Source organism: Enterobacter sp. WCHEn045836, from assembly GCF_003965585.1.
GTDB lineage: Bacteria > Pseudomonadota > Gammaproteobacteria > Enterobacterales > Enterobacteriaceae > Enterobacter > Enterobacter dissolvens.
Window position 1 is genome coordinate 1 of record NZ_RXPT01000014.1, and the last position, 56,377, is coordinate 56,377.

56 protein-coding genes and 1 pseudogene (1 of these 57 cut by a window edge) are annotated in these 56,377 nt (G+C 55.7%); 28 read left to right on the plus strand and 29 right to left on the minus strand.

All coding sequences use genetic code 11. The features are described from left to right. Positions 1 to 137 precede the first annotated feature (137 nt). The 4 genes from EKN38_RS18155 to EKN38_RS18170 form a co-directional block, all read right to left on the minus strand. A complete protein-coding gene (locus EKN38_RS18155; protein WP_014830117.1) occupies positions 138 to 1,136 on the minus strand; it encodes a class I SAM-dependent methyltransferase in 999 nt (332 codons plus the stop codon). A gap of 85 nt (positions 1,137 to 1,221) precedes the next feature. Continuing rightward, complete coding sequence (locus EKN38_RS18160; RefSeq protein ID WP_043951538.1) at positions 1,222 to 2,109, minus strand: GlxA family transcriptional regulator; 888 nt, start codon at positions 2,107 to 2,109, stop codon at positions 1,222 to 1,224. 236 nt (positions 2,110 to 2,345) lie between these two features. Next, complete coding sequence (locus EKN38_RS18165) at positions 2,346 to 2,828, minus strand: hypothetical protein (protein WP_014830115.1); 483 nt, start codon at positions 2,826 to 2,828, stop codon at positions 2,346 to 2,348. A 1-nt stretch (position 2,829) separates the two neighbouring features. Then, on the minus strand, positions 2,830 to 3,603 hold the full coding sequence (locus EKN38_RS18170; protein ID WP_014830114.1) for a transcriptional regulator: 774 nt from the start codon (positions 3,601 to 3,603) through the stop codon (positions 2,830 to 2,832). 711 nt (positions 3,604 to 4,314) lie between these two features. On the opposite strand from EKN38_RS18170, the gene EKN38_RS18175 reads away from it, so the two are divergent. Genes EKN38_RS18175 through EKN38_RS18200 form a run of 6 tightly spaced genes read left to right on the plus strand, consistent with a single transcriptional unit; the run spans position 4,315 to position 10,347 of the window. Further along, positions 4,315 to 4,917: a helix-turn-helix transcriptional regulator gene (locus EKN38_RS18175; RefSeq protein ID WP_014830113.1), complete on the plus strand. Its 603-nt coding sequence runs from the start codon at positions 4,315 to 4,317 to the stop codon at positions 4,915 to 4,917. Between the two features lie 52 nt (positions 4,918 to 4,969). After that, entirely contained in the window at positions 4,970 to 5,554 is a 585-nt protein-coding gene (locus EKN38_RS18180) for a fimbrial protein (protein ID WP_014830112.1), read from the plus strand. A 53-nt stretch (positions 5,555 to 5,607) separates the two neighbouring features. Then, positions 5,608 to 6,285 (plus strand): molecular chaperone, encoded by a 678-nt coding sequence (locus EKN38_RS18185; protein WP_126522504.1) that lies wholly within the window; start codon positions 5,608 to 5,610, stop codon positions 6,283 to 6,285. A 23-nt stretch (positions 6,286 to 6,308) separates the two neighbouring features. Continuing rightward, positions 6,309 to 8,831 carry a fimbria/pilus outer membrane usher protein gene (locus EKN38_RS18190; RefSeq protein WP_014830110.1) on the plus strand — a complete coding sequence of 841 codons (2,523 nt, stop codon included), beginning with the start codon at positions 6,309 to 6,311 and terminating at the stop codon, positions 8,829 to 8,831. After that, entirely contained in the window at positions 8,822 to 9,337 is a 516-nt protein-coding gene (locus EKN38_RS18195; RefSeq protein WP_014830109.1) for a fimbrial protein, read from the plus strand. The genes EKN38_RS18190 and EKN38_RS18195 overlap by 10 nt, the downstream gene beginning before the upstream one ends. Next, positions 9,337 to 10,347, plus strand: a complete 1,011-nt coding sequence (locus EKN38_RS18200; RefSeq protein WP_014830108.1) for a fimbrial protein — start codon at positions 9,337 to 9,339, stop codon at positions 10,345 to 10,347. The genes EKN38_RS18195 and EKN38_RS18200 overlap by 1 nt, the downstream gene beginning before the upstream one ends. Positions 10,348 to 10,350: 3 nt before the next feature. Here EKN38_RS18200 and EKN38_RS18205 read toward each other — a convergent pair whose 3' ends face one another. Continuing rightward, the gene (locus EKN38_RS18205; protein WP_014830107.1) at positions 10,351 to 10,875 is read right to left on the minus strand and encodes a lipocalin family protein; all 525 of its coding nucleotides are present in this window, start codon (positions 10,873 to 10,875) and stop codon (positions 10,351 to 10,353) included. Positions 10,876 to 10,992: 117 nt separating this feature from the next. On the opposite strand from EKN38_RS18205, the gene EKN38_RS18210 reads away from it, so the two are divergent. The 5 genes from EKN38_RS18210 (at position 10,993) to EKN38_RS18230 (ending at position 15,373) form a co-directional block, all read left to right on the plus strand. Continuing rightward, entirely contained in the window at positions 10,993 to 11,718 is a 726-nt protein-coding gene (locus tag EKN38_RS18210; RefSeq protein WP_014830106.1) for a MerR family transcriptional regulator, read from the plus strand. A 100-nt stretch (positions 11,719 to 11,818) separates the two neighbouring features. Continuing rightward, positions 11,819 to 12,229: a hydroxyisourate hydrolase gene (gene uraH, locus EKN38_RS18215; protein WP_014830105.1), complete on the plus strand. Its 411-nt coding sequence runs from the start codon at positions 11,819 to 11,821 to the stop codon at positions 12,227 to 12,229. 102 nt (positions 12,230 to 12,331) lie between these two features. Continuing rightward, positions 12,332 to 13,291: a YbgA family protein gene (locus EKN38_RS18220; protein ID WP_014830104.1), complete on the plus strand. Its 960-nt coding sequence runs from the start codon at positions 12,332 to 12,334 to the stop codon at positions 13,289 to 13,291. Between the two features lie 144 nt (positions 13,292 to 13,435). Next, positions 13,436 to 14,524, plus strand: coding sequence for an AAA family ATPase (locus EKN38_RS18225; RefSeq protein WP_014830103.1), 1,089 nt, complete (start codon positions 13,436 to 13,438; stop codon positions 14,522 to 14,524). Positions 14,525 to 14,641: 117 nt separating this feature from the next. After that, positions 14,642 to 15,373 carry a carbonic anhydrase gene (locus EKN38_RS18230; RefSeq protein ID WP_014830102.1) on the plus strand — a complete coding sequence of 244 codons (732 nt, stop codon included), beginning with the start codon at positions 14,642 to 14,644 and terminating at the stop codon, positions 15,371 to 15,373. A gap of 54 nt (positions 15,374 to 15,427) precedes the next feature. Here the strand turns inward: EKN38_RS18230 and EKN38_RS18235 are convergent, their stop codons facing one another. From EKN38_RS18235 to EKN38_RS18320, 18 genes and pseudogenes are all read right to left on the minus strand, one after another. Next, positions 15,428 to 15,850 carry a nuclear transport factor 2 family protein gene (locus EKN38_RS18235; protein WP_014830101.1) on the minus strand — a complete coding sequence of 141 codons (423 nt, stop codon included), beginning with the start codon at positions 15,848 to 15,850 and terminating at the stop codon, positions 15,428 to 15,430. 21 nt (positions 15,851 to 15,871) lie between these two features. Further along, on the minus strand, positions 15,872 to 16,885 hold the full coding sequence (locus EKN38_RS18240; protein WP_014830100.1) for a YncE family protein: 1,014 nt from the start codon (positions 16,883 to 16,885) through the stop codon (positions 15,872 to 15,874). Between the two features lie 116 nt (positions 16,886 to 17,001). Beyond that, positions 17,002 to 17,754, minus strand: a complete 753-nt coding sequence (locus EKN38_RS18245) for an anti-sigma factor family protein (RefSeq protein WP_014830099.1) — start codon at positions 17,752 to 17,754, stop codon at positions 17,002 to 17,004. Then, positions 17,751 to 18,269, minus strand: a complete 519-nt coding sequence (locus EKN38_RS18250) for a sigma-70 family RNA polymerase sigma factor (protein ID WP_014830098.1) — start codon at positions 18,267 to 18,269, stop codon at positions 17,751 to 17,753. The genes EKN38_RS18245 and EKN38_RS18250 overlap by 4 nt, the downstream gene beginning before the upstream one ends. Before the next feature lie 58 nt (positions 18,270 to 18,327). Beyond that, positions 18,328 to 19,314, minus strand: a pseudogene (locus EKN38_RS18255) (GlxA family transcriptional regulator). A 25-nt stretch (positions 19,315 to 19,339) separates the two neighbouring features. Then, positions 19,340 to 20,119, minus strand: a complete 780-nt coding sequence (locus tag EKN38_RS18260; RefSeq protein ID WP_014830096.1) for an MBL fold metallo-hydrolase — start codon at positions 20,117 to 20,119, stop codon at positions 19,340 to 19,342. A gap of 89 nt (positions 20,120 to 20,208) precedes the next feature. Then, complete coding sequence (locus EKN38_RS18265; RefSeq protein ID WP_014830095.1) at positions 20,209 to 21,459, minus strand: HlyD family secretion protein; 1,251 nt, start codon at positions 21,457 to 21,459, stop codon at positions 20,209 to 20,211. 6 nt (positions 21,460 to 21,465) lie between these two features. Further along, positions 21,466 to 22,215, minus strand: coding sequence for a hypothetical protein (locus tag EKN38_RS18270; RefSeq protein ID WP_014830094.1), 750 nt, complete (start codon positions 22,213 to 22,215; stop codon positions 21,466 to 21,468). Further along, a complete protein-coding gene (locus EKN38_RS18275) occupies positions 22,212 to 24,308 on the minus strand; it encodes a peptidase domain-containing ABC transporter (protein ID WP_014830093.1) in 2,097 nt (698 codons plus the stop codon). Before EKN38_RS18275 ends, EKN38_RS18270 begins: the two co-directional genes overlap by 4 nt. A 64-nt stretch (positions 24,309 to 24,372) precedes the next feature. Then, entirely contained in the window at positions 24,373 to 24,558 is a 186-nt protein-coding gene (locus EKN38_RS18280) for a hypothetical protein (protein ID WP_013094847.1), read from the minus strand. A gap of 23 nt (positions 24,559 to 24,581) precedes the next feature. Then, positions 24,582 to 24,776 carry a hypothetical protein gene (locus EKN38_RS18285; protein ID WP_013094846.1) on the minus strand — a complete coding sequence of 65 codons (195 nt, stop codon included), beginning with the start codon at positions 24,774 to 24,776 and terminating at the stop codon, positions 24,582 to 24,584. A gap of 72 nt (positions 24,777 to 24,848) precedes the next feature. Further along, positions 24,849 to 25,502: a hypothetical protein gene (locus tag EKN38_RS18290; protein WP_014830092.1), complete on the minus strand. Its 654-nt coding sequence runs from the start codon at positions 25,500 to 25,502 to the stop codon at positions 24,849 to 24,851. 6 nt (positions 25,503 to 25,508) lie between these two features. Further along, positions 25,509 to 27,107, minus strand: a complete 1,599-nt coding sequence (locus tag EKN38_RS18295; protein ID WP_014830091.1) for a hypothetical protein — start codon at positions 27,105 to 27,107, stop codon at positions 25,509 to 25,511. Then, positions 27,085 to 29,679 (minus strand): CS1-pili formation C-terminal domain-containing protein, encoded by a 2,595-nt coding sequence (locus EKN38_RS18300; RefSeq protein ID WP_014830090.1) that lies wholly within the window; start codon positions 29,677 to 29,679, stop codon positions 27,085 to 27,087. The genes EKN38_RS18295 and EKN38_RS18300 overlap by 23 nt, the downstream gene beginning before the upstream one ends. 6 nt (positions 29,680 to 29,685) lie before the next feature. Next, on the minus strand, positions 29,686 to 30,363 hold the full coding sequence (locus tag EKN38_RS18305) for a fimbria/pilus periplasmic chaperone (protein WP_014830089.1): 678 nt from the start codon (positions 30,361 to 30,363) through the stop codon (positions 29,686 to 29,688). Between the two features lie 45 nt (positions 30,364 to 30,408). After that, the gene (locus EKN38_RS18310) at positions 30,409 to 31,032 is read right to left on the minus strand and encodes a common pilus major fimbrillin subunit EcpA (RefSeq protein ID WP_014830088.1); all 624 of its coding nucleotides are present in this window, start codon (positions 31,030 to 31,032) and stop codon (positions 30,409 to 30,411) included. 229 nt (positions 31,033 to 31,261) lie between these two features. After that, positions 31,262 to 31,747, minus strand: a complete 486-nt coding sequence (locus EKN38_RS18315; RefSeq protein ID WP_014830087.1) for a hypothetical protein — start codon at positions 31,745 to 31,747, stop codon at positions 31,262 to 31,264. A 4-nt stretch (positions 31,748 to 31,751) separates the two neighbouring features. Then, complete coding sequence (locus EKN38_RS18320) at positions 31,752 to 32,552, minus strand: transcriptional regulator (protein WP_014830086.1); 801 nt, start codon at positions 32,550 to 32,552, stop codon at positions 31,752 to 31,754. 374 nt (positions 32,553 to 32,926) lie between these two features. Between EKN38_RS18320 and EKN38_RS18325 the strand changes: the two genes are divergently transcribed. From EKN38_RS18325 to EKN38_RS18340, 4 genes are read left to right on the plus strand one after another with little or no spacing between them, the layout of a single operon-like run. Continuing rightward, entirely contained in the window at positions 32,927 to 33,511 is a 585-nt protein-coding gene (locus EKN38_RS18325) for a fimbrial protein (RefSeq protein ID WP_043951726.1), read from the plus strand. A gap of 52 nt (positions 33,512 to 33,563) precedes the next feature. Further along, complete coding sequence (locus tag EKN38_RS18330) at positions 33,564 to 34,256, plus strand: molecular chaperone (RefSeq protein ID WP_014830084.1); 693 nt, start codon at positions 33,564 to 33,566, stop codon at positions 34,254 to 34,256. A gap of 15 nt (positions 34,257 to 34,271) precedes the next feature. Then, positions 34,272 to 36,767 carry a fimbria/pilus outer membrane usher protein gene (locus tag EKN38_RS18335; RefSeq protein WP_014830083.1) on the plus strand — a complete coding sequence of 832 codons (2,496 nt, stop codon included), beginning with the start codon at positions 34,272 to 34,274 and terminating at the stop codon, positions 36,765 to 36,767. Between the two features lie 12 nt (positions 36,768 to 36,779). Next, entirely contained in the window at positions 36,780 to 37,844 is a 1,065-nt protein-coding gene (locus EKN38_RS18340; protein ID WP_126522507.1) for a fimbrial protein, read from the plus strand. A gap of 41 nt (positions 37,845 to 37,885) precedes the next feature. Here the strand turns inward: EKN38_RS18340 and EKN38_RS18345 are convergent, their stop codons facing one another. After that, a complete protein-coding gene (locus tag EKN38_RS18345; protein ID WP_229692896.1) occupies positions 37,886 to 38,518 on the minus strand; it encodes a response regulator transcription factor in 633 nt (210 codons plus the stop codon). A gap of 470 nt (positions 38,519 to 38,988) precedes the next feature. On the opposite strand from EKN38_RS18345, the gene EKN38_RS18350 reads away from it, so the two are divergent. After that, positions 38,989 to 39,600, plus strand: a complete 612-nt coding sequence (locus EKN38_RS18350; protein ID WP_014830080.1) for a helix-turn-helix transcriptional regulator — start codon at positions 38,989 to 38,991, stop codon at positions 39,598 to 39,600. Between the two features lie 69 nt (positions 39,601 to 39,669). Continuing rightward, the gene (locus EKN38_RS18355; RefSeq protein WP_014830079.1) at positions 39,670 to 40,350 is read left to right on the plus strand and encodes an EAL domain-containing protein; all 681 of its coding nucleotides are present in this window, start codon (positions 39,670 to 39,672) and stop codon (positions 40,348 to 40,350) included. Between the two features lie 12 nt (positions 40,351 to 40,362). Here EKN38_RS18355 and nlpA read toward each other — a convergent pair whose 3' ends face one another. After that, positions 40,363 to 41,163, minus strand: a complete 801-nt coding sequence (nlpA, locus tag EKN38_RS18360; protein WP_014830078.1) for a lipoprotein NlpA — start codon at positions 41,161 to 41,163, stop codon at positions 40,363 to 40,365. 206 nt (positions 41,164 to 41,369) lie between these two features. After that, entirely contained in the window at positions 41,370 to 41,789 is a 420-nt protein-coding gene (locus EKN38_RS18365; protein ID WP_014830077.1) for a GNAT family N-acetyltransferase, read from the minus strand. Between the two features lie 186 nt (positions 41,790 to 41,975). Between EKN38_RS18365 and EKN38_RS18370 the strand changes: the two genes are divergently transcribed. The 5 genes from EKN38_RS18370 (at position 41,976) to EKN38_RS18390 (ending at position 48,705) form a co-directional block, all read left to right on the plus strand. Further along, positions 41,976 to 42,545, plus strand: a complete 570-nt coding sequence (locus EKN38_RS18370) for a TetR/AcrR family transcriptional regulator (RefSeq protein ID WP_014830076.1) — start codon at positions 41,976 to 41,978, stop codon at positions 42,543 to 42,545. Between the two features lie 148 nt (positions 42,546 to 42,693). After that, positions 42,694 to 43,815 carry an efflux RND transporter periplasmic adaptor subunit gene (locus EKN38_RS18375; RefSeq protein ID WP_043951535.1) on the plus strand — a complete coding sequence of 374 codons (1,122 nt, stop codon included), beginning with the start codon at positions 42,694 to 42,696 and terminating at the stop codon, positions 43,813 to 43,815. Beyond that, positions 43,815 to 46,925, plus strand: coding sequence for an efflux RND transporter permease subunit (locus tag EKN38_RS18380; RefSeq protein ID WP_014830074.1), 3,111 nt, complete (start codon positions 43,815 to 43,817; stop codon positions 46,923 to 46,925). Before EKN38_RS18375 ends, EKN38_RS18380 begins: the two co-directional genes overlap by 1 nt. Further along, positions 46,925 to 48,289 carry an efflux transporter outer membrane subunit gene (locus EKN38_RS18385; RefSeq protein WP_014830073.1) on the plus strand — a complete coding sequence of 455 codons (1,365 nt, stop codon included), beginning with the start codon at positions 46,925 to 46,927 and terminating at the stop codon, positions 48,287 to 48,289. Before EKN38_RS18380 ends, EKN38_RS18385 begins: the two co-directional genes overlap by 1 nt. A 119-nt stretch (positions 48,290 to 48,408) precedes the next feature. Continuing rightward, positions 48,409 to 48,705 (plus strand): YicS family protein, encoded by a 297-nt coding sequence (locus tag EKN38_RS18390; RefSeq protein WP_013094824.1) that lies wholly within the window; start codon positions 48,409 to 48,411, stop codon positions 48,703 to 48,705. A gap of 61 nt (positions 48,706 to 48,766) precedes the next feature. Here the strand turns inward: EKN38_RS18390 and EKN38_RS18395 are convergent, their stop codons facing one another. Further along, positions 48,767 to 49,717 carry a LacI family DNA-binding transcriptional regulator gene (locus EKN38_RS18395; protein WP_013094823.1) on the minus strand — a complete coding sequence of 317 codons (951 nt, stop codon included), beginning with the start codon at positions 49,715 to 49,717 and terminating at the stop codon, positions 48,767 to 48,769. A 293-nt stretch (positions 49,718 to 50,010) separates the two neighbouring features. On the opposite strand from EKN38_RS18395, the gene EKN38_RS18400 reads away from it, so the two are divergent. The 6 genes from EKN38_RS18400 (at position 50,011) to EKN38_RS18425 (ending at position 55,931) form a co-directional block, all read left to right on the plus strand. Next, a complete protein-coding gene (locus tag EKN38_RS18400) occupies positions 50,011 to 50,325 on the plus strand; it encodes a PTS sugar transporter subunit IIB (protein ID WP_014830072.1) in 315 nt (104 codons plus the stop codon). An 11-nt stretch (positions 50,326 to 50,336) separates the two neighbouring features. Further along, entirely contained in the window at positions 50,337 to 51,662 is a 1,326-nt protein-coding gene (locus tag EKN38_RS18405; protein WP_014830071.1) for a PTS cellobiose transporter subunit IIC, read from the plus strand. 17 nt (positions 51,663 to 51,679) lie between these two features. Further along, the gene (locus EKN38_RS18410) at positions 51,680 to 53,053 is read left to right on the plus strand and encodes a glycoside hydrolase family 1 protein (protein WP_126522510.1); all 1,374 of its coding nucleotides are present in this window, start codon (positions 51,680 to 51,682) and stop codon (positions 53,051 to 53,053) included. An 11-nt stretch (positions 53,054 to 53,064) separates the two neighbouring features. Beyond that, positions 53,065 to 53,367, plus strand: coding sequence for a PTS lactose/cellobiose transporter subunit IIA (locus EKN38_RS18415; RefSeq protein WP_014830069.1), 303 nt, complete (start codon positions 53,065 to 53,067; stop codon positions 53,365 to 53,367). Between the two features lie 134 nt (positions 53,368 to 53,501). After that, positions 53,502 to 54,881: a carbohydrate porin gene (locus EKN38_RS18420; protein WP_014830068.1), complete on the plus strand. Its 1,380-nt coding sequence runs from the start codon at positions 53,502 to 53,504 to the stop codon at positions 54,879 to 54,881. 144 nt (positions 54,882 to 55,025) lie between these two features. Then, positions 55,026 to 55,931 (plus strand): EamA family transporter, encoded by a 906-nt coding sequence (locus EKN38_RS18425; protein ID WP_014830067.1) that lies wholly within the window; start codon positions 55,026 to 55,028, stop codon positions 55,929 to 55,931. Between the two features lies 1 nt (position 55,932). Here the strand turns inward: EKN38_RS18425 and EKN38_RS18430 are convergent, their stop codons facing one another. Together EKN38_RS18430 and EKN38_RS18435 are read right to left on the minus strand one after the other, a co-directional pair. Further along, positions 55,933 to 56,199 (minus strand): Txe/YoeB family addiction module toxin, encoded by a 267-nt coding sequence (locus tag EKN38_RS18430; protein ID WP_014830066.1) that lies wholly within the window; start codon positions 56,197 to 56,199, stop codon positions 55,933 to 55,935. Then, positions 56,174 to 56,377 carry the 3' portion of a type II toxin-antitoxin system Phd/YefM family antitoxin gene (locus EKN38_RS18435; protein WP_014830065.1) on the minus strand. The gene runs 69 nt beyond the window's last position, so only the last 204 of its 273 coding nucleotides appear in the window; its start codon lies off the right edge, out of view — the gene reads right to left on this strand; its stop codon occupies positions 56,174 to 56,176. The genes EKN38_RS18430 and EKN38_RS18435 overlap by 26 nt, the downstream gene beginning before the upstream one ends.

Here is a 56,377-nt window from a genome sequence, read left to right on the forward strand (position 1 = left end):
GCAGGAAACGCCTCAGCGATTTACAGCCGGACCAGGGCGTCGCTGTAAGTCATTAATTTTCCTGAAACAACTTTCGTCGCTTTCGGTAAAAAATTACTGGGGATCCCTCAACCCACAGGGAGAGGGAACCGTTCGCGCTAAACCCTCACCTCCATCACCGCATACACCCCATCCTTTGGCACCACCACGGTGACATTCTCCACCGGCACGCCCGCCGCGAGGTGGATATCCTGCAACTGCTGCAACGACCTGGGGTGGATGTCCTCCCAGCCGATACCACGCAGCACAAAGTCGATCTGCGGGCTGCTGGTCAGCATATTCGACACAATCACCGCCCCGCCGGGCTTCACCAGCCGCAGCGCGCGCTGCAGGAAAGTCACCGCATCGGTATCGCTGAAGTATTCGAATATGCCCAGCGCGTCGACCAGTTCGGCCTGATGCTCGCCCAGCTCCAGCAGTAAATCGTCGTTACGCACCAGCGTATGTAGCAGGTTGCGCCTGAGCAGGGTCAGCTGTTCGCCCACCACCAGCCCCTCCTGCGCGGCCATGGTCTCGGCCCAGCTCAGCGCGACGGGGTCTTTATCTACCAGCGTCAGGTACACCTGTTGGCCGTCGAGCTTTGCGTTACGCAGCGCCTCCAGCACGGGAATGGCCGCCCCGCTGGCCAGGCTCACCCAGTTGTTCTCACTCTCGTTGTGGATGTACTTCTCTACCAGCGCGGCCAGCACTTTTGCGCGGGAACGCACGCCAATGGCGTCGTTAGCGTGGATAAACCACTGGCGGCTGTCGCTGTCCATTTTCGTGCCTTCGGGGAGGCGGTCTTCCAGCGGGTTTTGCACCACAAACAACGCCAGTGCGGTGGGAACCAGCCGGGCGCGCCACGCGAGAAGCGCAGGCCGGTTGCGAAAAGCCTGTTCGGAGAAACGGTTCTGCGGGACAAGCACCGCCTGCCCCCCTTCTTCATATTCAATCAACGGGGGACGCAGCGCCGGGTCGGCTTTCAGGGCCCGGTCAAGCGCGTTGATCTCCCGGGCAGTGTCGTCTTTCATCGGCCACTGGTCGCTGACGTCAGGAAATGAGGCGCTGAAAATGGTCATATTTCCCGGTGCGCTGCCGTGAAAAGGCTGCCAGTTCATGTCATCGTCCCCCCGTTGGGCTTTTAACGGAAGTCTATCCAGGCATGCCAGTAATGCCCTACGAAGAAAGCACGAAATCGGGGCATTAGCTCTGCGACGCGCGCCATACCCCAGGCGTACAGCCGTACTCAAGCTGGAAATGACGAATAAAATGGGCACAGTCGCTAAAGCCCATCCGCCGGGCAATGTCCGTGACGCTTTGTTGCGAGTTCTTCAGCAGCCAGCAGGCATAGCGCAGTCTGGCGCTGCGGATAAATTCACGTGCCGTTTTCCCAAACTCGGCGTGAAACAGGCGATTAAGCTGACGCTCGCTCAGCTTGACGTCCTGAGCCAGCCCGGCGGCGCTGAGCGGGCGCGTCAGGTACTGTTCGATGATCATGACCGCCCTGCGCAACCGCGAGTCCGGAATAAGGGCGATATTGGCAGGCCGTGGCGTCGCGACAGCGTGCGGAGAGAGCGATAAACGGCGTGACGTGGTGGCAGCAATATCGTCGCCCGCATGGGCGCGGATCAGGGCCGTGGTCAACGTCAGCGTCGAGATCCCGCCCGGACAGGTCAGCACATCGCCTTCATCGATAAAATCCAGCCCCTGTTCGGCATAAACCTGCGGAAACCGTTGCGTGAAGACATCATGATGACAGGGATGGATCGAGGCGCGGCGTTCATTCAGCAATCCCTCTTCCGCAAGGATAAAGCTGCCGGTGCCTATCCCGATCAGCGGAATATTGTTGTGATGCGCCTCCGCAAGAAATAACCGGTCGCCAGAATGCCCCTTATCAAGATGCGCCAGGCTTCCGCCGATCACGGCAATATAGTCGAATTCACCCGGTGTAAGATGGGCGGCTTCAGGCTGCACGCTAATACCGGCGTTGCTGGTAATGGGCAACGCCGGGTTCGTGCTTATCAGACTGAGTTTAAACGCTATTTTTTGTCGGGATTGTTGAACACAGGACGCCGTACGTAGCGCCTCCATTAACCCCGATAACGCTAATAACGAAAAGTGAGGCCACAGGAGTAAACCTACGTGCAGGGGGTTATTTCGCGCAGACGCAAGCCTGCATGAGTCATCAATTAAAGTTTTCATTACCTTGCCAAAAATTATAATTACATTATCGCAACATTTTTGTCGCTATTATATTCCTTTAAGATATTTCTTAGCGGTTAAATGAAGTATAAATGATGACCACAAAACAGCAAAGCTTTTCCCCCTCACCCCTCCGTTTTTGAGGTATGGCACACATAGGTCGGTAACGTCCCCAGAATGAATAAATAATTATCATTCTGCTGTTTCTTAATTCGCATATAAATACTTTCGTTTGGGTAGATGAAAAATAACGGCTCGTATTTCTCCAGCCAGCTGTCGCTGACATCATCATCCGGGAACTTAATATTGCGGACAGACGTCAGGTAATAGACGTTATCTTTGCGCTCCACCTGAAAGAATATTTTACGATTAAAGATTTTCGCTGGATCGCTCTTCACCCGGCCGTTCATGCTGAGCGTACCGTTTTTACCGTCCACCGTATAATTCAGCCACAGGGTCAGCGTCTCATCAGGATGATGCTGAATAAAGTTCACCTGGCAGGAAAAAGGCGGGATGTAATAACGTTGCCACAGATAATAGCCAGCGATCAACGTCCCCACCAGCAGGCACAGACAGAGCGTTAACAGCGTTTGACGATAACGAGCCATATTAATGATCCTGAATAAAGTAATCTGACATACAACGGTTTGGTTCCGTCATTGCCCTGTCACAGCGGATCACTGAAGCGCGTGGCAACAGGGTATATCCACTGATATAGACCCAGGGGTAGCTGCTGCATTCATCCTTAAAGGGCGCGGCATAGGAGAGCGCTTTATCCCTGTCATGCGGCGTCTCGATATCGCGGGCAAAATAGAGCCGACACTCGCCCATCATCGTGGTGAAGCGATAACCGTCCACAAAATAGTTGTCATGCGCCCGGCTATGGCTGATGACCACCACGCTAATAAATAGCAGCAACCCCAGCAGCACGCCCGGCAGCCAGATGCGACGTTTAACAGCCGGGGCGACAGGTTGCGGCACGCTAACCTCTTCCTGCACGGTCTGAACCGGCGCGTCTGGCTCTGCTGAGGGCAACTGTGTCTCTTTAATCGTAATTTGCGTATCACTGGCCAGCGTCAGGCCAATACGCGGGATGGTGACGATCGGATCGGTTTCAAATCCCACTTTTTTCAGCCCTTTACGCAGAATAGAGATATTCTGGTAATAGGTATTCGGCGACACCATCATTCCCCGACGCTGCCAGACAATGTCCATACACTCCTGCTGGGTGACAATACTTCCGGCTCTTTCAATTAATAACAGCAAACAGCGTCCGGCAGGAGAGTTTAATACCACCACCTGCTCAGGATTATTGAGATCGCGTAATGTGCTGGCCGCAGGATGAAACTCCACGACGCCATTGATGATATAATACTTATGCATAAGACTCGCTTAATACCTCCTGATTACGCCGGTTTAAGGATTAATGTGACGGATAAACCCCCTTCTGTATATCCTGGCGCCTGGCGAAAAATCTTATTTTCATATTTTCTTAATCGCTTATCTGAAGTTCTCTTAACTTTCATTTCAGACTTAAGAAGCCCCGTAGATACGGTAAGAATGCCTCATAGCGCATGCTTCTCCTGAGACTTGACACTGACAAAACTCGACAAAAAGGTGAATTGAACGCTTTAGCCATCCATGTCTGAATTATTCAGAGTCATTAATTCACTTTTTCCGATGAAAGCAGAAAAGACGCGGCCTGAGAGCTAATCCCCCAATACTCACCCGGCCTGAATACGCTGGTAAAATTAACAGTTTCACTGTGAAATTGTTATCAGGCGTAAGTAACAAGGCCGTATTCCTGACACCATCAGACAATTTCCTTACAAAACATTTATTAAAGCCAACTTTTCATTAAAAAGTGTCGGTATGATTAATTACAGGCAAATAAGAAGCAGCCGGTACAGCAGGGAGAAAATGAAGACACTGGAATAGCTTAACTTAAAACAAATTAAGATTAATTCAGATTACCTGTTTCTTGCTATCCGTATAGTAAGCCCACACCGTGCAATGCTTAATTGCTTCGAAAAATACAGGCATCGTTCTGCCAGACGGACGAGTCTCATTACAATTATAAATCGAGGGAATAACATGGCGAATAAACACGACAACAAGCGTCATTTAACAATCGCACTGTTGGGCGGCGATCACTTTGCGCGTCAGGGGATCGCCGCAGTATTAAAAAACAGTGTTCCTGAAATGCAGATAACAGCGTCAAGCGACGATTATTCATTAATGGAAACGCTGTGTGCGACCACCACCGTCGATGTGATTTTTTTATCCGGCATGGAAAAGTATCACGCGGGATTTGATTGCCTGAAATATATAAAAAACATCAAATCCCGCCAGCCCGGAGTCCTTATTTGTATGTACTCCGCACCGGCAAATTCCTGGCTGTGGATACGCGGCGATATAGATGCCTATATCTCGCTGCAGGAGCCACTTTATCACTGGCGAGCCTGCTTATTAAAAATGGTCGATAGCCGATACCGGCCGAAAAAGAAACCCACGGCGTTATCGCTGACGCCGGGCGAATGGCGAGTATTGAAGGATCTGCGAAAAGGTCTGGATATGCGTTATATCGCCGAAACAGAGCAGCTTTCTTACCGCCGCGTCAGCGCGTTAAAAAGCTCAGCGATAAGAAAACTTGGGCTCAGAAATAAGACAGATTTGCTGGTCTTTTTAACCAGTTAGATCTGTCGACCAGGAGCACAACCCGACATAACGACAACATGGAATCAGGACAATGAAAGCTCAATTTAAAACGAAAACACTGCTTGCCGTCGCCGTTGCGGCAGTACTTCCAGCAGGCTCGGCGTTCGCTGCAACCACCAGCGGCGGTACGGTGAACTTCAGCGGCAAGGTGGTGACCTCGGCCTGCGCCATCAGTGCTGGCAGCGCCAACATTGATGTCGACATGGGCGAAGTGCGTACCGCGACGCTGGCAGCAGCAGGTAGTGAAGCCAGCACCGCGAAAGCGTTCTCTATCACCCTGGAAGACTGCGAAATCGCCGATACCTCGGCCTCAACAGAGGCAAACCCGATTGCCGCCACCACCGTGGCCGTGACCTTCACCGGTACGCCGGATGCGGCAGATGCTAACAGCCTGGCCGTTGGCGCAAACGGCGGCGCTAACTCGGCGCAGCACGTTGCGATTCGCCTGTACGACGAGCAGGGCAAGGTGGTGAAGCTGGGTGAACCTGCCGCCGCCATCCCTCTGCGTGCGGGGGCTAACACCCTCAACTTCAGCGCGAAATATTACTCACCGCAGGGCAATGCCACGGCGGGTGATGCCAGCGCGGTTGCGACCTACACCGTTACCTATTCGTAATTTTCAGGCCCGGTTCGCTGGCCGGGCCTGACTCAGCTTTAAGGAGACGCACCATGCGCGCAAAAGCAGGGATCTGTCTGGCTATTTCATTATGTTCCTCCGCCGCATATGCCGGCGGCGTAGGGCTGGGCGCCACGCGAATGGTCTACTCCAGCGCCACCACCCAGTCCATGCTGCAGGTCAGGAACACACATCCCGACGCCACGTTACTGATCCAGTCCTGGATGGAAAACGAGAAAGGGCAAAAAACCAATGACTTCGTCATTACGCCGCCGCTGTTCGTCATGAAACCGGCCAGCGAAAGCGCGGTGAAAATCATGTTTAACGGTAAAGCCCTGCCCGACGATCGTGAAACGCTCTACTGGATGACGGTCAAAGCCATTCCGCAGCAGACCAAAAGCGGTTCCGGCAATTCGCTGCAGTTTGCTTCGGCAAACCGCATCAAGGTGTTTTATCGCCCGGAGAGCCTTGGGCAAGGCGCAGGTGACGCCTGGAAAAGCCTGACCGGAGCGTATCGCGGCGGAAAGGTCACGCTCAGCAACCCAACGCCGTACTACCTCACCACCATCAACCTGAAAATCGATGGTATGCCGGTACAGCCGGTGATGGTGCCGCCGAAATCCAGCGTGACGCTGGGCGAAACCTTCAGCCACGCGAGCAGCGTGAGCTACCAGACCATTAACGATTACGGCGCATGGACGCCCGCGACCCGCGCGTCATTGTCCCAATAATCCCTACTGTGAGGCGTGACCACGTGAAAAGAAAAATCCTGTGTGCCACGGTGATCTCCCTGGTGATTCGGCAAGCCGTGGCGGCTGAAAGCGCGCTGCAATTTAACCCCGCGTTCCTTAACGGTGAGAGCGCCAACAGCGCCGATCTCGCCTGGGTCAACGCCGGGAGCGCGTTGCCGCCGGGCGATTACAACCTCAATGTGTATATCAATAACAACTATGCGTTCACCGGTAATGTCACGTTCCGCATCGCTGAAAATACAGGAGAAGCCCTGCCGTGTCTCACGCCTGAACAGATCGCGGCGCTGGGCATCGACAGCCAGCAGGCAAAAGGGGGCGCTCTGCCGCTCGCGCAGCGCTGCATCTTTCTGACGGAGGCGTTTGCCGATACACGGTTCGATTTTGACCAGCAGACGCTCTCCCTCAGCTTCACCGTACCGCAGAGCGCGATGCGCAATTTGCCGCGCGGGTATGTCAGCCCGGAAAGCTGGGAGACGGGGATTCCTGCCGCGTGGCTGAACTATGTGGTAAACGGCTCAAACAATGACTATCAGGGCGAGACGCGCACGCGGGATCGGCAGCTGTTTGCCAGCCTGAACAGCGGCGTCAATCTCGGCGCGTGGCGGCTGCGTGATTTCACCACGTGGACCAAAGACACTAACGAACTCACCCACGTGCAGACCTGGCTGCAGCGGGATATACCTGTTCTGAAAGCACAGGTTTACGCCGGTGAAACGTATACCTCCGCCCAGGTGTTCGACGCCGTGGGCCTGCGCGGCATTGCCCTGAAAACCGACGACAATATGCTGCCTGCCAGCCTGAGCGGCTATGCACCGGAAGTGCGCGGCATCGCCCGCAGCAACGCCACGGTGACGGTTCGCCAGAACGGCAACATCATCTATCAAACCTCGGTTCCGCCGGGGGCGTTTGTGCTGAAAGATCTCTACCCGACCTCTTCCGGGGGCGATCTCGCGGTCACAATCCAGGAGAGCGACGGCAGCCAGACGCAGTACACGCTTCCGTATGCCAGCGTGCCAAACCTGGTGCGTAACGGACAGCTGAAATATGCCCTGGGAGCAGGAAAATATCGGCCGATGGCCAATCAGGATACGCCCGCTTTCGCGCAGGGTGAGCTGTTCTATGGCTGGCGTTATGGCCTGACGTTTTACGGTGGGGCGCAGTTTGCCGATCGCTATAACGGTCTGGCCTTCGGTATCGGGCAGAACCTGGGGCGTTTTGGCGCGTACTCCATCGACCTGACCCACGCCCGCAGCCAGCTGGCGGACGACCGGCACTACACCGGCGATTCCGTGCGCCTGCGCTACAGCAAGCTGCTGAATGATATCGGCACGCGGGTTAATTTTTTCTCGCTGCGCTACTCAACGAAAGGGTTTTATACCCTGAGCGATACCACGTACAGGGGCATGGCAGGCGGATCCCCAAAGCAGGTTGTGGAAGACGATGGCACCGTCACCACCCACTACGACACGGTATATAACCTGCGCATGTCGCGTAAGGCCAAAAACCAGCTGCTGCTGTCACAGCCGATGGGGCAATACGGTTCGCTGTCGCTGTCGTGGGATCAACAAACCTACTGGAACACGTCGAAAACCACGCAAAGTTTGCAGTTCGCGTGGAACGCCACGTTTCGTAACGTGTCGCTTGGCGTCAGCGTTCAGCGCAGCGCCAGCCTGTATGACGACAAAAAAGATAACGTGCTGGCGATGTCACTTTCGGTGCCGCTGGGCAACCCGGCGCTGTCGACCCGCGCCCGCTTTACCACCACCCATGCGGATTCAACCGGCACTACGGCCAGTACCGGCGTGAGCGGTTATCTGCCGGGCCAGGAGAACCTGTTTTACAGCGTCAACCAGCGCTATAGCGCGCAGCAGCACTACGGCGGCGACGCCACGCTGCAATACGAAGGCGCAAAAGGAGACTACAACCTGGGCTACAGCTACACCCGCGATTCCCGCAACCTCAGCTACGGGATGAGCGGCGGTGCGGTGCTGCATGAAGATGGTCTGACGCTGAGCCAGCCGCTCGGCAATACCAACATTCTGGTGAAAGCCCCGGGCGCCAGCGACGTTGCCGTGCTTAACCACAAGGGTATCAAAACCGACAGCCGGGGCTACGCGGTGATCCCTTACGCCACGCCGTACCGCGTGAACCAGGTCGCGCTGGATGTCACAACCGCAGGTAATGACGTGGAGCTGGAGAATGCCATCGTCAACAAAACGCCGACCGACGGCGCGCTGGTTCGCGCCACCCTTGTCACGCGCCAGGGGAAAAAAGCGATGTTTGTCGTGCGCCGCGGCAACGACGTGCTGCCCTTCGGCACGCTGGTGTCACTGAACGATGACAAAACCAGCGGCATCGTCGGCGATGGCGGCAGCCTGTATCTGTCGGGGTTAACCGAACGGGGCGCATTGAGTGCCGTATGGGGGCGCAACAGCGACCAGCGCTGCACCATCAACTACGCGTTGAATAAGCAGAGCTATAACGCCCGCACCGGGCTCTATTCACAGGAGGTGGTATGTCAGTAACGCTTCGGACGTTCAGCATCGCTTTGCTGATCTTCACGTTCCCGGTTCGCGGCTATGACGTGCTGGTTTCCGTCACCGGGAATTTGATCGGCAACACCTGCGTTGTCGCGGCGGACTCTAAAGAGCAGGACGTTCCGCTGGGCACCATCGGGATTAAACAATTCCCCCGTGCAGGCGCGGTCAGCAATATCAAAACGCCCTTCACGATCAGGCTTGAAGCGTGCGGGCCAACCTTTGCCGGGGTCAAAATCCGCTTCAGCGGCACGCCAGATAACGACAACCCGCAGCTGGTGAAAATCGCCGACGGCGGCGCTACCGGCGTGGCGGTGCAGATCCTCGATAAAGACGGCGTGCTGATCCCCCTCGACACGCAAACCACCGCCCGGGGCACGCCGGGCGATGACAGCGTAGAGATGACCTTCTACGCTCGGCTGGCCGCCACGGGCGCGCCAGTGAATGCCGGAGACGTCTCCGCCTTTGCCACCTGGACCACGGAGTATCAATGATGCGTTTATTCTTGTTTATTAGCGGATTACTGCTCTGCGCCAGCGCACAGGCGATGGAATGGAAATCAGATATCACCCTCTCCCCGCAGCCGATGACCTACAGCGGCCCGGCAGATTCGGTGGCGCCGGGGAGTATTATCGGCTCCACCTGGAGCGCCACCGCCAGCGTGCAACAGGTGTTCTGGTGCGGTTTTTTTTATACCTGCTCCAAAGGCACGCTGGAGCCGAGCAGCAGCGCGATCTCAAGCGGGATGACAGTCACCGTCGATGGCGCGAACTACACCATTTTTGAAACTGGCGTTCCGGGTGTGGGGTATATCATCGGGCTGAAAGATTTTAAGGGTTCACAGTATATTCCGTTGCAAAACGGGATCACCCAAAGCTATCCGGCGGATGGCACTAGCGGTATTGCTCAGGATTTAGGCTGGTCGGCAAAGGTGACCTTTATTAAGACCGCGACAGCACTGAAATCCGGGGTTTACCAGATCCCGACTATCAACGCCGCGGTGTTAACCGCCTATAACAACGAGGTCAAAACGGCAAAGGTCATCATTAACCCCACCACCATCACCGTGACGGCGAGCGGCTGTACGGTGGGCACCAAAAGCGCGAACGTCGATCTGGGCACGCTCGATATCCGCACGCTGGCCACCGTGGGCAGTACGTCGCCTTCGGGTGCGTTTAACGTCAGCCTGACCTGTGACGCGAACGTCGCGGTAAGCGCGGTGATGACCGATCAGACCACGCCGTCAAACACCTCGTCGGTGGTGACGCTGACCGGCGACTCCACCGCGTCCGGCGTAGGGGTGCAGTTTTTCTATAACGGCACCGGCCCGCTGATGATGGGGCCGGACAGCTCGGCGGCGGGCACAACCAATCAGTTCTTTATCCAGAGCACCGCTGCGGCACAAACCCTGTCGCTGCCGTTCCAGGCGCAATACATCCGAACCGGCGAACTGGTCCCCGGCTCGGCGAACGCGCTGGCAAGCATTACGTTCTCGTACCAGTAGGGGTTAATGTTTTACCCACACCAGCTGATCGACCCGGAAGCCCAGACTGCGCGCGGTGTTCAGGTAATCCTGCTTCACCGCGTCCGGCACGGTTGGCGTGCGCGACAAAATCCACAGGTAGTCCCGGTTTGGGCCGCTGACCAGCGCGTACTGGTACTTATCGTCCAGCTTGATGACGTTATAACCGCCGTAGAACGGGCCGAAGAACGAAACCTTCAGCGCGGCGGTGGTTGGCACGCCGGTAAAGTATGCTTTGCCTTCACTCTCGTTCCATTTGTTCTTCACCGGGTCGTAACCGCGGTTGAGCACGCTGATGCCGCCATCGCTCCGTTGGCCGTAGGTGGCCGTCACCTGCTCCAGCCCGCGTTCAAAGCGGTTCTCCAGGCGGGCGACTTCATACCACTTGCCGAGATAGCGGCTGGCATCAAAACCGGAAACAGGCTGCACGCCTTTCGGCGGCGTGGGGGATTTACAGGCTACAAGGGTCAGCGCAATGGCAACCCCGGTGACAACAGGCCATAGCTTCATGAGAATTCCTTTCATTTGCACGGTTGGATGTTAAGTGTAGTGCACCCTTTCGGCGCTTCATCCCGTTCTGAAAAATTCGTAGTATATTGAGAGTATTCCTCCACTCTGGACATGGACATGGCTTACTCCATCGGCGAATTCGCCAGACTCAGCGGCATCACCGCCACCACGCTGCGGGCATGGCAGCGTCGATATGGTTTACTCAAGCCACAGCGCACGGAGGGCGGCCACCGCCAGTACAGCGATGAGGACGTTCAGCAGGCGCTGAAAATCCTCGACTGGGTGAAAAAAGGCGTGCCCATTGGCCAGGTAAAACCCCTGCTGGAACGCCCTGTCCCGCGCCGGACCAACAACTGGCAAACGCTGCAGCAAAGCATGCTGGAACGCCTGCAGGAGGGTAAAATCGAGTCCCTGCGCCAGATGGTTTACGATGCGGGCCGCGAATACCCCAGACCCGAACTGGTGGCGAACGTGCTGCGTCCGCTGCGCAGCCAGGTATCGGCCAACGTTGCCGCTGCCATGACCCTGCGCGCGATCCTCGACGGCATCATCATTTCCTACACCTCGTTTTGCCTCGAAGGGGATAAAAAAGCGCCGGGCGATAATCTTCTGCTCAGCGGCTGGTACCTGAACGATCCGTGTGAAATCTGGCTCGAAGCCTTAACGCGCACTGGCCAGGGTCACCGTATCGACATTTTGCCCATCCCCCCGGACACCCTGGCGCCGGAGATTTTCCCGGAGCGCAAATGGCTGCTGATCACCAGTGGTAAACTCACCGCCGCGCGGAAAAAACAGGTAGCGCAGTGGCAGCAGCAGCTTTCCCTTGAGGTCATTATCCTCTAATGATTTTCTCCTGCGGAAATCTTCACGAAAAGTTGAATATTTTTCCGCGCCGCAGATGCTAACGTTTTCCTGTGACTGACAACTTCACAGGAAAAACAACATGAAAAAAACTGCCCCTCTGCTGATCCTGGCCTCCATGGCCTTTGCCCCTGCCGCCTTCAGTGCCCCTGCCGGCACGCTGAGCGTACACGTTCTTGACCAGCAAACCGGCATGCCGCCATCGGATGTCACCGTCACCCTGGAAAAGCAGGAGCAGGACAAATGGACCCCCATTGCCAGTGGCAAAACCGACCATGACGGACGCATCAAATCGCTCTATCCACAGGATCAGGACATGCAGCCTGGCGTGTATAAAGTGACCTTCAAAACCGCAGACTACTTCCACAGCAAAAAGCTGGAGTCATTCTTCCCGGAAGTGCCGGTGCTGTTTACCGTCACCCGGACCAACGAGAAACTGCACATTCCGCTTCTGCTGAGCCAGTACGGTTACTCCACCTACAAGGGCAGTTAAATCTTATTGATTTTAAAAGGCAATAAAAAATACCTCCGCCAATACTTGGACAAATAAGCAAGATTGTGTAAGTTTTAAGTATTGGCTCTGGAGGAACATACCATGACAACGAAACCTGTGTTGGGTATTAGCGGCTGCTTGACCGGGTCCGCCGTTCGCTTTGACGGCGGGCATAAGCGTATGGGTTTCGTCATGGATGAGCTGGCCCAGTGGGTAAATTTCCGACCCGTTTGCCCCGAAATGGCGATCGGCCTGCCCACGCCACGCCCTGCGCTGCGTTTGATCATGACGACCGGCGGCGACACGCAGATGCGTTTTAGCCATCCGCCGCATGATGACGTCACGCAGAAAATGGCGGACTTTACGGCCAGTTACCTGCCTGAGATCGGCGATCTCGCCGGGTTTATTGTCTGTGCAAAATCCCCGAGCTGCGGCATGGAACGCGTGCGCGTGTACGATGAAAACGGCAACCGGGGCCGCAAGGAGGGGGTCGGGCTGTTCACCGCTGCCCTCCTTGAAACCTGGCCGTGGCTGCCCGTGGAGGAGGATGGACGCCTGCACGATCCGGTGCTGCGGGAGAACTTTGTCGAGCGCGTTTTTGCCCTGCATGAGCTGAACACGCTGCGCGCCAGCGGCCTGACGCGCCGCGCGCTGCTGGATTTCCACAGCCGCTACAAACTGCAGCTGCTGGCGCACCATCAGGCGGGTTACCGTGAGATTGGCCCGTTTGTCGCCTCGCTGCATGAGTGGGAAGACCTGGACGCGTTCTTCGTGGCGTACCGCGAAAAACTGATGACCATCCTGAAAAAGCCCGCCTCGCGGAAAAATCACACCAACGTGCTGATGCATATTCAGGGTTATTTCCGTAATCAGCTCAACAGCCGTCAGCGCGGCGAGCTTCGCGACGTGATCCTGCATTATCGCGACGGGCTCCTGCCCATTCTCGCGCCGATCACGCTGCTTAAACATTACCTGGCCGAATACCCTGACCGGTATCTGATGACGCAAAACTACTTTGATCCCTATCCTGATGATTTGGGTCTGCGTCTGGCTGTTAAGTGATGATAAAAATGCGAAGGCCCCCGTGACCCATAGAGGCCCAAAGCAGTACCCCGTTTAGACGACACCTCACTGTCGTCTCTTTTTTGCATTTCACCTGAAAGACTGTAAGTATATACAGGTTATAACGCAAAAAAGGATCTGCCTGTGATTACCACCCTGCACATTCAAAACTACCGCTCAATTCGCGATATGTCGCTGGAGCTGGAACAGCTCAACATTGTCTTCGGCCCGAATGGCACCGGAAAATCAAATATTTACAAGGCAATCCACCTGATGCACAGCGCCGCGCAGGGGCAGTTCTCTCAGGCTCTGGCGAATGAAGGCGGGATTTTGAAAGTGTTCTGGGCGGGTAAAACCCGCAGCGACCAGCTGCGACGGATGAACCTGGCGGTAGAAACCGAAACCTACGAATACGAGCTGCAGGTAGGGTTTGTTGAGAAGCTGCCCTATCCCTCGCAATTTCAGCTCGATCCGGTGATCAAGGAAGAGTCCATCTGGCTGAGCGGCCAGCACCGCCGCCCGTCGGCACAGTTGATGAAGCGCAGAAACCAGGCGGTTTTCCTGAATAACGTCCATCACGAGAAAGTGACCCACAGCGGCACGCTCTACGAGAATGAATCGGTGTTCGGCCAGCTCGGCGAACCGCACCTTTACCCGGAAGTGTCGCAAATGCGCGAGTCCCTGCGTAACTGGCGCTTTTATCACGAGTTTTCCGTAGCAAGCGGCTCCATGATGCGTGCCCCACAGGTGGGTTTCCGCTCTCCGGTGCTGGCGAGCGACGGTGCCAACCTCGCGGCGGCGTTTCAGACCATTGTGGAGATTGGCGATGAACTGCTGCTGATGCGCATTCTCGGCCAGGCCTTCCCCGGCTGCGTGTTTTACAGCGACAACACCGGCGGACGGTTCCGCATGATGATGCAGCGTGAAGGGCTGAGCAGACCGCTGGAGCCCGCAGAGTTCTCTGACGGTACGCTGCGCTTCCTGTGCCTGGCGGTGGCGCTGTTAAGCCCCCGTCCACCGGCGTTTATCGCCCTCAACGAACCGGAAAACAGCCTGCATCCGCAGATGCTGCCTGCGCTGGCGAGCTTAATCGCCGAGGCCAGCCGCTACTCGCAGATCTGGCTCACCAGCCACTCGCCGGAGCTGGCGAATTTGATTGAGAAGCACCGTTCGTTTTCGCTGTATCAGCTGTCGATGGTGGAGGGGGAGACCAGGATGGAGAAGCTGGGGTAGGTTGTTATCCTCTCCGCTCTCTTAACGTAAATAACCACACTTCGGGACGGGTCTTATAGGAAAGAGTACAATGCCATCAATATTTTAACGCGCATTTATTATTCCTGGAGACCCATCATGAAAAGCATTCTGACCGCATCCCTGTTCGCCCTGTCCGCCTCTGTTTTTGCAGGAACAACCCCGCACTGGACATACGAAGGCAAGGCCGGTCCTGAAAACTGGGGAGAGCTGAGCAACGAGTTTGCCACCTGCAAGACCGGGAAATTCCAGTCGCCCATCGATATCCGTAACGCCTTTGATGCCACGCTGCCGCCGCTGGAGCTGAATTTCCATACCGCCGCCGAAAAGCTGGTGAACAACGGCCATACCCTTCAGGTGACCGCCAGCGACGAAGATGAATTCCGTCTGGACGATCAGATCTTTACTCTGCGCCAGTACCATTTCCACACCCCGAGCGAAAACCGGATCAACGGTAAATCCTTCCCGCTGGAAGCGCACTTTGTTCATGCCAGCAAAGAGGGTGATATCGCAGTGCTCGCCGTGATGTTTGAGGTGGGCCCGGAGAACAGCGCGTTGACGCCACTGCTGGCACACCTTCCGAAGGAAAAGGACCACGAAGTGGCAATTGATAAACGCCTCGATCTTCGTCCGCTGTTCCCGGCTGACCTGCACTACTATCGCTTCAGCGGCTCGCTGACCACCCCACCGTGCACCGAAGGGCTGCGCTGGCTGGTGATGAAAAACACCGTGACCTTGTCAGAAAAGCAGCTGGAGATGTTTAAGCAAGCGCTTGAGCACAGCAATAACCGTCCGCTTCAGCCGCTGAACGGCCGCGTGATTGTTCAGTAATGCCCATAAAAAATCCCGCCGTACTGGCGGGATTAATGAGGGTATAGCAGCGCGTTAGCGCTTCGCGGGATCAATCTGCCACGTTTCGTTGACGATTTTGCCCTCGCGGTAGGTCAGAACATACAGGACGTTGAGCGTCGCCTTACCGGCAAACTGCACGCGTGCGGTGACGGTGCTGCCTTTCGGGTTTGTCGCCTCCTTCAGGTCTTCAACGTTATGGTTCAGCGTGCCCTGGGCCGTGGTAAATTTGCGCCATACCCCGTCAATCGCGTCGGTGGTAGTATAGGTACCGTCCAGCGGCCCGCCCACCCACTCCAGACGCGCATTTTGTGCATACTGCTGCTTAAGCGTGTCGGTTTTCCCGTCGGCAATCGCTTTAAAATGTGCCAGCGCGTCATCCTTCACCGCCGCAAAACTCTGACCAGAAGTCAGGGCCAGCACAGCTGCGAGTAAGATGTTGTGTGTTGTTTTTTTCATGACATTGTCCTTGCGTTATTTTCAGGATTTGACGGTGGACACAATGCGTTGTGTTTCACGATCAATTCGGGAGAGGCTCAAATCCTTGTTCAGTACCCAGGCGTAGCGGTTGTCGGCGGTGAAAACGATGGCCTGTCGCGGCTCGTTAAAGCCCGTTACGGTAGCGATGACTTTGCGTGTCGGCACGTCGATAACGGAGACGCTGTTATCACCCAGGTTGCCGCTGTAGACGAATTTGCCGTCCGGTGACAGCGCGGCGCCATACGGTTGCTTGCCGACAGGAATGGTGCTCGTCACCTTTTGTGTGGTGGTGTCGACGACCGAGAGGGTGTTATTTCCGCTATTGGCGGCAAACAGCGTTTTGCCGTCTGCCGTTACAGAGATGGCGCGGATCTTGTTAAACCCGCCGATTTCGCCGGTGATTTTGTGGGTGGCGGTATCAACAAGGGTGATTTTGTCGCTGACGAAGTTGGTCACATACAGCACCCGGCCATCCGGGCTGAGCCGCACACCCTGACGGGGTTGCGAAAAGCCGGTAATCACCGCGTTAGCGATTTTCGTCTCCGTGTTCATGCTGATGACCGCATTGCTGGCCTGGTTATTGATGTACAGCGTCCTGCCGTCTTTGCTCAGTACCGTGCCAAACGCGCCAGGCCCTGCGGCATACTGCTCAGCTGTTTTGAAGGTCGTGGCATCCACGCGCTCAATAAGGCCCAGGCTGCTGTCCGACACATAGAAGCTCTTGCCGTCCGGAGCAAAAACGATATTTCGTGGGGTGTTGTAGTGCTTCAGCACGGCGCTGACTTTCCCGGTCGTCAAATCGTAAACGATGACTTCCGGCTTTCCGCTGCGGGCCACCACAGCCAGTTTTTCATCCGGGCTAATCGCCAGCGTGTTGTTCTGGATTTCGCCATCGAAGTTCTGTTTGACCGCATCCGTTAACGGCGTCGTGCTGGCGGTAACCGGGAAAACGGCGCCCGCGAACAGTAAAGACGCCATGAAAAAACCGTGAGTCGCTAACGTTGCTTTTCTCATCTCTCAATCCTTATTCATCAAGGCCGGCATCATGCAGGCTTGTGTAAGAGATGTTTGAGCGCGCGGTTTATTCCCGCCCGTTGCAAAAAAGTTTTACGCAACGGGCGGCGGGGTCGTCAGGTGCGTTTACCGAGTTCGCGGGAAATGGCGGGATTGTTGACCATACCCGCCGGGCCGACGACGGCATAGTTCAGTCCCTGCGAGGAGCCATAAAGGGCCACCAGCCCGCCCGCGGTGCGCTGGCCGGTTGAGAGCAGCGGCTGGCGAGGATCCGGCGGGCGAATATAGAAGCTGAGGGTATGGCCGGTGCTGTCCCGGTAAAGCACCATCGCAGCGGCCCCCTGTTCTGTAGCAAACAGGCGACCGCTCACCGGCGTGAACCCAGCCTGGCGCAGATCGGGCATCTGCGCCCCCGCTCCGACGTGTTGCGTCAGCCACGCGGTCAGGGCTGTGGGTCCGTCCGGGGTAAAATCGGCTGCCATACTTTTCTCAACCACCATCAGCTTATAGGCGCTGAGCGCATCGCCCATTGGCGCACTGGCGGCACTCTGCCAGCCACGCGCCTGCCAGCCACCCAGTGAGCCAAGCGCGATGCACAGTACAAAAGAGGCAGCCAGCCGCATACGGCTGTGGGTTCGGCGTACCTGTCGGGCGCGTATCGTCGCAGGATCCAGCGACGTGGTCACGTCAGGCAACGGCAGCCCCCCCAGCGTGGCGCGCAGACGCTGTGCATCCTCCCGCCAGCCCTGCACCTGCCGGGCAATGTGCGGATGCTGTGCCAGGTAGCGTTCCATAATGACCCGCTCATGCTCATCCAGTTGATCGTCTACATAAGCATGCAAATCGTGTTCGTCAGGCGGTATTTTCATTTCATCAGTCTCAGTATCGGCTGTGGGGTTTCACCCTCGCCCAGGCGGTGCAGCGCCTGGCGAGCCCGGGAAAGTCGGGACATCACGGTGCCGATGGGAATATCCATCACATGGGCAACCTCCTGATAGCTCAGACCTTCAATGGTTATGAGGATCAGCAGGCTGCGTTGCTCTGGCGTCAAACGTCCAAAGGCCTCCAGCATACTTTGCGTCGCAATCTCCTGCTCCGCTGACGGCCAGGCAGGATTGTCATCGCTTTTCATTCTGCTGAGCAATCCCCAGTAGCGCTTTGTGCGGCGTTTCTCTATCAGGAACTCGCGATAGAGAATGGTGAATAACCAGCTTTTTAACGAGGCATCAGGTCGTCGTGTTGTCCATTTATCCAGCGCACGCTCAAGCGTCGTCTGCACCAGATCGTCGGCTTCATGGACATCCCGGGTCAGCCAGAGAGCGAAACGGCGCAGGCCGGGGATCAGCTCTCGCAACTGTGTACTTTCAGCGTCATCAGGTGGCATAAGGCACACTCGTCAGGTCATTCGTTATCGTGAGCCCTAAGATGCCGACCACGCCATTTTATTCCATCGTGACAGCATTATTTTTCCCTGAAGAGGGCTGAATGCGAAACGTCCTGCGCCACTCCGCCGGACTCACCCCAAAGCGCGCCTTAAACTGCTGGCGCCAGGTCACCGCAGAGTTAAACCCCACCAGTTCGGCCACGCGTTCAACCGGCATGTTGCCGGCTTCAAGCAAGATCTGGCTGCGCCGCAGGCGCTCGGCGGTGAGCCAGTCGGCCACGGTCATGCCGGTGGCGTTGACAAAATGACGGGTCAGCGTGCGGCGACTCATGGAAACCACCGCCGCCAGCGAGTCCAGGCTGTGCGGTTTGGTAATGTGCTGCTGAAGATAGTCGATCAGGCCGTTAATCCGCGCGTCGCGGGTGTCCTTCGGCACCGGCTGGGCAATAAACTGCGCCTGTCCGCCTTCGCGGTGCGGCGGCACAATCATCCGGCGGGCGATCTGGTTGGCGACCACGCTGCCAAAGCGCTGGCGGATGATGTACAGACAGCAGTCCAGCGCGGCGGCGGTCCCGGCGGAGGTGATGATATTGTCGTCATCCACGTAGAGGGCGTTGATATCAAGCTGGACGCGCGGAAAAAGCGACTGGAAGTGATGTTCAAACTCCCAGTGGGTGGCCGCGCGCTTGCCGTCGAGAATGCCCGCTTACGCCAGCACAAACGACCCCAGACATAGCCCGACGATTTCCGCGCCGTTGTCTCTTGCCTGCACCAGGCTGTCGAGCAGCACCTGAGGCGGGCGTTCCAGCACGTGCTGCCAGTAAGGCACCACCACAATATCCGCCTGCGTAATGGCTGAAAAATCCTGCGTCGCGTTGAGGGCAAAGCCCTCTTTAGAGGTGAGAACGCCGGGTTTTTCGGCGCAGATCGTCACGTTAAAGCGCTTTTCGCCGGAGACCGCGTCGCCAAACAGAATGCAGGGAACGGAGTAGTGGAACGGGCTAAACCCGTCTACCGCGACAATCGCGACGTTGATAAGTGGCATCTGTCTCTCCTTCCCTTTTTGGTGCTCAGAATATAACGGTTTCGCCGTCCTGGGGAATGCTCACCGCATCACCGATCTGGTTCGCTTCCACGTATTCCCGCAGCGCGCGGCGGCTCAGCAGGCAGTGGTTAATGGCTTCCATGTGGACCGCCACAATTTTTGCCTGCGGCAGCAGGAAGTGAACGTTGAGCAGATCCTCTTCCCCCATAATGATGGGCCCGAAACCGATCACATGCGCGTATCCGGCATTAAGCACCACCACATCCGGCTGGTGTTTTTGCAGATCGGCCGCCACCGCATCACGCCAGACGGTATCGCCCGCGATGTAGAGCGTTTTCTCGTCGGGGTGGCGCAGAACTACACCGCAGGCTTCGCCCAGACGCTCTGCCAGCTCCGGCACCGCGTACGCACGATCGGTACCGTGCTGGCCGCCGTGGGTTTTCTCGATGCGGATATCACCGAAGGTGGTCTCGTCGGTCATGACTGTCAGGTTGTGAAAACCCTGGCTTCGCAGCAGCGCGGCATCACGATCGTTTTGCACATAGATCGGTTTGTCTTTGGCGATCAGTTCCACTGCCGCGCGATCCCAGTGATCGTCATGGGTATGGGTGACGATCACCGCATCGGCGTCCAGCAGCGTGCTGACGTCAACGGGCAGCTCGACCATCGGGTTACGGATGTGGGCCCGGGCCGTACCGGGGAAACCGGGGTAAGCGTCTTTTGCGGCCAGCATCGGGTCGATCAAAAAGCGTTTACCGGCATACGTGATCAACTGGGTGGCATTGCGAATATGGGTGATGTTCATGGGCTATTCTCCTGTGCGTGTGATAAGGAGAATAGCCCGCTACCCTGTTTTATCCTGTGGGCTAACGGGCAATGAACGATGAAATCGGGTCAATCGATAAACCGTTTACGCACCCGCTCCAGCGGCGCAATCAGCAGGTTGATGAGCGGCTTACGATCGATAACGATATCGGCGTTCACCGTCATCCCACCCATCAGCAGACGCTTTTTGTTGTCCGGATCGGTAAACCAGGAAGGCACCCGTACCTTGGCAAGATAGTAGTTCTGCCCCTCCTGCAGCGGGATAAGTGCCGAATGGGCATCAATATTCACCTCGTAGAAATCAGACAGGGTGGCCTCCACCGAGCCATACTTATCCACTGGCCAGGAGTCAAAGCGCAGCTTCACCTTATCCCCTTTCGCCACCCGGCCCACGCCCGTGGCTGGCACATAGAGGTACCCTTCCATCGACGCGGCGGTGTTTTTACGGATCACCACCACCACCTCGCTGTTTTGCGTAATGGCCCGACCCGGCGGGAAGTTGATCGCCACCACGTAGCCATCGGCAGGCGCCAGCATGGCCATCGTAGAGCTGCCCCGGCTGGAGAGGTTGCGGTCAATTTCGCTGATCCGGTTTTTCACGTACAACAGCTCCTGGCTCAGGGAGTCGATTTGCGACTGGGTGCTGTCGGTCAGGCTGGTTTTGCGCGCCTCCAGATCGAGGATACTGCTCTCCTCCAGCGTCAGGTTGAGCTGCGCGTTGAGCACGTCGTTGTGGCTTTTATCCAGATCGACCTTCGACACATACCCTTTCCCGGATATCGCTTTCCACGCCTCATAGGTATCGGTGCTGTTTTTGAGCAACGCACGCAGCTTTTTCACTTTGTCGCGGGACACCACAATCTGCCGGTCGGCAATATCCAACTGCTGCGCCAGGTTTTTCCGGTAGGTGGCAATAGAATCTTCAATGGTCTGCACGCGCTGCTCGCTGCGCTTTTTCTCCGCCTCCATCTGCTGGCGATCGAACTGCACCACCGAGCCCTGCTTGCCGCCGTAGTCCTGCGACACGGTAAAAAGCGGGTCGTTCTCTTTCACGTACTGGCCTGGACGTACGGCAAAATCAACGATGGTACCCGACTCTCGGGCACGCACTTCCACATCGCCCTGAGCCGGGATCAGCACGCCACGCGCCAGCGTGGTTTCCGAAAAGTTAAAGACGATCGAAAAGACCAGCAGACAGAGAAAAAAGGCGATAAACAGCGTTAACACGCCTTTCAGCCGCGGGGCGTTGATCTCGTAGCTCTTTGAAAAATGGTGCGGGATCAGCGCCCGACGTTGTCGGTTTCGGTTTCTTAATTTCACGACATGTCATCCATGATAAATCACTGAAAGATCGTCCCATGCACTCCAGAGCGTGGGGGTTTTACGCAACGCGTTCAGCGTGGCGGTGGCGGCCTGACGGTACTCCGCAGGGGCATAGGTCTGGCTCTCCAGCGCAAATTCCGCCGAGTGCAGCGAACAGCCGGGCAGCAGCGTACGGATCACGTATCCGTAGCGCGTTAAAAAGCGCGTCGACACGTCCGTTAACCACGCTTTCTGGTCGCCAGCCTGGGTCATGAACAGCGGCGCATCCGGGAGACGCTCATCCACCAGCAGCACGGTCACCAGCCGGTGCGGGGCGAAAAACGCCCCTGCCCGCCGCTCCTCGTGTGCCGCCATCAGCTTGTGCAGCGCGGGAAGGCGGGTAACAAACTGAAAGCGCACGTCGTCTGGCGCGGTGGCGAGCAGCGCATCCGCGATCAGGCCAAACCCGGCCCAGCGCATGCCCAGCAACAGGGTGCGGGGCTGAGAATAGAAATCCTGCTCGCGGGTAAATGCCGCCACCCGGGCGTGGAGATCGAAACGCACGTTGCGCCGCCACAGCGCGGGCGGGAAGATCTGCTCGACAAAATGAAAGCCGCTCATCTCCAGGGCGTTCTGGCGCAGAAAATCGGGCGGGACGTCAGCCTCCGGGCAGCGCATAAACTGGCTGTAGTTTTGCGTGATCCGGCTTGCGAGCAGCGTGCGTCCAGCCTGCCGGGCGCAAAGTCGGGCGTAGAGACGGGGCAGAAACATCATTGCTCACTCTCCCGCAGCGTGCCGTTTTCCATGGTGTAGAGCCGTCCGTGACAGCCCACCACCTCCGGCGAGTGGGTGACAAACACCAGACCAATCCCCAGACCACGCAGGTTCGCCAGCACCTTCTGCGCCGTGGTTTTATCGAGGTTTGCCGTCACTTCATCGCACAGCAGCAGCTTCGGCTGGCTGTACAGGGCGCGCGCCAGCACCAGACGCTGCATCTCACCGGCGGAGAAAAAGGTGTTTCCCGGCAACAACTCCGTTTCGTATCCGTGCGGCAGGCGCGCAACCACGTGGTCAATCTCCGCCAGCCGGCAGGCAGCAATCACCCGCTCCTTGTCCGGCGCGCTATCAAAGCAGGAGAGGTTATCCAGAATGGAGCCGGTAAAGAGAATATCGTCCGCATGCACGATGCGGATATGCTGGCGCAGAGAGGAGAGATCGCACTCGGTGATCGGGATCGCATTGATCCGCAAACTGCCCGATGTGGAGAGCAACATCCCGGAGATCAGACGCAGCAGCGTGGTTTTCCCGGAGCCGCTCTGGCCGACAATCACCGCCTCTTCGCCCTGCTTCAGCGTCATGTTGATGTGCTGCAGGGTCGCCTCGCGTCCCGGATAAGCAAAAGAGACATCCTCAAAGGCCAGACTGACGGGTGAAGTCACAATCTTCCGGCCAAACTGGCTGGCTTCAGAGGGGGCAAACAGCAGGTCGCCCACGCGATCCAGCGGCCCTTTGAGCGCATTTTTGTCCAGCAGCTTTTGCGCCACCTGCACCATCGCGTCGGAGAAGTAACGTTTGTAGCTGATGTAGGCGTAGAGCATCCCGATACTCATCTGCCCTTCCAGGATCAGCCACGCGCCAAAGCAGACCACCAGCAGCTGCTCGGCGTTGATCACCAGCAGCGAGGCAACATCAAAGCGGGCCAGCAGGCGCTCTTTGCGCATCAGCCCGGCGATGTGTTCGCGCTGGGATTTGTCCATCACCGCGTCCCGGGCCTGCTCCATGTTGTTGGCCTTCAGGGTGATGATCCCCTTCTGCGTCTCCACCAGCAGCGACTCATACTTTGCGGTGCGCTCGATGGAGTCGTCCACCGCGCGCTGGTAAGGCCCGATCAGCGAAAAGCGGATCAGGAAGAACACCCCCATCAGCAGCATCGTCAGCACGGCGATTTTCACGTTATACAGCAGCATAAACAGCAGGCTGGTGAAGGCGATCAGGCTGGAAAAGAGGATCTGCACATAGCCATTGCTGATGAACTCCGCGCAGGCATGGAGCGATTTCTCTATCGCCAGCACAATACCCGGCGGACGGCTGCGGAACCAGCTGGTCTGGGTGCGCAGCATATAGCGACGAACCGACTGGCTGAGGTCGTCATAGGCAATATTACGCATCAGGATCTCAAGCAGCTGCTTGAGGAACTTACCAATGACTTCAAAAATAAAGACGATAGCGAAAATGGCGGTAAGTAAGATCACCAGATCGTTGTCGTTGCGCGAGATGGCCTCATCCATGATCAGCTGCACGTAAGTGGGGCTGGCCAGCATGGTAATGAGGGTAAAAATCGAGAGCACAAACAGCAGCACCTGCCGCTGAAATAAGCTCGGGGATTTATTGGCCAGCCGCCCCAGCGTGAGCGTCTCGTCAGGGGATTTTTTGTCGAAGCGCGGCGTCGGCTTCAGCTCCAGCACGTAGCCGGAAAAGAGTTTTTGCGCCTCTTTGAGGCTGTAGCGTCGCACGCCGCTGGCCGGGTCGTGGACCGTTACGCTGCGCCCGTCAACCTTCACGATCACCACGAAGTGATTGCCGCGCCAGAAGGCGATGAGCGGCAGTTCGGCACTTTCAATTTCAGTGATTTCGCCCTTGAGCACCCGGCCCGTCATATTTTTATCGCTGGCGAGGGTCATGAGTTCCGCCATCGAGGTGCCCGCGTCGGCAGAGACGGTAAGCTCCCTGCGCAGCTGGCTGACGGAGACATGGTGTTCATAGTGCCCCAGCACCATCGCCAGGCAGGCCAGCCCGCATTCGGTAAATTCATGCTGGCGAATAACGGGTGTCTTACCCTTTTTTTTATACTGAAAAAGCGAAAACATAATTATCCGTGGCTGAAATAAAAAAATGGCCCGGCAAAGCGGGCCATAAGCATAGGTCGATAACTTATGCGCTGAAGAAGCCGCCGATGAAGCCGCCCACCAGGCCAAATACACCACCGATGGTGCCGCCCAGCGCGCCTAACATCTGGCTGCCTGCGTTATAGCCTGCGCTCGCACCCTGAAGGGCAGCAGCAAACGGATCCCAACCACCGATGATGGCCTGTGCTTTTTTGAAATCGATAACTTGCATGTTTGTCTTCCTGTTAATCTGAATTAGTTGTAGCTGCCAACCAGCGCACCCAGGAAGCCCATTGCGCCACCCAGAATTCCGCCAACCACGCCACCTACCATGCCCATGATGCTTGCACCGGTGTCATAACCCAGCTGTGCGCCTTTAACGAGGCCAGCGAATGGGTTTAATGCACCACCGATAATGTCTTTCGCTTCTACGAATGAAATCGCTTTCATTTTATTCTCCTGTAGTTGTAAATCTTCAGCTTGCGCCAAAGGATAATTTCCTTTTATGAAGGAAAGCGGTTGTTACGGGCAGCGTGTAAGCGGGATGATTTTATTTCCGTAAATAATCATCCGCTTTGCGGGCTGCGCGTAATTATCTATTTCCAGCCGTTGACCCGGTGGAAGATATTTTGAATCATTATATTGTGAGCTACATCCCTGAGAGGAAACATATTTAAACCAGGTATTCCCGGTATTACTCACCACCCCGTTACTAAACGTATAATCAAAATGTCTTGTCCATGGCCGGACAATTAAAATAGCCTCAAGCGAAACCACCACATCCGACTGAATGCGTTGGCCTTTGCTCATCACAACCTGCGCCTGGAGCGGCGTCTCGGTGAATTTAACGCGATAATAGCGCTCTTTACTGTCGTGCGGGCCGGTATAATAAAACTTAAAACCGGCCTGCTCGCCACTCTCCAGAGTTAACTGTTTCGGCGAGAACATCACCTCGCCATCTTTTATTTCAGTCTCTTTCCCGTGTTCTTTAGGGACGTCAACCTGAATAAGCGAAACAGTATAATTCTGTCGAACGCTGGTATCGTTTTTTATTGGCTGAAAAACAACTTCTTTTTCAGGTAGAAAATCAATATTTAGACTTTCAATAATTAAAGCATTTGCGCTTGCGGAAATGAAGCAATTTATTGCGAAAATAGCCAGGAATTTTCCAGTCATACACGTTTAATTCCAGGAAGCGCTGACATCAATTCGACCCTGAGCCGTCACTTCACCAAACCAGTTATTACCGTCATAGGTGGTTTTCGACACCGGATTATTCATCACAAACTGCAATACCAGCGGGGTTTTCCACAGCCACATGTCCGTCACGCCTGAGCTTATCTTGTCCCACTCTTCAGCATGGGTGGCGGGGGCAGGAATGGGCAGCACTTCACCTTTGCAGTTATGCGCCTTCAGCGTGTAGCTTTTGCCCAGCAGCACATTGCCGGGGATCGGCACCGTGAAGCCGTTGCCGCTAAAGGCGCAGTAGTCCACGCCGTTCAGGCTCTGCGTCGGCCCGGTGACCTTCACCGTGACCGCAATCGCGGCATCTTTTTGCGCGCCGCTGTAGGTAATGGTGTAGGGGATCTCTATCGGCCCCTCGCCAATTGTTCCTTTCCCGGAACCGCCCAGGCCGTTAGGATCGAGCGTGTAATCCGGGTTATCCGGGACGATAGCAAGCCCTGGCTGGATAGGGTTAATCACCAGCCCGCCCCCCGGCTGGAAGCAGAAATCCGCCGCCAGCGAGCTGTTGCCCGGTGTCAGGCACAGGCTGACGATATTGCCGATATTGCTGCCATCCCCGGCCTGCGCCACGCTCAAAATCAGCGCCTTCGGGAGAAAAATTTTGAGGTACGCCTTGCCGCCATTTTTTTGCGGCGCGGCGAGGAAGGTATTCGCCAGCACGCGGGTATCACTCAAAATACCCCCGGAGATGCTGTACCAGTTGCTCTCATCGAAGGTAATTTCCGCCGCCAGACCCGTTCCCCCGTTCATGTGCGACTGCAGTACGCCGTTCACACGGGAGGAGGTCAGCGCCAGCCCCGGGTTGTAGCCGGTGATATCTTCCCCGACAAAGGTATATTCCAGCAGTTCACAGAGTACGCCCGACACCGTATTGCGGGTGTACTTGGTACACGTCGCCCCGGTTGAACCATCCACAATGGTCACCTCGCCGCTGATCGGGTCAATGCCCAGATCCAGCGCCCGCGAATTGGTCATGGTCAACGTGCCGACCTTATGCAGCGTGTTGGTGGTGGTCACCTTGCTGATAGAGGAGATCTGCGGCGTGGAGGTGATCGTCACCTCGTTGCCGGGAGCGGCATTGAGCAGATAGTTAAAGAACGGATCCCCCAGAACCCAGCGGCCATAGGAGGTACCCGGCTCAATGACCGGCGGTTTCACCACCATCGAGGTGTCGGAATAGCTGGTCGTCGCGGTATAGCCCGTGGTGCCGCAGGTTGACGAGCACGCGGTCCCCTTAAAGAACGGCGAGGCGCTGGAGCCGGTGACGCTGAAGTTGATGGTCAGCGCGCTGCCCGCCGGGCCGTTAAAGCTGTTGTCCGGTATGTAGGTGGCAATCCCGTTGTTGGTTTTGGCACTCAGGGTGGGCCACTCCCGCGAGCCGTGTAAAAACGCGGTCGAGGTGCTGTTCAGACTGAACAGCGCCGCCGTGTTGCCCGTCCCGTTGTTGTCCGGGTTGTTGATGGCAAAATAGGGCATCTGCTGCGCCTGCGCCGCCGCGCTTAGCAGCAGCAGATTAAGAGCGAATATCTTTTTCATCGTCACGTCCCCGTGTTCCTTTTGCTTCCTGCCAGACGAAATCGCCCTTATCGCAGGAGATGTCCCCAAGCCACAGCGCGCCGCGGTTGGACGCAATATCCAGACGCACCTCACAGACGCTGTCGTCCGGTGTGGCAATGCTGAGCACCGGATTGTTCTTGTCCACGTCAATCACGAAGCGACCGTCGTTTTCGGTGCGGGTCAGCCCGACGTGGTTTTTGATTTGCGTGGCGCTCACCGGATTACCGTTGGCATCCACAAGGCGGCCAAACAGGGTGACGATTTTTTTCACCTGCGGCTTCATCACCACCGTGTTCCCCGGGTAAACCGTGATATGACGACGGGCATTTGCGCCAATGTCATAGCTTTCGGTGCCGGTTTCACTGTTCATCACTTCCAGGTCATAGGCCTGATAGGCCGGCAACGACAGCCAGGTTTTATCGCCCTTGATGCGCTCCGTGCGACCGTTGAGCTTCAGCGTGAGCGACTCGTCGGATTTAAGCCCGGTACTGACGATCACCCCTGCGCTATGGGTGCCTTTACCCGCCGCAACCGCCTCCTTCGACCAGCCCACGCTGCCGTCGCTGGTCAGCGTGGAGTTCCAGCCTTTGCTGGTGCCGCTCTGCACGCTCAGAATGTTGCTGTTCCACGGCGTGTCGAAGCTCACGCTGCCCCCGCCGCTCACGGTGCGATCCTGGTTGCTGCTGAAGGCACGTGAAACGTTGGCGGTAACCGACTTCAGGTAATCCCCTTCGAACTGGCGGCTGGCGCTGACGTTAAGCGCCGTGCCGGTATCGCGGTTATGAGAAACGCCCACGGAGACGGTGTTGCCCAGCGGGATGGAGAAATCGAGCATCACGTAGCGGTCTTTCTCTTCGTAGTAGCCTTCGTATTTATTGCGCGACATCCCCACCCGCAGGCGCGCCGTACCGTAACGACCGGCGTACAGCCCCTGGGAGTAGTCAATCTGGTAGCGTTTGTAGCGGTATACGTCATCTGTCTGCCGCATCAGGCTCAGGTTCCCGGCAGACGGCAGGCCAAACGACGGCAGACTGAACGACGCCCCCCACGTATTACCTTTGTTTTCATAGATATCGAGGAACTTACCGCTGGAGAGCTGCTCGTGGGAGTACCAGACCGAACCGATATTCCACGGCAGGCTGACGTTGGCCCCGTAGTTGGCGCGGTACGTTCCGTCGGAGGCGGCCATCGTCTGGGTATTCACCGAGAAATAGCCGGTCAGGTTCAGGGAGGCCCACAGTTCGCTGACCACGTGTTCGCGCATCATATAGCCGGACGCGTTCCAGTCGACCATCCCGCTGCGCTTGCTGAAGGAGGCCCCGACCAGCGACATGGTGTCTTTATGTTTGGTGTCGTAATCGTAGTAGTAGCTGTTGTCCTGCTCGTTTTTCCGTTTGGCGTACTTCTTATAGTTGACGACGGATTTGTCGCGGCTATAAATCCCGCCCCACGTCTGCCAGCGCAGCGATTCCGACACGTTGTTGGTGAAAGGTTTGTTCACCGTGTACATACTGCGCGACACGGTGCGGCTGCCGCTGACCACCTCGACTTCCACGCTGTAGATCCCGTAGGGCAGCGCGCTGGTGTCGATTTCGTGGTTACCCACGTCAAAGCGCTGAATGCCAACAAGCTGGCCGTCACGACGAATGCGGGCTTCCCCGGCGGTCGGGAAATAGACCACGATCGGCGTCAGGGAGAGGGTATTGTCCCGCTTACGCGAGTTGGCCTGGTTCCCCACGGAGACGCCGTACACTTCCCCGCCGGAGATACCGCTGACGCTGGCCAGAGACTGCATCGCCCAGCCGTTCAACATCCCGGCGGCGTAGCGCATGCCCTGATAGTCACGTTCCCACATCACCGCGTTCATCTGGGTGTCGCTGCTGTTTTCGTTGACGTAGCCCGAGCCATCGACCAGCAGGTGATCGACCCCCATCGAGATCCAGCTTTTGGCGTTGAGATAGCCGGAGGACCAGCTATCGCCGTAGCCGCTCTCGGTGTGATACGCACCGAGGTTATAGGAGAGCGTGCCGCTCAGGTCGTCCGATTCAGGGGCGTCGATATCCACCTCACGCGGACGAATATTCACCCCGTAATCGCGCTGAGAGAGGTTCAGCAACAGACGCATCTTTTTCTGATCCAGCTCGAACGCCGACCCGGCGCTCACCGGAATACGCATGTGGTCGTCAAACTGCTTGCCATTAATGCTTTGCAGTAACGTCCGCATCTCTTTCGACAGACGGATACCGTTGTCTGACTCCTGGACCTGGACATCGCGCAGCCCGAGCTGTCGGTCTTCTGCGTAGATCGTCACGTCGCCAATACGGACATATTCGCTCACATCACTTGCGCTGCCGCCCTTTTGCGTTGCATTCGGGCGGGTATTGACCAAATAAACGGGGATTTTGATCCCCTGCTCCAGCAGGGCATAGAGTGAGTCGGGAAAACGGTAATTAGCGATAACCACGGAGCTGGAGGCAGCATGCGCATACGCGGGCAAAAGGCCGGATGTGCACGCCATCATCACCGGCAACACTAATTTATTTTTCACCATGCATCCTTACTTAACAGGAATGAACTGTTTCAGGTCCCAAATTCCGAGATGAAAATGGTTGTCCGTAACGTTGATGTCGTCGATCGCGCGGGAGGTCCCCGGCATCAGGTAAAAGTTTTTGACGCACGGTGTAGTCGGCGATTCCGGGTTGGGCTTCAGGCATGTCCCGCTCGCGTTAACGCGAAACGCGGTATTGCCCTTATTGGTGATCTTTCCGGCCACGTAGACAAAATCGACATTCTTCTTCCGGGGCTGTACCACCAGAATGGTGCTCACCACCGCGCGGGTCATCCCTTTGCCATTCTTTTGCGAGCCGTTATCAAGATCTTCGCTGACCCCTTCATCAATGAAGGTAATGCGGTAGTAGCGCTCCCGGTCGTCGGCCTTACCGTGATAGTAAAATTTGACGATATTGCTGGTCCCGGCGGGCATGACCATGCGCGTAGGTGTCAGCAGCAGCTCGTCGATTTTCTCCGGATTAATCACCACGCCTTCATCCATCGGGCTGCTGATACGCTGGGCGCTGATGGAAATAATGCGCACGCTATCCGCTTCGTTTTTTAATTCCTTGGCGATGGAATCCGCATTGGCAGGAATAATGGTGGTGACTTTGCCAACATTAATCGCCAGCGCGGAGGAGGAGATAAATAATAAAGAGAAGAAGATGGGTTTAAGGCTAAACATGATATTTCCCTAAACAGGGGCTTACGCCCCTGTAACTGTCAGCTCTTAGCTCCAGGTTGCGCGGAACGCAACGGACACAGTACCTTCCCACAGGCTGTTGGTCAGGTCTTTGAACTCTTTCGCTGCACCGGTGCTGTCCTGTGCAGAATCGACGTAGAACACAAATTTGTCCTGGCCGGTCACTTCAGTATTCGCCGTCGCGCCTGCGCTGGTGGTCAGGTTCCACAGGCCAGAAGAGACGCCAGTGTTGTTTGAAGAGTCAACCAGGGTAGTCCATGCCGTTGATTTCGCACCCACTGTGCCACCGATGGAGCCCAGATCGGTCCCGCCAAAACGCGCGCCTACTTTCAGTTTGGTTGCTTCGCCGCCAACGCTGAACAGGGTGTTGTCAGAGTCATCAACGATTGCTTCCAGTTTGAAGTTGGTAGCAGAAGCGTGGTCACCACGAATAGCCACATCAAACAGACCGGTGTCGGTGTTAAACGCTTTGGTGCTTGCGCTATAAACGAAGTTCAGTGCACGCGTTGGCGTGACAACCAGATCGGAATCGCTGTCTTTCGTTGCAGAAGCCTGCCAGGTTGCAGAAGCGGTAGTTTCCGCTGCATTAACAGCGCTCAGGGCAGAAAGAGACAGCAGTGAGCCCAGAACGATAGCGTTCAGTTTATTCATTTATTTAGTCCTTCAAAAAAGAATCCAGATGTTTAAAAAAGGGAAGCCCCTTTTTCGGGGCGAAGTATAGTCACCCCAAAAATAACGAGGCAATACAGAAAATTTCATCCCCTTCACAGGAAAGGATGAAAAATAACAGAATGCTTTTGCATCTTGTTGTTACATAATGAATAAAATTGAGATTTTTAGACTAATAGACAAACATCTATTCTTGATGTTCTGCAGAATATCAGGATGTCGGCACAGCTACGCACATCATTATTGGCAAAACCAGCCCTTTAATTAGCCATGCATGACTTTTGAGCCGGGTGACATAAAAGAAGTCGATACTGTCCAGCAGCAGCTCATTAACTACGCCATCCGGTGCAACATCATCATCAGATTTGTGCACTTTTTTTCCTTTAATATAGTAAATATCACTGCCAGCAACTTTCTCTACATTCAGGACATAGTTGCGGTCAATCAAATAACGTTTGTCTCCGCGAATAAATACACCTTTATGGATCACGGTGACAATGTCGCTACTGTTAAACAGAAACAGCGTCGTTAACGACAGACCTGTCGACTCACCCGTTGAATAGGTTTTCCTGGAAACCGTGTCAGACTGACAACCAAATCCCTCTTCCTGGGTTCTTTGCGGATAAAACAGGACAATGGCGATAACAGAAATCAGCAGTACCACGCCCAAAAATAGGCTCAGGTTTCTCTTCGACATGATCTTAACTCCCTGTCAGGCTTCTGTAAGAGATGCAATTTTTATAGCTATCGCCACTATCCTGCAGATAACAGACAGCCAGGAAATCATTTTCCAGCTGTGACTTTTTGAATTTTGAATAATACATATCCGCGGCCTGATGCTCGCAGTCTATTTGTTGACGAGCGATAGCCTGTTTGGCCCGGCTAAACCAGGTCTGTTGCGGCTGATACATGTTCTTGTCGATAAGATAAACCGTACAGCGATCAATTTTGCCCAGCAGATGAATATCGGACTCTTTCGCGCGTTCGGTCATGCGCATATTTTGATAGAACAGCAGCGCAGCGATGCCCATTATCGCCACCAGCGCCATGACACACAGCGTGGTAAAGCCGCTGTCCCGACGACGCAGGCGTTCTGGCGGGTCTCGCTGCTGCGTTACAATATCCGCGACTTCCGCCACCATTTTTTCCGGGGCAGAAACGGGCGGCCTGACGGTGTGATGTTCAATATGCGCAGCCAGACTAAAACCTTTACCGCGAATGGTCTTAATCAGCAGCGGGTCGCGTCCTAAACTACGAAAAGCTTTTCTGATTTCACTTATGGCAACATTAAGACTGACCGAGGAGCCGGAAAAACCGCGGTCTTCCCAGACTTTCTTAATCAGGTCGTCCCTGTCGAGGGTTTTACCATTATTAATGATGAGTTCATATAACAAACGTGCCGCCTGATTTGATAACTTAATGGAAGATTCCTCTTCTCCATTTATCATGATCACACCAGAGTCCACTTCGTAAAGCATTGCGAGATCAATAAGATACTTCATATGATTATTACACCACTGTTATAAACGACTGTATTTCCCTCGCAATAATATGTCTAAAGAGGGTGTGGTCAAGTCATCAAATATTATTTGAGCACGGCGTATAGAAAACTTCATAAATTTACAATTATTAATTCATTAATTAAGACCTTCGAATGAAGGTGTTTGGGTTATGATCCTTAAAAAAACATTATAGCAAGATTATAATCTCATTATTATTGATTAATCGGAATAATGTTTTGTTATGTATCTTTTTGATGCAACATAATATCGTCAAGGCTCGTACTCAGGTCGCTATGCGCGTTAGCCAGTCACAGTGTGTTGCGCAGCCGGGAAACATTCTTTTTTATATAAAACAAAATATTATGGAGTTTATCATGTTCAAAACGATCATGACCGTATCTGTGCTTGGCGCAGCCATTGCTTCTGCTCAGGCTATTGCTGCAGATAACTCAGCGGGTGGCGTCATTAACTTTACCGGTGCTATTACCGATACCACCTGTACCATTAATGGTGGAAAAAGTGCCGATATGACCGTCGCGCTTTCCCCCATTTCGGTTAAGGATGCCGGGACCACGGTTGGCCTGATTACGAAAAATAAAAAATCCATTTCGTTAACCTTCTCAGGTTGTACGCCAGCAGCAGGCACGACCGGTACGCCGCTGAAAGTGTATTTCTCCAGCGCTGATAATATTTCTACCGACGGTAAATACTTGCTGAATAACAGCGTCAATGAAAACGATGCCAGCGTGGCGCGTAATGTTGGTTTCGCCTTAGTTGAGCCAGGTAAATCAACGCCGGTTACGCTGAACCAGGCTTACACCACCAGCATTATGGGTACCGCAACGGCGCCAGATTCTGAAACGCTGACGCTGGACGTTTATTACTATAAAACCAACGCCGCTGCCGCAACAGTCGGTGCGTTGAGCTCAAACGTGACGTACACCATCTCCTACCTGTAATTTCTGTTAATCAGGCTTCGTTCCTGCGAAGCCTGTTTTTAAGGTTACCATTATGCGTAAGATTATTATGCTGGCATCTCTGCTGCTCAGCGCGGGCAACGCATGGGCCAATATTGTGATTAATGGCACGCGTGTTCTTTATCCTGAGAATAACAAAGAGGTGATTGTTCAGTTAATCAATACGGGTGATGCTCCTGCACTGGTGCAATCCTGGATTGATGACGGCGATATTAATTCCACACCGGAAACGGCAAACGTTCCTTTTCTGTTATCGCCACCGGTGGTGAAGGTCAGCGAACATAATGGTCAGCAACTGCGGATAAAAAAGCTGCCTGCGAATTTGCCGGGCGATCGTGAATCGGTCTTTTTCCTGAACGTGCTCGATATTCCCCCGAAGCCGGAAAATATACAAAACCAGAATACCGTTCAGCTGGCGATTAAATCGCGCATCAAAATGTTTTATCGCCCGGCCTCGTTAACCGGCACGCTGGATAACGCGACGGAAAAACTGACCCTGATTGCCAGCGGTAACGCGTTCCGCATTGTTAATGACAGCCCTTTCCATATTACGGTCGCCAATATTTCCCAGGGCAAAACCAAATTGCTGCAGGAATCACCGATGGTATCGCCCTTTGGTCAACTCACCGTCGCAACCAAAAACGCGGTGAAACGCGGCCAAACCTACCAGCTGATGTATGTGGATGATTTGGGTGCGTACAAAACCCGCACGCTCACCAGCCAGTGACCGGAAAGACTCACCATGAAATTGAAACAAAACAGGCTCTGTATGCTGGCTGTCTGCTCGCTTCTGCTTTCGCATAAATCGGGTGCGGTATCGTTTGATACCTCCCTGCTTGCTGGCGCATCCGGTGAGTCCGATCTGTCACGCTTTTACGAAAATAACGCCATGCCAGCCGGCCCGCAGGAGATGGATATTTACGTCAACGGGGACTGGAAAGGACGCTATACGGTGACGTATGGCGAGCAACGCGATGACGCTCGCCTGGCGTGGAAAGATGCCATGATGCTGGGGATCAATACCAAAGCGATCCCGGCGCCCGCCATTGCTGATGGTCAGGTGCAACTGCACGATCTGGTTCAGGGTGGCGAAGTGAAAACGGACACCAGTACGCTGAGTCTGGCACTCACCGTGCCGCAGGCCGCCGTCTTACGGACCGAAGAGGGGTATGTTGCCCCTCAGTTCTGGGACGAAGGGATCCCGGCGCTGATGCTCTCCTGGAACACCACCTGGTACAACACGCGGACAAAAGGCTCAGCCAAAGAGACCAACGACGATTTTTATGCCGGACTCGATTCCGGCGCCAACCTGCTGGGCTGGCAGTTTCGCGACAGCAGCACCTGGCGCAAATCCGCCAGTGGTGACAGCAGCTGGCAGAATAACACCCGCTACCTGCGCCGCCCGCTGGCGGCGCTGAAATCCAACCTGACGCTGGGCGACTTTTATATTCCGGGCGATCTGTTTGATTCCCTTCGCGTGCGCGGCGTGTCGCTGGCGTCCGATATGAAAATGCGCCCCAACTCACAGCAAGGCTTTTCGCCGGTGGTACACGGCGTGGCGCGCACTAACGCCCTGGTGAAGGTGATTCAGAACGGTAACGTCATCTATCAGGAGAACGTTCCGCCGGGCCAGTTCACCCTCGACAGCATTCAGCCAACCGGGTCGGCCGGCGATCTGCTGGTGGTGGTGCGTGAAGCCGACGGTTCACAGCAATCGTTCACGGTGCCCTTCTCTGCCGTACCGGGCATGCTTAAAGAGGGCGTAAGCGAGTACAGCGTGGTGGCGGGGAAAGTCCATCAAAACACCCTTGAGGCGGATCCGGCGTTCCTGCAGGCCACGCTGCGCTATGGCTTCAATAACCTGATAACCGGTTATACCGGCACGATCGTGAGCGATAATTATCAGGCGGGGCTTATCGGCACCGGCTGGAATTTGCCGTTCGGCGCAGTATCTGTGGATGTTACCCACGCGAAAACTACCCTGCAGGACAGAACCGACAGCGGCCAAAGCTTTCGCGTGTCGTACAGTAAATTTATCGATACCACGGCCACCAACTTCACGCTGGCGGCCTACCGTTATTCCACTAAGGGCTATTACAGCTTTAGCGATGCGCTCTACTCCCGGGAAGGGTATCAGCGCCTGAAAGCGCAGTATGACGAGTATGAGGATCGCTTCGGGGTCGCCCCGGAGATGACGATGAGCACCTGGGATGCCCTGCGCGCCGCGCAACCTAAAAATACCTTCACCCTTAACCTGAACCAGCGTCTGCTCAATAACTGGGGCACGGTGTTTATCTCTGGTACACAACGCGACTACTGGAATTCCAGCCAAACCTCCCGCGAATATCAGGCCGGCTACTCCAACGCCATCGGCCGGGCCAGCTATACCGTCTCCGCCAGCCGGGTACGCAACAGCGAGCGTGAAGAAGAGACGCGTTTTTACCTCTCCCTCAGCCTGCCGTTCTCGCTGTTTGATAACAACGCGTGGATCACCTCCAGCCTGACGGCCAGCGACTCGCATTATGAGCAGAGCAATATCAGCATGAGCGGCAACGCGCTGGCGTCGAACCGCCTGAGCTATACGCTCTCCGGCAGCAACACGCGGGGCGGAAACAACACCGCCAGCGTGAACACCGCATACCGTGCAAACTTCGCCACGCTGGGCGGCTCATACAGTGAATCCTCCGACTACCGCCAGACAGGGCTGAACGGGCGTGGCAGCCTGGTGGCCGTGCCGTGGCATCTGCTTGCCTCCAACGAAACCGGCAGCACCATGACCATTGTCGATGCGCCGCAGGCGGAAGGGCTGATGGTCAATGGCGACGAAAGTATCGTGACCAACCGTGATGGCGTGGCGCTGGTGCCTTATGCCACGCCGTACCGTAAAAACGCCATCACGTTGTCCGAAACAGCGAACAGCCGCGGGGCGGAAGTGCTGGGTAACATCGCCAATGTCGCCCCTTACGATGGCGCGGTGAATTACATCCGCTTCGAAACCGACCCGCGCCAGTCCTGGATGCTACGGGCCACCCGCCCCGACGGGGCGCCACTGCCGTTTGGTACCGACGTGCTGAACGAGCGCGGCGAGTCGGTGGGTTATGTTGGCCAGGCCAGCGTGCTCTACATCCGCGCGGAACACCCGCCACGCGAGCTTAACGTTCATTTACGTGGCGGAAATTGCACTATCGCCACGCCGGCGTGGGGACTGGAAAGCCCGTCCTCTGTTTGCCATAACTAACGGAACATCAACATGATACGGTTACTGACCTTTCTGTTTCTCGCCTGCGTCAGCGGGGCAAGCTATGCCACCTGTTCCGGGGGCAGTATTTCCTACGGGCCGCCGATCAGCGTCGATCTGTCGGATAAGCTGACGCTCGCCACGCCGACCTGCACCGGGAGCTTCAGCACCCAGTACAGCGGCTCGTTTAACTGCTCAACCGGCAACAGCGAGTTTTCTTACACGCCGATCCTCTCGACCGACAGTAAGTACGCCACCATTCTGGGCTTCAGTAATGACAAATATAGGGTGCGGGCGGAGATCACCAGCACGCATCCCAACAAGACGCTCGCCACGGGCGGTAACCATACGGCCTCTGAACTGAATACGCCGTTTACCGTGCGCTTTACGCTGGTTAGCCAGAGTGGCACCACGCTCACCGGGGACACCGCGACCATGAGCGATGTGCTGTTCGTCAGTGACATGAGCGGCATGTCGTTCTGGGAGATCATCACCTGGCCGATAAACCAGCTGGTGAAAATCGTGCAGTGGCTGTTTAACGGCTTTAAGTGGCCATACGATAACCGGGATATGTTTGGCCAGCCGATGACCATCAAATATGCGCCGAAGCTGACCACCTGCTCTTTCGACAACGCGGGGCTGACGGTTCATTTGCCCACGCTCGGCATCCCTCAGTTGAGCGCCTCCGCGCAGCCAGGGCTGACTCCCTTTACGCTCAACATGAGCTGCCAGAATCTGGGGACGAACGGGACGTCTGACCGGGCAATTGAGATGTTCCTCTCCAGCACCCAACTGCTGTCGACCGACAGTTCCGTACTGGTCGACACCAGCAGTGGTGCCGCGCAGGGCGTGGGGCTGCGGCTGTTTAAGCGGGATAACCCGCAACAGCCGGTCGTCTTCTCGACCTCCACCACCAGCCGCGGGAATGCCACGCTGCTGTTCAACGTGGCGGCGGGCGGTGCACTCAGTAAGACGTTCACCCTGCCCATGGCGGCGTCCTATTATGTCTGGGCACCGGCGAAGGTCAGCCAGGGTAAGCTCAATACGACGGCGACGCTGAATATTATCTACCCCTGATGCACGTACGCCGGGACGCTGTCGTTCCGGCGAATCGACGCTCAACTTCCGATCCGGCCCGCCATCTGCAGATACTTGATGAGTTCACTGTGGTTGGCGAGATTGAGTTTCTTCATCGCATTGTGCTTTTGGGTGGCGATAGTACTGGCCGAGCGGCTTCGCAGCTGGGCAATTTCGGTCACGGTGTAGCCTTCCACAATCAGGTGCAGCACCTCCCACTCCCGGGCGGAAAGCACCGAACGCGAGCGCGCACCGGCGCGCATCATCCCCTTCAGATACGATGAGACTCGCGGTTTAGCCTCCCCGGCCTTCAGCAGCGTCTGTAATTCTCTTTTCAGCTCCCCGGGCTCGTCCTGCAGAGAAAGGGTCAGATCGTATTTCATCTCCAGCACTTTTTTTAATAATCCGTACTGCAATTCCGGAACAAAAAGCACACGTTTTACGTTATATGTTTGGCATAACATATTGAGTCTGCTACTGGTTTGCGCTCCCCATGATTTATGGTTAAAGAGATAACTGAACTCGGCGATGACAATATCAACCTGACGTTCAGTAATCGCATCAAAGAGCTGCTCCGTTGATTCTACAATTGCTATTTGCAGGGAATATCCAGGCAGTATTTTACGCAGGGCATCACTTATCATCTCCTGCAGAATATTGATTCTGTAAAACACAATGATCCTGACGGTGAATTCAGTACACATCATATTATTTCATTATTAACACGAATAAAGGAGGGTGATAGTAGTGTAATAAAATCGCACTCACAACTTATTCCCGCCAGGATTTTAACGGCCAGGCTGCTAAAAATCCGGCGTGGGACACGTTTAACGCCAGGAAAAGCACAAAAAATCGACCTGAAAACGTCAAAAAAAGAGCACTTTGCCCAGAGCAAACCTTATCAGACGGGGTTTTTCAGCATAAAAATCCAATGCTAATGTTATAAGAAGATTAAAAACATTACTTCCAGCATTAAAATATTTTTTGAATTTTATCTTTCGCCAATAAAAGGGATTGGCTTTACGGGATGCATTCTCCTGACATACATTTTACGTATCGTCTCACCACGACTTTATGAGTGACCACGCATTTAAAATTACTGCTTTTCTTACACGGACGGGTGCTCAACTTAAGGAGAATGACCATGAAAGAAACAATACAAGTGGCCGTTATTGACAGTTGTGAGTTCACAATGATTGGCCTGCAATATCTTGGCAACCGTGAACCTGACGCGCATCGTGATGTTATTTTCCATGGATTCAGCAATATTGAAGACTTTCTCCTCAGCGAACGTACCTGGGATATCGTTATTTATGATCCGCTGAATATCGGCAGTTTTATGATTACGCCAAATGAAGATATTCTGCGTATTAAAGAAAAGCAGCCAAAGGCGAGGATCTACATCTATTCGTTATCCGTCGGTTTTCTGAAGTTTGCGCATGTGGATGGGGTCATCAATAAGCGCGTTTCGCTGGGTGATATCAAGGCGATGTGGCAAATCCTGATGAGCCAGACGCCAAAAGCGTTAAACCACTACAACGTGAGCATTACAACACGGCAGCGTCCTGCAAGGCTCTCCAATGAGGAAGCCAGCGTGTTGCGGGGTTACTCATGTAACCTGAAAACCAAGCAAATTGCCCGCCAGTTAGGCTGCAACGTCAGGCTGGTTTACTTCTACAAAAACAACGCCATGAATAAACTCAAGGCCGTCCGGGGCCCTTCGTTCTATCAGAGTATCCGCTGGATATTGAATTGACTCTTCGACCGTGTGTCGTTTGCCTTTGTTCCCGTGTCCGCGGGAACCTTTTTTTCTGCAGGTCTCGTCATGTACACCGTCCTTCCCTCTCCCATGCTGCATACCATTACCGGACTGCGGTTTCAGCCTTTAGTCGATTTTCATTCCGGCCAGGCCGTGGCGCATGAGGTGCTGGTAGAGATCCACAACGTGAATCTTGACGTACTCTTCGCTTCGCTCCCCACCCGCTGTGCGCTGCAAATCTTTTTCTGGCAGGCCAACACGCTGTTGCAGATGCCGGACAAAGGCCAGTACTGGCTTAATCTCCCGGCAGACCAGCTGCTTGATGCCAAAGCCATCGGGCTGTTGCTTGCGCTACGACACCAGCAACGCTTAACGATAGAAATTCAGGATCCGTTAACCCTGATCCGCATGAGTGCCACTGAGCAACGCCGCATCCATCACGCGCTGCTTCAGCTAAAAGCGGCTGGCTGGAAAATCTGGCTGGATGATCTGACTCAGGATCTGGCGGATGACTATGCGCGTCTTGCCCTGCCGGTAGACGGCATTAAACTTGACCGCTCAGAGCTGAACACCCCTGCCCGGTTTGACGCATTGGTGCGCTTCGTCAGAGAGAAGATTGCCCGCGCTGTCGTCGTAGAAGGGATTGAGACCGCGCAGGACTTACAGCGAGCCTGCGCGTCGGGGGCACGGTTTGGCCAGGGCTTTCTCTGGCCGGAAAGCCGGATAGACGCCAGCGTGACGGCGTAAATTGCGCTGGCATTACCAGCCCGGTACCGCCCCTCCGTTAAAGATCGTCTCCGCCGCCTTCGCCACCTCCGGTGACTGATAGGACTGGATAAATTCCTTTACGTTCTCTGCGTCTTTATTGTCTTCGCGCGTCACCACGATGTTCACGTACGGCGAGTTTTTATCTTCGATAAAGACGCTGTCGTGCACCGGGGAAAGCCCGGTTTGCTGGATATAGGTGGTGCTGATGATGGCTACATCCACTTTGGGGTCATCCAGTACGCGCGGTAGCTGCGCCCCTTCCAGCTCCATAATGTTCAGCTTTTTCGGGTTGGCGGTGATATCCAGCGCGGTTGGCAACAGACCCACGTCCGGTTTCAGGGTAATCAGCTTCTCTTTTTGCAGCAGGAGCAGCGCGCGACCGAGGTTGGTGGGGTCATTAGGGATGGCAATGGTCGCCCCGTCTTTCAGGTCAGACACGGATTTGATTTTGCGGGAATAACCGGCCATCGGGAAGACGAAGGTATTCGCCACGGCAACCAGTTTGTAGTTATGCGCCTTGTTATCTTCTGCGAGGAACGGGCGATGCTGGAAGACATTCGCATCCAGTTCTCCCTGGTTGGTGGCATCGTTGGGCAGCAGCGAACCGCTAAACCCGACCAGCTCCACATCCAGACCGTATTTCTCTTTTGCCACTTTTTTGGCGACTTCAGCCACATCCTGCTCTGCGCCGTTGATCACGCCGACTTTAATGTGTTTGGCATCACTGCCACGTTGATCGCATCCTGCCAGCAGCAGACCCGCGAGAACCAGAGCACCCAATCGAAGTTTCACAAGACCTATCCTTTTGATGAACGTTTCACTGACTATATCGGCAACGAGGCGGTGAAATAAAAAACGAAAAGGAATCAATAAGAAGGATAGGTTATATGCGGTCTATTGCCGGGTGCCGCTGCCGCTTACCCGGCCTACCTGACGGGGAAAATGTAGGCCCGGTAAGCGTAGCGCCACCGGGCGATGAATCTCGATGCTTGCCGGACTTAAAGCGCTTTCGTCAGATAATGACGCTGCATGCCTGGGTACGGGTAATCCTGCAAAGACATCTGCAGCTGGTACCCCTGCTTTTCATAAAACGGACGCGCCTGGAAGCTGACCGTGTCCACCAGCGCATGCGTACAGCCTTTACGTCTGGCTTCTTCTTCCGCCGTTTTGATAAGCTGGCTGCCCACGCCGGTTCCCCGCACGGTATCGCTCACCCAGAGATAATCAATATTCAACCATTCACCTTTTCGCACGCCGATTAATCCCCCCAGCATGACGCCCTTTTCGTCTCGCATGTAAACGCCAATATCACCACTGAAGTTCGTCATATCTAAAAACTGGGCGTTGTAAGCTCTTAACCCTACAAATAACTCTTCTTTTTCTGCGGGTGTGACATTTTCTGTTATGCTCAGGTGCATATTTTTCTCCTTATTTTCCACGCAATCTGAATATCTCACAGGTTAAGCTTCATAAAAACTCCTTATTTCCTCCATTTTTTAAATCCTGAAATATTCATTCAATATGTAAATAAAAAAAGCCTTTCCAAAAGGTGCTCAAAACGTATAATGAGAACGATCATTCTCACTTTTACCCGGTAATCGACGATGAGCACAAAACTGGAAGAACGGCAGAAACAACGTCAGGACGAGATCATCACCGCCGCGCGCCGCTGCTTTCGCGCCAGCGGATTTCATGCGGCCAGTATGTCGCAAATCGCCAGCGAGGCGAAGCTCAGCGTCGGGCAAATTTACCGATATTTCAGTAACAAAGACGCGATTATTGAAGAGATGATCCGCCGGATTATCGATTCCCGTATCGAGGGAATGCAGGACAAAACGGTGGTGGAAGGGATGCCGCAGGCGCTCGCCTGGCGTCAGACGATTAACGAAGACGACGATGCGCTGATGCTCGAAATGTCCGCCGAGGCGACGCGTAATCCGCAGGTGGCCGCCATGTTAACCGCGGCCGAGGCTCGTATGTTTAGCAACGCCTGTGCGCACCTGAAAAAGCAGTTTCCTCATTTAAGTGATGAACATATTCGCTGCTGCGTGGAGATTACCGCCGTGATGATCGAAGGCACCATTTACCGTCGGCTTACGCCATTAAATGTGCCGTCAGAACAATTAGCGCCGATTTATCAGAATATTTTAAATATGCTTTTCACAGCAAAGTAATCGCATGTGAATAATTAACGGGAACAGGTAATTTCCCGGTTTACCATTTCTGGCTCAGCCAGAGATGCGGTATCGCTGTGCCTTTAAAACGCCCTCCTCCTTGTTAAGCCATTAACAGGGCGGGCATCGTTCACCCTGGAAAAAGATGATGAAAAACATAACAACCTCCATCGCCGCATTACTCCTCCTGACAGGGTGTGATAATGCGCAAACATCTGCTCCCCAACGTCCTCTTCCGGAAGTGGGGATTGTCACACTCATGAGCCAGCCGGTGTCCGTCGTCAGTGAACTGACCGGGCGTACCACCGCCGCAATGAGCGCCGAAGTGCGCCCGCAGGTGGGCGGCATTATCCAGAAACGGCTGTTCACCGAAGGCGATACTGTGAAAGCCGGACAAGCGCTGTATCAGATCGATCCCTCCAGCTACCGCGCCGCGTTTGATGAAGCCGCCGCCGCACTGAAGCAGGCGCAGGCGCTGGTGCAGGCCGACTGCCAGAAGGCCCAGCGCTATGCGCAGCTGGTGAAAGACGACGGCGTGTCGCGTCAGGACGCAGAGGACGCGAAGTCCACCTGCGCACAGGACAAGGCCAGCGTCGAGTCAAAGAAGGCCGCGCAGGAAAGCGCGCGCATTAACCTCAACTGGACCACCATCACCGCACCGATTGCCGGACGCATCGGCATCTCCTCCGTCACGCCCGGGGCGCTGGTCACCGCCCAGCAGGACACCGCGCTGGCCACCATTCGCGGGCTGGACACCATGTATGTCGATTTGACGCGTTCGAGTGCCGATCTGCTGCGATTACGTAAACAAACCCTGGCCTCGAACAGCGATACGCTGAGCGTCACGTTGCAGCTTGAAGACGGCAGCACCTACAGCGAAAAGGGTCGTCTGGCGCTGACCGAAGTGGCGGTGGATGAATCGACCGGCTCGGTCACCCTGCGCGCCATCTTCCCGAATCCACAGCACCAGCTTTTGCCGGGAATGTTTGTCCGCGCCAGAGTGGACGAGGGCATCATGGATGACGCGATCCTGGCCCCTCAGCAGGGCATTACTCGCGATGCCAAAGGCAAAGCCACCGCGCTGGTGGTGAACGCCAGCAACAAGGTGGAGCAGCGTCAGCTGGAAACGGGTGACACCTACGGCGATAAATGGCTGGTGCTGAGCGGCCTCAAGGCGGGCGACAGGCTGATTGTGGAAGGCACCGACAAAGTCACTGCCGGCCAACAGGTGAAGGCCGAAGAGATGAAATCCAGCGGAGGGAATGCCTGATGTTTTCCCGTTTCTTCGTGCGTCGCCCGGTATTTGCCTGGGTGATCGCCATTCTGATTATGCTCGCCGGGATACTGGCGATCCGCACGTTGCCAGTTGCGCAGTACCCGGACGTCGCCCCGCCGTCGATCAAGATCTCCGCCACCTACACCGGTGCCTCCGCGCAGACGCTGGAAAACAGCGTGACGCAGGTGATCGAGCAGCAGCTCACCGGGCTGGATAACCTGCTCTACTTCACCTCCACCAGCAGTTCGGACGGTTCGGTGAGCATTACCGTCACCTTCGAACAGGGGACCGACCCGGACACCGCGCAGGTTCAGGTGCAAAACAAAGTCCAGCAGGCGGAATCACGCCTGCCGACTGAAGTACAGCAGTCCGGGATCACCGTCGAGAAATCGCAGAGCAACTTCCTGCTTATCATGGGGGTGTACGACAAAACCGACACCGCCAGCAGCTCGGATATCGCCGACTGGCTGGTCAGTAATATGCAGGATCCGCTGGCGCGCGTGGATGGCGTCGGGAGTCTGCAGGTGTTTGGCGCGGAATACGCGATGCGTATCTGGCTCGACCCGGCGAAGCTGGCGTCCTACTCGCTGATGCCGTCAGATGTGCAAAGTGCGATTGAAGCGCAGAACGTGCAGGTTTCCGCCGGTAAAATCGGCGCGCTGCCCTCGTCGAACGCCCAGCAGTTGACCGCCACCGTGCGCGCCCAGTCGCGCCTGCAGACGGTCGATCAGTTCAAAAATATCATCGTCAAGAGCCAGTCTAACGGCGCGGTGGTACACATCAGCGACGTTGCGCGCGTGGAGATGGGCAGCGAAGATTACACCGCCACCGCGAAGCTGAACGGTCACCCGGCCGCGGGGATGGCGGTGATGCTTTCGCCGGGCGCCAACGCGCTCAATACCGCCACGGCGGTGAAAGAGAAAATCGCCGAATTCAAAAAGTCGATGCCGGAAGGCTACGACGTGGCCTACCCGAAAGACAGCACCGAGTTTATTAAGATCTCGGTTGAGGACGTGATTCAGACCCTGTTCGAAGCCATTATCCTCGTGGTCGTGGTGATGTACCTGTTCCTGCAAAACATCCGCGCCACGCTGATCCCGGCGCTGGCCGTTCCGGTGGTTCTGCTGGGCACCTTTGGCGTACTGGCGCTGTTCGGCTACTCCATCAACACCCTGACCCTGTTTGCGATGGTGCTGGCGATAGGGCTGCTGGTGGATGATGCCATCGTGGTGGTGGAAAACGTCGAACGTATTATGCGCGACGAAGGGCTGCCCGCCCGCGAAGCCACCGAAAAATCGATGGGCGAAATTTCCGGTGCGCTGATCGCCATTGCGCTGGTGCTCTCTGCGGTGTTCCTGCCGATGGCCTTCTTTGGTGGCTCCACCGGGGTGATTTACCGTCAGTTCTCGGTCACCATTATCTCGGCGATGCTCCTTTCCGTGGTAGTGGCATTAACCCTGACGCCTGCGCTGTGCGGCTCGATTCTGAGCCACACCGCCCCACATAAGAAGGGCTTTTTCGGCGCGTTTAACCGCTTCTACAGCAAGACCGAGCAGGGTTACCAGAACAAGGTATTGCGCGCGCTGCGCCGCTCCGGTGGCATGCTGGTCATCTACGCCCTACTCTGCGGCGCGATGGGATTCGCGATGCTGAAACTGCCGGGCAGCTTCCTGCCGACGGAAGACCAGGGCGAAATCATGGTGCAGTACACCCTGCCAGCAGGCGCGACGACGGTCCGTACTGCCGAAGTCAGTCGCCAGGTGCGCGAGTGGTTCCTCACCAAAGAGAAAGCCAACACCAACGTTATCTTCACCATTGAGGGCTTCAGCTTTAGCGGCAGCGGCCAGAACGCCGGGATGGCGTTTGTCTCCCTGAAAAACTGGTCCGAACGTAAGGGCGCTGAAAATACCGCACAGGCCATTGCCCTGCGTGCCACGCAGGAGCTGAGCACCCTCCGCGATGCGACCATCTTTGCCATGACGCCACCGGCGGTGGATGGTCTGGGCCAGAGCAACGGCTTTACCTTTGAGCTGATGGCCAGCGGCGGCACCGATCGCGACACGCTGCTCAAGCTGCGTAACCAGCTGATTGGCGAAGCGAATCAGGATGCCTCCCTGCACGCGGTTCGCGCCAACGATCTGCCGCAAATGCCACAACTTCAGGTGGATATCGACAACAATAAAGCCGTGTCGCTGGGGCTCTCCCTGAGTGACGTCACCGACACCCTCTCCAGCGCCTGGGGCGGTACCTACGTGAATGATTTTATCGATCGCGGCCGCGTGAAAAAGGTCTATATCCAGGGCGACAGCGACTATCGCGCCGTGCCGTCCGATCTCAACAAGTGGTATGTGCGCGGTAGCGACAGCACCATGACCCCGTTCTCCGCCTTTGCCACCACCCGCTGGGAGTATGGCCCCGAAAGCCTGGTGCGCTATAACGGCTCGGCGGCGTATGAAATTCAGGGCGAGAACGCCAGTGGCGCCAGTTCCGGTACGGCGATGAGCAAAATGGAGCAGCTGGCAAACAACCTGCCATCCGGCAGTACCTGGGCGTGGAGCGGTTTGTCCTTACAGGAAAAACTGGCGAGCGGCCAGGCAATGAGCCTCTATGCCCTCTCGATCCTGGTGGTATTCCTCTGTCTGGCGGCGCTGTATGAGAGCTGGTCGGTACCGATTTCCGTTATCCTGGTGATCCCGCTTGGGGTGCTGGGCGCAGCGATTGCCGCCTCCCTGCGCGGCCTGAGCAACGACGTCTACTTCCAGGTGGCGCTGCTGACCACCATCGGCCTGTCGTCAAAGAACGCCATTCTGATTGTTGAGTTTGCCGAGGCAAAAGTCGCCGAAGGTTACTCCCTGACGCGTGCGGCGCTGCGTGCCGCCCAGACGCGTTTGCGCCCCATCATCATGACCTCGCTGGCGTTTATCGCAGGTGTGACGCCGCTGGCGATTGCCACCGGTGCAGGGGCCAACAGCCGGGTAGCGATCGGGACCGGCATTATCGGTGGGACGCTGGCCGCCACGCTGCTGGCAATCTTCTTCGTTCCGTTATTCTTCGTACTGGTGAAACGTCTGTTCTCCGGTAAACACAGCAACCGGAGGTCATAATGTTTCGTTTATCTGTTTTCGTGTTAGCGCTGATGAGCGCGGGCTGCGTCTCTTTAGATCCCACGTATCAGCGCCCGGCTGCGCCCGTCCCGGCGACGTTGCCGGGTGCGCACGGCGAAGCCACCGCCGTGGTGAGCCAGTGGCAACAGGTGATGAACGATGCGCGCCTGAAAGGCGTAGTGACGATGGCGCTCAACAGCAACCGCGACCTGCAAAAAGCGATTGCCGATATCGACGCCGCGCGCGCCCAGTACGGCGAAACGCGATCCTCCCTGTTCCCGACGGTGGACGCGGAGCTGAGCCACACCCGCAGCCGCACGCTGGCAGGCGGTGTCGCGACCAGCGATGAGGCCAACGGCACGGTCTCCAGCTTCGAGCTGGATCTGTTTGGCCGTAACCAGAGCCTGTCACGCGCAGCGCGTGAAACCTGGCTTGCCAGCGAGTTCACCGCCCAGAATACCCGCCTGACGATGGTCAGCGAGTTAACCACCGCCTGGGTGACCCTGGCGGCGGATAACAGCAACCTGGCGCTGGCGAAATCGACGATGGAGAGCGCCGCCAGCTCGCTCAGGATCGTGAAGCGTCAGCAGCAGGTCGGCGTGGCGGCGGCAACGGACGTCAGCGAGGCGATGGCGGTCTACCAGCAGGCGCGTGCCAGCGTGGCAAGCTATCAAACGCAGGTGGTACAGGACAAAAACGCCCTTAATCTGCTGGCGGGTGACACGGTGCCAGACACCCTGCTGCCGGGCACGCTGGAGAGCCTGAGCGATAACACCATCACGCTGATCCCGGCAGGCGTGAGTTCAGACGCGCTGCTGCGTCGCCCGGATATTAAGGAGGCGGAGCACAACCTGCTGAGCGCCAACGCCAATATCGGTGCCGCGCGCGCCAACTTCTTCCCGACCATTTCACTGACCGCCAGTGCGGGCGTCGGCAGCGATTCGCTTTCGTCCCTGTTCAGCCACGGGATGAAGGTGTGGTCATTCGCACCGTCCATCACCCTGCCGCTGTTCAGCGGCGGTAACAATCTGGCCCAGCTGCGCTACGCGGAAGCGGAGAAGAAGGGATTGATCGCCACCTACGAGAAAACCATCCAGAGCGCGTTTAAAGACGTGGCCGATGCGCTGGCACGTCGTGAAACGCTCAGCGAGCAGCTTGATGCCCAGCGTGAATACGTGGCAGCCGGGCAAAAAACGCTGGATGTGGCGACCCGCAGCTATCAGGCGGGGGCCGGGGATTATCTGACGGTACTGACCGCGCAGCGATCGTTGTGGTCGGCGCAGTCGTCGCTTATCGCGTTACAACAAACCGACCTGGAAAACCGTATCACCCTGTGGCAATCGCTCGGGGGCGGGATTGAGTAACGTGTCCGGGACAATCCTGATACGCGGTGAAGAGAAAATTCATACTTTCGGCTGGCGTCGCTACACTGAATGTAACGATATATTTCTGGGGAAGCACGTGTCTCTTAATGGAGGTTTCGATGAAATCTGCACACCTGGTTTGCCTGCTGGTCTGCCTGCTGTTCGCCGCGTTTGCCCATGCTCAGGAAAAAGACGACCCGGCGCGGGAGGCCCAAATTAAGCAGCAGGTACTCAAAGATGTAAAAAAAGCCTGTACGCCCCAGAAAAAACAGAGTGATAAAGCCTGGCAGGCCATGATTTTATCGTCCGAGGCTAATCAGCTGCTGATCAAAAACGCCATCACCGCCGTGAAGCGTGACAACCTGGAGGCCTACTGGGACGCGGTGTCTCAGGTGGATTGTATGGAGGATTATTGAGGGCTGGAAACGTGCTTCTCGCCGGGTGGCGGCTACGCCTTACCCGGCCTGCACAACATTTTTAACGCTTACGCACATCCGGAATGATCAAATCCCCGCGCAGCACGTACGACCCGAGCATTTGCGTTTTTTCCGTCAACCAGCTCACGATGCGCGCCGCCATGGCGTCCATGGAATACTCAATGGCCGGGATCACCGGAATGCCCGGCAGATGCAGCGATCCGGCAAGGCTGAAGACCATGATGTCCTCCGGCACCGATTTATTAAACGCCTGCAACTGCGGGATCACCCGCTGCGCTTCCTGTTCGTCCGCCACCAGTAACGCGTTGAAATTCAGCGTGCTGGCGTTATTCAGCAGCTCCTGCAGCGCCACGGACGAGGAGGTCGCGTCCATAAACACGAGGTTGCGGTTGAAGGGCAGGAAATTTTTCTCCAGCGCATGTTTGTAGCCCAGCAGCACCTGATCGGCAAAGCCGCTACCGTGCGGATGGATCAGGGCAATCTGGCGGCGTCCCTGGCTGGTAAGGTAGTTACAGGCGGTTTCGGCGGCGAAGGCGTGATCGAACTGGATGCTGTTGGGATTTTCTGAGCCCATACAGTCAACCAGGATGACGTTATCCATGTCGATATCCAGTGGAAAACGCGCGCCAATCACCAGAATGTCATCGCAAAGCCCACAGGAGAGCTCTTCCAGGGCATGCAGCACATCCGCTTTGCTATGGGCGAAGCGCAGCAGCAGGTGTTTTTGATGCTGGCTGAGCTGTTTTTCCAGCGCGTAGAGATAACCGGTGGTCTGGTTAATATTTTCCTGCGCGCAGATGACCCCGATACAGCCCGTCGACTGGCTCAGCAGCGACTGCGCAATCACATTGGGCCGGTAGTTCAGTTCATCTACCGCTTTCAGAACGGCTTGACGGCTGGCTTCCTTTACGCCACGCGACCCACTCAACACTCGCGATACCGTGGCTTTCGATACCCCGGCAAGACGTGATACATCATTGATTGTCGACATCTTTTTCCCCTGACAGGCTTACCTCGCGCCTGCAAAATCCATTACCGCTACGGCTCACATTATAGCCAGAAGGGAGTATATCCGTTTCCGTTTTCCATGGAAACCGATTTTCCGTTTCCACTCAAAATGATGTCAAAACAGCCAAATTTTGTGACGCGCATCGGGTTAATTAGCCTCATATATAAGGGATCTTGATGGTTGTCACACTTCTGTCTTTTATAAATGGAAACCAGTTTCCATCTGATATCCAATCATCATCGCAATATCTATTTACATTTTGAGGATGGTTGTCGATGTTCAAGATTATGCTCTGCTGCTCTGCCGGGATGTCCACCAGCCTGCTGGTCAGCAAAATGGTCGATGTGGCGAAAGAACGCGGTTTGCCGGTGAAGATTGATGCGTACGGCGTTTCCGAATTTGATACGCAGTTTCCGCAATATCAGGTGGTGCTTCTCGGACCGCAAGTGAAATACATGTTACAGACACTCTCAGACAAGGCGGCCACGAAAGGCATTCCGGTCCAGCCCATCGATATGATGGACTACGGCATGCAACGTGGCGATAAAGTACTGGACTATGCTCTGTCGCTCATCGAAGCGGCACACTAAAAGGTGTTCACATGAGTTCGTTATATCAATCCATGGTTGCGGTGATTGAGCAGTCAATTACCCCGCTGGCCGCGAAGCTCGGTCAGCAGAAGTATGTGATTGCCATCCGCGACGGCTTTACCGCCGCGCTGCCGTTTATGATCATCGGCTCGTTTATGCTGGTGTTCATCTTCCCGCCGTTCTCGGCGGATACCACCAACAGCTTTGCCCGCGGCTGGCTGGATTTCTCCCAGACCTATCGCGAACAGCTGATGCTGCCGTTTAACCTCAGCATGGGCGTGATGACCTTCTTCATCTCGGTGGGAATTGGGGCGAGCCTGGGGCGTCAGTTTAACCTCGACCCGGTGATGTCCGGCCTGCTGGCCTTTATGGCCTTCCTGCTGGTGGCCGCGCCGTATGCGGACGGTAAGATCTCCACCCAGTATCTGTCCGGTCAGGGGATTTTCACCGCGCTGATCACCGCCATCTACGCCACCCGCGTCTATGCGTGGCTGAAGCAGAACAACGTGACCATTCGTCTGCCGAAGGAAGTCCCGACCGGCGTGGCGCGTTCGTTTGAGATCCTGATCCCGGTGATGGTGGTGATTGGCACCCTGCATCCGCTGAACCTGTTTATCGAGGCGCAGACCGGGATGATTATCCCGCAGGCGATTATGCACCTGCTGGAACCACTGGTCTCTGCGTCTGACTCGCTGCCTGCCATTCTGCTCTCCGTGCTGCTGTGCCAGATCTTCTGGTTCGCCGGTATCCACGGTTCGCTGATTGTCACCGGCATCATGAACCCGTTCTGGATGGCAAACCTGTCGGCAAACCAGGCGGCGCTGGCGGCCGGTGCGGCACTGCCACACGTCTACCTGCAGGGCTTCTGGGATCACTATCTGCTGATTGGCGGCGTAGGCTCCACGCTGCCGCTGGCCTTCCTGCTGCTGCGTAGCCGGGTAACGCACTTACGCACCATCGGCAAAATGGGCGTTGTGCCAAGCTTCTTTAACATCAACGAACCGATCCTGTTCGGCGCGCCCATCATCATGAACCCGATGCTGTTTATCCCGTTCGTGTGTGTGCCGCTGGTGAATGCGTGCCTGGCGTACGCGGCAACCAAACTGGGCTGGCTGGCACAGGTGGTATCGTTAACGCCGTGGACCACGCCCGCACCGATTGGCGCCTCATGGGCCGCCAACTGGGCGCTGAGCCCGGTGGTGATGTGTCTCGTCTGTATGGTGATGTCAGCGCTGATGTACCTGCCGTTCCTGCGGGCTTACGAGCGTACGTTGATGAAAAACGAAGAGCAGAAAGCTCAGGCAACCGTCGGTGCCGCTGAGACCGCAAGCCATTAAGTCAAAGAGGAAGCGTCATGAAATATACCTTTCCCGATAATTTCTGGTGGGGCAGCGCAAGCTCCGCTCTCCAGACCGAAGGGACACGAGAGGGTGAAACCACATGGGATTACTGGTTTGCCCGCGAGCCGAACCGTTTTCACAACGGCGTGGGGCCGCAGCATACCTCCACGTTTTATCAGCACTGGAAAACGGACATTCAGCTGTTAAAACAGCTGAACCACAACAGCTTTCGCACTTCCATAAGCTGGGCACGCCTGATCCCCGACGGTATCGGTGAAGTTGATCCAAAGGCGGTCGAATTTTATAACCAGGTCATTGATGAGCTGATCGCGCAGGGCATTACGCCGTTTATCACCCTGTTCCATTTCGACATGCCGATGGCGATGCAGGAGATCGGCGGCTGGGAAAACCGGGAGGTAGTGGACGCTTACGCCCGCTATGCGCAGATTTGCTTCGACCTGTTTGGCGACCGCGTGCTGCACTGGTTTACCTTTAACGAGCCGATTGTCCCGGTTGAGGGCGGTTATCTGTACGATTTCCACTACCCGAACGTGGTGGATTTCCGTCGGGCGGCCACCGTGGCGTATCACACCGTGCTGGCCCACGCGAAGGCCGTTCAGGCCTACCGCGCCGGACATTACGCGGGTGAGATCGGCATCGTGCTCAACCTGACACCGTCCTACCCGCGCTCGCAAAACCCGGCGGACGTGAAGGCGGCGCACATCGCGGATCTGATGTTTAACCGCAGCTTCCTCGACCCGGTTCTGCGCGGTGAATACCCGGCCGATCTGGTGGCACTGCTGAAATCTTACGACCAGCTTCCCGCCTGTAAACCGGAGGACAGCTTCCTGATTGCGGAAGGGAAAATCGACCTGCTCAGCATTAACTATTACCAGCCGCGTCGCGTGAAGTGTCGCGACAGCGCGGTGAACCCGCAGGCGCCGTTTATGCCGGAGTGGTTCTTTGATAACTACGAGATGCCGGGCCGCAAGATGAACCCGTACCGTGGCTGGGAAATTTACGAGCCGGGTATTTACGATATTCTGGTTAACCTGCGCGACAATTACGGCAACCCACGCTGTTTTATTTCTGAAAACGGAATGGGCGTCGAAAATGAGCAGCGCTTTATTGAAAATGGCCAGATAAACGATCAATACCGTATTGATTTTATTTCCGGACATTTAACCTGGCTGCATAAAGGTATTAGCGAAGGGTGCAATTGCCTTGGCTACCATATGTGGACCTTTATTGATAACTGGTCGTGGTGTAATGCGTATAAAAACCGCTATGGCTTTGTCCAGCTCGATTTAACTACGCAACAGCGCACCATTAAAAAGAGCGGAGAGTGGTTTGCCGCCACCTCTTTACATAATAGTTTCGATAAATAGAGAGAAAGACGATGGTTGCCTTAGAAGAAGCCGTGATGGAAATCATCGTCAATGCGGGTCAGTCGCGCAGCCTGTGCTTTGAAGCACTGCACGCTGCGCGGCAGGGCAACATTGACGAAGCCAAAAGCCTGCTGCGCGAAGCCGATGGCTACGCGCGCCAGGCGCACAAGATGCAGACCAAACTCATTGAGCAGGATGCGGGTGAAGCCCGTCAGCCGATGACGTTAATTATGGTACACGCGCAGGATCATTTAATGAATTCATTACTGGCGCGTGAATTATCCGAAGAAATTATTCATTTATATCAGAGATAATCTATGGCGAAATAACGAGTAATACCTCTGTACCTTAAATAGAAATCCACTTGTTCTGATGATAGCGACATACTCTGTCAGATCGGAGCGGGATGGTTATTGTCTGAATAAAATTAAACTATATTGAGATAACCATGACTACCCTAAAAAAACTTCCATTAACCATGGCGGTTATCGCCGCGCTTTGCCCAATTTCTGTACTCGCACAGGAATTTACACAGGAACAAATCGACGCCATTGTGGCAAAAGCGGTGGATAAAGCCCTCGCGGAACGTCAGGCCAAAATGGATGCCGCGGTCGCGAAAAAAGCCGACGTGGTGACGGAGCCGCAAAGCGCGGCGCAATCCCCGGATATGGCCATTCCGTTCGGCATTAAATTTACCGGCTACGCCCGCTACGGCGCGCACTTCCAGGCCGCTGACCAGAAATACGTGGCGGTGGACGGTTCCTATAACGGGGCATCAGCCATCGGTCGTCTGGGTAACGAAGGCAACGGCGGTGAATTCCAGCTCTCCAAGGCCTTCAAGGGTGACAACGGCGCCATCTGGGACATCAACGTGATGATCGATCACTGGGGCGATGAAGTTAACCTGAAAAAAGCCTACGCCGGGGTGACCAATATTATGGCCTCCAACCCGAACGCCTACTTCTGGGCCGGTCGTGACTTCCACCAGCGTCCGCAGCAGGGCATTAACGATTACTTCTGGATGAACCACGACGGCCAGGGCGCCGGGGTGAAGAACTTCGACATCGGCGGCGTGCAGTTTGACGTGGCCGCCGTGGCGGCGGTGGAATCCTGTAGCCCGGAAGTCATGGAAGACGAAGCCAACCCGTCACGCATCACCTGTACCGGTGGGTCCGGCACGGGCGACAAAGGCAACTACGCCGCGACGTCAAAAATTCACGGCATGAAGGTCGGTCCGCTGGATCTGGAGCTGTACGCCAACTACGGCTTTGACTCAAAAGCGGTTGAAAGCGACGAGCGTCTGAACGCCTGGCAGGGCGGCGTGGTGCTGAGCCACACTAACGACAGCGGCGTGAACAAGGTGATTGCCCGTTACTCTGATAACGCGGACAACAGCGTGTTCAATAAAACCGAGGATCTGACCACGGTCTATGCCAGCTTCGAAGGGCTGTATAAATTCACTCCGGCCACGCAGGTGGAGTACATCCTCGCCTTCCACGACTACGACAACAGCCGTGATAAAACGGACAACCGTAAGAACTACAACGCCATTGTGCGTCCGATGCACTGGTGGAACGACGTTCACTCCACCTGGCTGGAAGCGGGCTGGCAGCATGTGGATTACGACAACGGCGGCGACAACAAGGGCTGGAAGCTGACCCTGTCGCAGAACATGTCTATCGCCATGGGGCCGGAGTTCCGTCCGATGCTGCGCTTCTACGTCACCGGCGGCAAAGTGGATAACGAACGCACCGCCCGCGTGAACAATACCAAAGACGAAACGCTGGACGACTTCAACGTCGGCGCAATGTGGGAGGCGTGGTTCTAAGGTAAAAGCAAAACGGCAACGAGCGTTGCCGTTTTTAGTGTTTGCTCCCTCTCCCCGTGGGAGAGGGCCGGGGTGAGGGCATCAGGCCGCACACAACCATGCTATGCTGTTGACCGAATTAACGACAACATCGCAGGGGAGAACATGGGTTCCACACGTAAAGGGATGCTGAACGTCCTGATCGCCGCCGTTTTATGGGGCAGCTCAGGGGTTTGCGCGCAGTACATCATGGAGAAAAGCCAGATCTCGTCACCCTATCTGACCATGGTTCGCCTGCTGTTTACCGGCCTGATCCTGCTGACCTTGTCCTTCGTTCACGGCGACAAGATTTTCTCGGTCATCAAACATCGCAAAGACGCCCTCAGCCTGCTGTTTTTCTCCCTGGCTGGCGCGCTCACGGTGCAGCTCACCTTCCTGGTGACAATCGAGAAATCCAACGCGGCTACGGCCACCGTGCTGCAGTTTCTGTCGCCGACGATTATCGTGGCGTGGTTTGCGCTGGCGCGGAAAAAGCGGCCGGGTCTGTTTGTGCTTTCCGCGATCCTGACCTCACTGGTGGGGACATTTTTGCTGGTGACCCATGGCGACCCTACCTCGCTCTCCATCTCACCTGCCGCGCTGTTATTCGGCATTGCCTCGGCGTTTGCCGCCGCGTTTTATACCACGTACCCCTCAGCGCTCATCGCCCGCTACGGCACCTTGCCGATTGTCGGCTGGAGTATGTTGATTGCCGGGTTAATGCTGACGCCGTTCTACGCCGGACGCGGCACCGCGTTTGTCATTGACGGCAGCCTGCTGCTGGCGTTTTTCTACCTGGTGGTGATCGGCACGGCGCTGACGTTCAGCCTGTACCTGAAAGGCGCGCAGATGATCGGCGGGCCGAAGGCAAGCATTCTGAGCTGCGCCGAGCCACTGAGCAGCGCGTTACTGTCGGTGATTTTGCTGGGCGTGGCGTTTACCCTGCCGGACTGGCTGGGCACGCTGCTGATTGTGTCGTCGGTGGTGTTGATTTCGATGGATTCGAGAAAACGGGTGAAAGCCCCGGCGTGATTTATGAATAATAGTGATAGCGACACATCAGAATGGTGAGAGCGCTATCCGACACCCCGTAAACCAGACGGTCAGTGTCGTTGATCCGCCGGGACCAGTATCCGGAAAGGTTGCCTTTAAGGGGTTCCGGCTTACCCAGACCATTGAATGGCTGGCGCTTCGCATCCTCAATCAGTTTATTAATTCTGCGAAGCGTCTTTTTATCCTGTTCCTGCCACCACAGGTAATCGTCCCAGCCGTTATCAGTCCAAATCAGTAGCCTGGTCATCTATCAGATCCCTCTGCGTTGTTTTCCCGGTATTTGCCTGCTCGATAGACTCCATCAGTCGGCTGGCGTTGGCAGGCGAACTCATCAGATGGATGGTTTCCATCATTGAGTTGTAGTGCTGCAGAGACATCACTACCGCATCACCACCGTTGCGACGGCTGATAATGGTTGTCTCCAC

Excerpts from the sequence above, each read along its gene's own strand:
- EKN38_RS18170 (WP_014830114.1), bottom strand. The coding sequence starts at position 3,603 with ATGCATAAGTATTATATCATCAATGGCGTCGTGGAGTTTCATCCTGCG.
- EKN38_RS18155 (WP_014830117.1), bottom strand. The coding sequence starts at position 1,136 with ATGAACTGGCAGCCTTTTCACGGCAGCGCACCGGGAAATATGACCATT.
- EKN38_RS18335 (WP_014830083.1), top strand. The coding sequence starts at position 34,272 with ATGAAATTGAAACAAAACAGGCTCTGTATGCTGGCTGTCTGCTCGCTT.
- EKN38_RS18230 (WP_014830102.1), top strand. The coding sequence starts at position 14,642 with ATGAAAAGCATTCTGACCGCATCCCTGTTCGCCCTGTCCGCCTCTGTT.
- EKN38_RS18180 (WP_014830112.1), top strand. The coding sequence starts at position 4,970 with ATGAAAGCTCAATTTAAAACGAAAACACTGCTTGCCGTCGCCGTTGCG.
- EKN38_RS18315 (WP_014830087.1), bottom strand. The coding sequence starts at position 31,747 with ATGTCGAAGAGAAACCTGAGCCTATTTTTGGGCGTGGTACTGCTGATT.
- EKN38_RS18370 (WP_014830076.1), top strand. The coding sequence starts at position 41,976 with ATGAGCACAAAACTGGAAGAACGGCAGAAACAACGTCAGGACGAGATC.
- EKN38_RS18210 (WP_014830106.1), top strand. The coding sequence starts at position 10,993 with ATGGCTTACTCCATCGGCGAATTCGCCAGACTCAGCGGCATCACCGCC.
- EKN38_RS18220 (WP_014830104.1), top strand. The coding sequence starts at position 12,332 with ATGACAACGAAACCTGTGTTGGGTATTAGCGGCTGCTTGACCGGGTCC.
- EKN38_RS18195 (WP_014830109.1), top strand. The coding sequence starts at position 8,822 with ATGTCAGTAACGCTTCGGACGTTCAGCATCGCTTTGCTGATCTTCACG.
- EKN38_RS18300 (WP_014830090.1), bottom strand. The coding sequence starts at position 29,679 with ATGGTGAAAAATAAATTAGTGTTGCCGGTGATGATGGCGTGCACATCC.
- EKN38_RS18205 (WP_014830107.1), bottom strand. The coding sequence starts at position 10,875 with ATGAAGCTATGGCCTGTTGTCACCGGGGTTGCCATTGCGCTGACCCTT.
- EKN38_RS18425 (WP_014830067.1), top strand. The coding sequence starts at position 55,026 with ATGGGTTCCACACGTAAAGGGATGCTGAACGTCCTGATCGCCGCCGTT.
- EKN38_RS18160 (WP_043951538.1), bottom strand. The coding sequence starts at position 2,109 with ATGGAGGCGCTACGTACGGCGTCCTGTGTTCAACAATCCCGACAAAAA.
- uraH (WP_014830105.1), top strand. The coding sequence starts at position 11,819 with ATGAAAAAAACTGCCCCTCTGCTGATCCTGGCCTCCATGGCCTTTGCC.
- EKN38_RS18400 (WP_014830072.1), top strand. The coding sequence starts at position 50,011 with ATGTTCAAGATTATGCTCTGCTGCTCTGCCGGGATGTCCACCAGCCTG.
- EKN38_RS18305 (WP_014830089.1), bottom strand. The coding sequence starts at position 30,363 with ATGTTTAGCCTTAAACCCATCTTCTTCTCTTTATTATTTATCTCCTCC.
- EKN38_RS18395 (WP_013094823.1), bottom strand. The coding sequence starts at position 49,717 with ATGTCGACAATCAATGATGTATCACGTCTTGCCGGGGTATCGAAAGCC.
- EKN38_RS18250 (WP_014830098.1), bottom strand. The coding sequence starts at position 18,269 with ATGCCACCTGATGACGCTGAAAGTACACAGTTGCGAGAGCTGATCCCC.
- EKN38_RS18415 (WP_014830069.1), top strand. The coding sequence starts at position 53,065 with ATGGTTGCCTTAGAAGAAGCCGTGATGGAAATCATCGTCAATGCGGGT.
- EKN38_RS18280 (WP_013094847.1), bottom strand. The coding sequence starts at position 24,558 with ATGCAAGTTATCGATTTCAAAAAAGCACAGGCCATCATCGGTGGTTGG.
- EKN38_RS18260 (WP_014830096.1), bottom strand. The coding sequence starts at position 20,119 with ATGAACATCACCCATATTCGCAATGCCACCCAGTTGATCACGTATGCC.
- EKN38_RS18175 (WP_014830113.1), top strand. The coding sequence starts at position 4,315 with ATGGCGAATAAACACGACAACAAGCGTCATTTAACAATCGCACTGTTG.
- EKN38_RS18290 (WP_014830092.1), bottom strand. The coding sequence starts at position 25,502 with ATGACTGGAAAATTCCTGGCTATTTTCGCAATAAATTGCTTCATTTCC.
- EKN38_RS18330 (WP_014830084.1), top strand. The coding sequence starts at position 33,564 with ATGCGTAAGATTATTATGCTGGCATCTCTGCTGCTCAGCGCGGGCAAC.
- EKN38_RS18420 (WP_014830068.1), top strand. The coding sequence starts at position 53,502 with ATGACTACCCTAAAAAAACTTCCATTAACCATGGCGGTTATCGCCGCG.
- EKN38_RS18325 (WP_043951726.1), top strand. The coding sequence starts at position 32,927 with ATGTTCAAAACGATCATGACCGTATCTGTGCTTGGCGCAGCCATTGCT.
- EKN38_RS18165 (WP_014830115.1), bottom strand. The coding sequence starts at position 2,828 with ATGGCTCGTTATCGTCAAACGCTGTTAACGCTCTGTCTGTGCCTGCTG.
- EKN38_RS18355 (WP_014830079.1), top strand. The coding sequence starts at position 39,670 with ATGTACACCGTCCTTCCCTCTCCCATGCTGCATACCATTACCGGACTG.
- EKN38_RS18185 (WP_126522504.1), top strand. The coding sequence starts at position 5,608 with ATGCGCGCAAAAGCAGGGATCTGTCTGGCTATTTCATTATGTTCCTCC.
- EKN38_RS18235 (WP_014830101.1), bottom strand. The coding sequence starts at position 15,850 with ATGAAAAAAACAACACACAACATCTTACTCGCAGCTGTGCTGGCCCTG.
- EKN38_RS18270 (WP_014830094.1), bottom strand. The coding sequence starts at position 22,215 with ATGATGTTTCTGCCCCGTCTCTACGCCCGACTTTGCGCCCGGCAGGCT.
- EKN38_RS18375 (WP_043951535.1), top strand. The coding sequence starts at position 42,694 with ATGAAAAACATAACAACCTCCATCGCCGCATTACTCCTCCTGACAGGG.
- EKN38_RS18310 (WP_014830088.1), bottom strand. The coding sequence starts at position 31,032 with ATGAATAAACTGAACGCTATCGTTCTGGGCTCACTGCTGTCTCTTTCT.
- EKN38_RS18390 (WP_013094824.1), top strand. The coding sequence starts at position 48,409 with ATGAAATCTGCACACCTGGTTTGCCTGCTGGTCTGCCTGCTGTTCGCC.
- EKN38_RS18350 (WP_014830080.1), top strand. The coding sequence starts at position 38,989 with ATGAAAGAAACAATACAAGTGGCCGTTATTGACAGTTGTGAGTTCACA.
- EKN38_RS18245 (WP_014830099.1), bottom strand. The coding sequence starts at position 17,754 with ATGAAAATACCGCCTGACGAACACGATTTGCATGCTTATGTAGACGAT.
- EKN38_RS18295 (WP_014830091.1), bottom strand. The coding sequence starts at position 27,107 with ATGAAAAAGATATTCGCTCTTAATCTGCTGCTGCTAAGCGCGGCGGCG.
- EKN38_RS18380 (WP_014830074.1), top strand. The coding sequence starts at position 43,815 with ATGTTTTCCCGTTTCTTCGTGCGTCGCCCGGTATTTGCCTGGGTGATC.
- EKN38_RS18320 (WP_014830086.1), bottom strand. The coding sequence starts at position 32,552 with ATGAAGTATCTTATTGATCTCGCAATGCTTTACGAAGTGGACTCTGGT.
- EKN38_RS18410 (WP_126522510.1), top strand. The coding sequence starts at position 51,680 with ATGAAATATACCTTTCCCGATAATTTCTGGTGGGGCAGCGCAAGCTCC.
- EKN38_RS18240 (WP_014830100.1), bottom strand. The coding sequence starts at position 16,885 with ATGAGAAAAGCAACGTTAGCGACTCACGGTTTTTTCATGGCGTCTTTA.
- EKN38_RS18385 (WP_014830073.1), top strand. The coding sequence starts at position 46,925 with ATGTTTCGTTTATCTGTTTTCGTGTTAGCGCTGATGAGCGCGGGCTGC.
- EKN38_RS18285 (WP_013094846.1), bottom strand. The coding sequence starts at position 24,776 with ATGAAAGCGATTTCATTCGTAGAAGCGAAAGACATTATCGGTGGTGCA.
- EKN38_RS18340 (WP_126522507.1), top strand. The coding sequence starts at position 36,780 with ATGATACGGTTACTGACCTTTCTGTTTCTCGCCTGCGTCAGCGGGGCA.
- EKN38_RS18430 (WP_014830066.1), bottom strand. The coding sequence starts at position 56,199 with ATGACCAGGCTACTGATTTGGACTGATAACGGCTGGGACGATTACCTG.
- EKN38_RS18405 (WP_014830071.1), top strand. The coding sequence starts at position 50,337 with ATGAGTTCGTTATATCAATCCATGGTTGCGGTGATTGAGCAGTCAATT.
- EKN38_RS18200 (WP_014830108.1), top strand. The coding sequence starts at position 9,337 with ATGCGTTTATTCTTGTTTATTAGCGGATTACTGCTCTGCGCCAGCGCA.
- EKN38_RS18365 (WP_014830077.1), bottom strand. The coding sequence starts at position 41,789 with ATGCACCTGAGCATAACAGAAAATGTCACACCCGCAGAAAAAGAAGAG.
- EKN38_RS18275 (WP_014830093.1), bottom strand. The coding sequence starts at position 24,308 with ATGTTTTCGCTTTTTCAGTATAAAAAAAAGGGTAAGACACCCGTTATT.